Genomic DNA, 56,309 nt, shown 5'->3' with positions numbered 1-56,309 from the left:
GAGGGCACAGCCTGGCGCCGGGACGGGCTACGGGTCGGGTATGTGCCGCAAAAGCTCATGATCGACTGGACCTTGCCGCTGACCGTGGCCCGGTTCATGTCCCTCACGGATCGGGTGAGCGACGCGCAGATCGACGACGCGCTGACCCGGACGGGAGCGGGGCACCTTCAGGCGGCGGAGGTCCGCCACTTGTCCGGCGGACAGATGCAGCGCGTGATGCTTGCGAGGGCGATCGCCCGCAAGCCGGATGTCCTGGTGCTCGACGAACCGGTGCAGGGTGTCGACTATTCGGGCGAAATCGCGATCTACAATCTGATTTCCGATATCCGCGCAGCGCTCGGTTGCGGCGTCTTGATGATCTCGCATGACCTGCACGTCGTGATGGCGGCAACGGACGAAGTTGTCTGCCTCAACGGTCATGTCTGCTGCCGCGGCGCTCCGGGCGATGTTTCGCAAAGCCCGGCCTTTCACCGCTTGTTCGGACATCGGGCCGGCGAGGCTCTTGCCGTTTATCAGCATCAGCACGATCATGTTCATCTGCCCGATGGCCGGGTCCGTCATGCGGATGGGCAGATCACAACGGGCTGTTCCCATTCGGGTGCCGGCGCGCTCGCCCATGACCACCCTGACGAACCTGTAAAGACACATCATGCTGGATGACTTTTTCGTCCGCGCTCTTCTGGCCGGGATCGGTGTTGCGCTGGTCGCAGGCCCGCTTGGCTGCTTTATCGTTTGGCGGCGCATGGCCTATTTTGGCGATACGCTGGCCCATGCCGCCCTGCTCGGTGTGGCTTTGTCGCTTCTGCTGGAGGTAAATACCACGCTTTCGGTTTTCGCTGTCAGTGTCGCCATCGCGATGCTTCTACTCGGCTTGGGGCGCACGCAAACCCTGTCGTCGGATGCCCTTCTCGGGCTTTTGTCCCACTCCGCGCTGGCCGTCGGCCTGGTCTGTCTGGCGTTCATGACCTGGATCCGTGTTGATCTGACCGGATTGCTGTTTGGCGATATCCTGGCGGTTTCCAAACTCGATCTTTTGACCATCTATGTGGGGGGAGCGGCGGTGCTTCTGGGGCTTTCACTGATCTGGAGGGCGTTGTTCGCCGCAACGGTCAACCCGGATCTGGCCGCCGCCGAGGGAATGCGGCCGGAACGGGCGAATTTCCTTTTCACCTTGCTCATGGCTGGTGTCATCGCGATTGCGATGAAGGTTGTCGGGGTCTTGCTGATCACGGCCCTGTTGATAATTCCAGCTGCGGCCGCCCGCCGGTTTTCAGGCGGGCCGGAGCAAATGGCACTGATCGCGGCAGGCCTTGGGGTTCTGTCGGTCGTTGCCGGCCTCTATGGGTCCTTGAATTTTGATACACCGTCCGGGCCGAGTATCGTGGTGGCCGCGATGGTGTTTTTCGGGCTGTCGCTGATACCATTGCCCGGAAAGCGGAGGATCTGGAACCGGTGAATCAAGAGGAAACTCCCATGACCCTTCAGGCGCAACCGGAACTGACAAAGAACCAGTCGCTGGTGTTCAGCGCTCTGAACCGGGCAGACGGACCCCTGACCGCCTATGCCATTTTGGACGAATTGCGGGCGGAGGGCTTTCGGGCACCGTTGCAGGTTTACAGAGCCCTTGAGCGGCTGCAGGCCTATGGTCTGGTGCACCGGCTGGAAAGCCTGAATGCCTTTGTCGCCTGCTCACACCCGCAATGTGCTCACCAGGAAAGCGCGGCATTCGCGATCTGCGAAAAATGCGGCCAGGTCGCTGAGTTTTCCCCCGGCCGCGCGACGGACGCCCTGAAGGCGTGGGCCACTCAGACCGGCTTTGCTCTGACCAACACGACGATCGAATTACGCGGCATGTGCAGGCTTTGCTCTGGTGCGCCCGCCCCTTGCGCCTAACAGCCGCGCCCCGTTCACACCGCGTTCGGCAAGATGAGAGCGATCATGACAGCCAGGGTGACCGGGATCCGCAGTTTCGGATACCACTCCGGGGCATGGGCTTGGCGCACGGTATAAAGATCATAAAGAAGCATGGCGCCGAGACCGGCCGCCAGGCCGACCGAGCCGACGGCGAAGGGCATGGCCACGCACACCCAAGCGATCAGGCTTGGGACCACGCTGATGCTCAGCTTGCCGAGCGCTGGCGCCCCGGCGTCGATCCGTTGGCGTGCCATTTCCAGTCCCCATTGGACGCCGCCGAGAAAAGACAGGATCACAGCTCCGTAGACCATCAGTCCGACTTCCGCGCGGGGCTGGTCGAAAGGGGGCAGCAAAAAGGTCGCCAGGCTCAGCGCGCCGAACGGCAGGAAGCCTGCCGCGGTGAGCCAAACGGCAGGAGCCGGAACCTTGGAGCCAGCGGGTGAGGGCGGGGTGGGCGCGGCGGCGCCGGGACTTTGGGTGATCATCAGGATCCAGAAAACTTGAGAGCTCAATTCACGGCTGCTGGCGCCGCGACGCGGGCGAGCTGTGCCTCGATTTCACGCACGATTTGATCGGAAGTGGGGTTCACGGGCGTTGCGAACCAGGCGACGGGATCTCCGGCGGGGCCAATCAGATACTTATGAAAATTCCAGTATGGGCGCGCCTGCAGACCGAACTCCGAGGCCGCCCACTTGTAAAAGGGATGCGCTGCGGAGCCCGACACCGCGGTCTTTTCCGTCATCTGGAACTGCGCGCCATACTTGGCCTCGCAATAGCCTTCGATCTCGGAATTCGATTTGGGTTCCTGATTGCCGAAGTCGTTGGACGGGACACCGAGAACGACCAGGCCCCTGTCCGCAAACCGGGCGTGCAGCTCTTGCAGGTCGCCAATCTGTCCCCTGAAACCGCAAGCAGTTGCCGTGTTGACAACCAGGAGAACCTGTCCGGCATAGTCGGAAAGCGGCAACGGTGCCCCGCCCGGCGTGTTGAACGAGAAATCATGCGCCGATCCGCCTGCTCGCGCGGCCGAAGTTGGGAGACTGCCCGCAAGCAGGCCCGCCGCCATGGCGATTGCGCCGGTCATGGCAAAAACACGTTTCAACATGATTGGTGACCCTCCCGGTTGCCTTTTGATCCAACGCATCTACGTCTTTTGGTCTGGCGTGGTTCACTGATACCAGTCGCCGTCCCCCATACTCCGACCGCTTCAAGAATGACCCGCATGCCAACATCCGAAACCCTCCAAGATCCCGTTTCCAACCGCTTGTGTGTCATCGGCGCCGGACTTTGCGGTCTGACGGCGGCGGCCCGTGCAAAAACCGCCGGTTGGGCGGTCACGGTTCTGGACAAGGGGCGGGGCGTCGGCGGCCGGATGTCCAGGCGCAGAACTCACGAGGGGTTTGAGTTCGATCACGGTGCGCAGTATTTCACGGCCCGCACCGGGGCCTTTCAGACGCTCTTGGGCGAGGCGGAGCGGGCAGGCGCTGTCGCACTGTGGACCCGGGAAGCTGCTGACACTGGTGTGAACGCCCGCGAACCCTGGTGGGTGGGAACGCCTGGAATGACCGGTCTTGCCAGATGGCTGGAAAACCAGGTCAGGGCGGAAACCGGCCGGACGGCGGTCAAACTCAACCGGGTGGAAGGTCTTTGGCATGTCGGCACCCGGGAAGGGCAGGTCCACGGTCCCTTCGAGCGGATTGTGATCGCGGTCCCGCCCGCGCAGGCGCGATCGCTTCTTGCAACGTACCTGGTGACCGATCCGGCCATGGATCGGCTCGCCGGGGTGGAAATCGACCCGTGCTGGGCGGTGATGCTGGCATTCGACCGGAGGCAGAATTGCATGCCGGACATCATGCGCGACCCGAACAGCTCAATCGGCTGGGCCGCGCGCAACGCCAGCAAACCGTGGCGGCCAACCGAAATCGAGACGCTGGTCGTCCATATGAGCGGAGACTGGAGCAAGGCGCATCTGGAGGAGGCGCCGGACCAGGTCGCGGCGATGGCCTTGGGCGAGCTCCAGGCGGTGACGGACGGCGCAGTGTCGGCCCCGGTCTTCCTTTCGGCGCATCGCTGGCGCTACGCCAAGACAATTACACCCCTTGGCTCGCCGATGCTGGAGGCGTTCGGCGGAGAGGTGCTCGTCGGCGGCGACTGGTGCCTTGGGGCGCGCGTGGAGTGTGCCTTTCAAAGCGGGATGGCCATCGGTCAGGCGCTGCAAAATACCCTGGCCCGCGCCGGCAACTGAGCGGGAAATGATTGGCAGCGGACCCGCGCGCAGGACGGCCGACGGGCGCGCTCGCGCGTATGCGCGCGGTTTCGGCGGCCCTCCGCCGGTCGCTCAATCCGTCTGATCGGCCTCATTTTGCTCGAGTTGGCCGACGAAGCGCACGCCGACCTGGGATCCCTCCCGCCAGATAACCTTGGTTGGGATCAGCGCCTGGTCCTCCGGGATATCGAGGAGGAAACCCGTGGGGAGCACTGCGTCTTCTGGAACCACAAGCAGAGCTCCCACCGCGCTCGCATTGCGAACCAGACAGTCGGTGACACGGGAGGGGGCCGCGTGAATGATCCGGGCCTGCTTGCGGGTCTCGGCCCGATTTACTGTTCTGCGTTCCACATCCATGGCCGGAATCTACGATCGTTGACGCGGCCAGCCTAGTGGGCAGCGGTGAAAAAAGGCTTTTCCCGACCGTTAAAAACCACGCAAGGCGGACGCGCGGCCGTTTTCTCCAATCCTATCATAACAAGGCCTTGACCCGGCATGGCAAGTTGTCGAGGGTGACGTCGAGGAGAACGGGCGTGAGCCCGTAGGATTGTGAGGGATTTGATGCTTGCCTTTATCGCGGGTCTCGTCGTTTTTTTCGGGCTGCACACCTTGCCGATGGCCACCGGCCTGAAAGCAAGGGTCGTATCCGGCCTCGGGCAAATCCCCTACAGGATCTTGTACTCGGTTCTGTCCCTCGCTGGCCTGCTGCTGATCATCTACGGCTACCGGGATGCCCAGGCGGTCAGTCCTGTCTTGTACTCGCCGCCCTATTGGATGCGCCACGTGGTGATGCTTTTGATGATCCCGGCGTTCATCCTTTTGATCGCAGCTTATGTGCAGGGCCGGATCAAGCGGGCCTTCAAGCATCCAATGCTGGTCGCGGTGAAGCTTTGGGCCTTGTCGCACCTTCTCATCCGCGGTGACCTGGCTTCCGTGCTGTTGTTCGGGAGTTTCCTCGTGTGGGCGGTTGTCGACCGGATTTCCCTGAAGCGGCGGACGGATGGTGAGCCTTCCGTCGCCATTCATGTGGACGAGAGCCGGCCCTACATGGACGCGGTTATTATCGTTGCTGGCTTGGCTCTTTATCTCTGGTTCGTGTTCCAGGGGCACGCTTGGCTGATCGGTGTGCCGATCTCCTAACGGGTGGATCCCGGCGCCGGCGTGGTCCTTGGTTGATGGCAACGGCGAGCTGAAACTGATGCGCTTGCCTCACTTGTGCCATCATGACGAGGATTAAGAAGCCCATGCCATTTGCGCATGCGGCACGAACTGGTTAGGTTGCGCGCCGATTGCGATCTCAGCTCGATTCCGGGCGCTGCCAGCCCATTCAGCTAAATGCGGGAAAGACAACACGCATGTCGGACATTTTTCGTGAAGTCGATGAAGACATTCGCCGTGAAAAGTATCGTCGGCTTTGGGACCGGTTCGGCCCGATGGTCATCGCCGCCGCCGTCCTGATCGTTGCGGGTACCGGCGGGTATCGCGGCTGGCTCTACTGGCAGGAAACAAAAGCCCGGGAGGCCGGAGACCAGTTCCTGGAGGCGGTCAGCGTGGCGGACGCCGGCAATCCGGACCAGGCGTTGGCCATGTTGGAAAGCCTGAACGACGCGACCGGCGGGTATCCGGATCTGGCGCGGCTGCGCATGGCCGCCGAACTGGCACGGACGGACCGCCAAGCCGAGGCGCTCACGCAACTCGATGCGTTCGCGCGCGACACGTCTGTGCCGGAGCCGCTCAGGGCGGTTGCGGCCCTGCGAGCCGGCTTCATCGCGGTGGACACGGAAACATATCCGGCCGTCGCCGATCGGGTTGAACGATTGACCGCGGCCGATAATCCGTTCCGCTCCGCCGCGCGCGAAATCCTGGCGCTCAGCGCCTGGAAGGCGGACGATGTGGATACCGCGCGGCGCTGGATTTCCGCCATTGAAGACGATCCGGAAACCCCGGGCGACACGGCGAGCCGCGTGCGTCTGCTGGCGGGTCTGATCGACGCGCGTCATGGGCCGGACGAGCAAGCTGTGGAAAGCGCTGACGGGGTGAGCCAATGACCGCCCGCGTTCTGACGAAGCGGGTGCGCCCTCTGCTTGCCCTCACGCTTGGAGCGGCCATGCTGACGGGCTGTGGCAGCGTCTCGGAGTTCGCAGACAATGTGAACCCGTTTTCCCGCGAAGATATCCTTTCGGGCGAACGTCAGCCCGTGTTCGATATGGAAGATCCCGCGGCGGTTGCCCAGGCGCGGCCTGCCACGATTGGCGCGGCGAGCGGCGGGCAATCCTGGCCGACGGCCGGGGGCGGTCTTTCCAACGATCCGGGCAATGTCGCGGTTTCGGTGTCGGGGGCCCAGTCGTGGAAAGTGCGGATCGGTGCTTCAGGCGGCGGGATCCGCTCGTCCGCCCTGCGCACCGCCTCGCGGCCAGTGAGCGCGGACGGCCGGATTATCGTCCTGAAGCCGGACGGCGACGTCGTTGCCCTATCCACGGGCGGCAGTCGCTTGTGGAACCGGTCCTTGCGTCCGGAAGGGGAGAACGGTGTCGCGCCGGGTGGCGGTGTCGCCGTGTCCGGCAGCCGGGTTTACGCGGCGACCAGTTTTGGAGAAGTCGTGTCCATGGACGCCGGCTCAGGCCAGGTGGCCTGGCGCGCCGAGTTGTCGGGTCCCGCCCGGAGCGCGCCGGTTGCAGGCGCTGGCCATGTCTTCGTCGTGACCCAATCGAACGAAGTCTATGCCATCAAGGAAGAGGACGGGTCTGTCGCATGGTCCTATATCGGCATTGACGAACCGGCCGGTATCCTGTCGGCGGCGAGCCCTGCCATTTCCGGCGACCGGGTGATCGTCCCGTTCTCCTCCGGCGAAATCATGGCCTTGGGAATCAAGGACGGCGAGCCGATCTGGATTGACGGAGTGACGCGCGGGGTGCGCACACTGGCCCTGTCCGGACTTGCGGATGTCTCCGCAAGTCCCGTGGTGGCCGGCAATATGGTTTACGCGACGGGGGTTGCGGGACGTACGATCGCGGCCTCGCTGCGGAACGGCCAGCGGGAATGGAGCAAGGATATCGGGAGCGTCCATACGCCGGTCGTGTCCGGCAACGCGCTGTTCCTGATCGATCTGGACGACCGGTTGATCGCGCTTGAGCGCACCACCGGAGAAACCCTTTGGAGCACACGCTTGCCGCAACCGGAAAACCGCAAACGCAAGCGGAATTGGGCCGGACCGGTTCTGGCGAACGGGTCTTTGGTGGCGTTGTCCAGCGATGGCTACTTCGTCTCGGTTGACGCAAGGAGCGGAAACGTGAATACCACGTCGAGGGTCAACAGCAAGGTGTATGTGAGCCCGATCGTCGCCGGCGGGCGCCTGGTCGCCCTGGACGGGGACGACGGCGTCGCCGCATTCAACTGACCGGGCGCGAGCCGCCGGGATATCAGGAGTTTTCATTGTGGGCGCCACTGTCGCCATTATCGGACGGCCGAATGTCGGCAAGTCGACCCTGTTCAACCGTCTCGTTGGAAAGCGCCTTGCGCTTGTTGACGATACGCCTGGCGTGACCCGTGACCGGCGGCCCGGAGAGGCGCGGCTGGGGGATCTCAAGTTCACGATCATTGACACCGCGGGTCTCGAGGAGGCCGAGGCCGGTACGCTCGAAGGGCGCATGCGCCGGCAAACGGAAGAAGCGATCCGGGAAGCCGACGCGATCTTGTTTCTGATCGACGCCCGGGCCGGGGTGACCCCCCTGGATGCCCATTTCGCCGATGTGGCGCGGCGGACAACCACGCCCGTCATCCTGATCGCGAACAAGGCCGAAGGCCGCGCCGGGTCCGATGGCCTTTACGAGGCGTACAGCCTGGGGCTGGGCGAGCCGATTGCGGTGTCCGCCGAGCACGGTGAGGGTCTGGCGGATCTCTATGACGCGTTAAAGCCCTATGTGGACGCGATCACAGAAGCCGAGGACGCAAAGCGCGAGGAGGCCCGTACCGCTGTCGATGTGGACGAGGACGGCGAACTGGTCGATGAGGAGGTTCCGGTTGGCACACGGGAGCGTCCGTTGCGTGTGGCCATCGTCGGGCGGCCGAACGCGGGCAAATCCACCCTGATCAACCGGATGCTCGGGGAAGACCGCATGCTGACTGGCCCGGAGGCCGGGATCACGCGCGACTCCATTTCCGTCGACTGGCAATGGCAGGACCGCCATATCAAGTTGTTCGACACCGCCGGGATCCGGCGCAAGGCGCGGGTTCAGGAAAAGCTTGAAAAACTGTCCGTCGCCGATGCGCTCAGGGCGATCAAGTTTGCCGAGGTTGTCGTGGTCACGCTCGATGCGAGCAACGCCTTCGAGAAGCAGGACCTCCAGATCATCGACCTTGTTGCGCGCGAGGGCCGGGCGCTGGTGATTGCCGTGAACAAGTGGGACCTGGTGGAAGACCGTGAGGCTGCCTGGAAACAGATCCGGGATGCCAATGACCGTTATTTCAACCAGATCCGCGGCGTGCGGATCGTGACGCTCTCGGGACTTCAGGGCCAGGGCCTGGACCGGCTCATGGAAAATGTCTTCGAGGCCTATGAGGCCTGGAATGCAAGGGTCTCGACGGCACGGCTCAACCGGTGGCTGGAAAAGGTCACAGTCAATCATCCGCCGCCCGCCGTGGCGGGCCGCCGTATCCGGCTGCGGTATCTGACCCAGCCAAAAACACGCCCGCCTCATTTCGTCGCGTTCTGTTCCCGGCCGGAACAGTTGCCGGAAAGTTACACGCGGTACCTGGTCAACAGCTTGCGGGAAACGTTCGGTATTCCCGGAACCCCCATCCGTTTCAGCTACCGGAAGGGCGAAAACCCTTACGCCGCCAAAAAGAAACGATCGTGATCTTTTTTTGAAGGCCGGTGCCAACAGCGTGGCAGCTGGTCCGCGTGGCCGCAAAGGCGCGGCCATGCTGTTTTGAAGGAGACCTTTATGGCATCGGAGCGCTTGGACTTCGCCTGCGCGTTGGCGCACAAGGCCGGAAATCTGGCCATGGACTATTTCCGCCGCCTGGACACCCTCACCGTGACCGCAAAGGGCCATCAGGATCTGGTTTCGGAAGCCGACCGCGATGTGGAAACCCTGGTTCGCAACGAGATCGCGGCAGCGTTTCCCCACGATGGCATCATCGGCGAGGAACATGGAGTGGTTGCGGGCACCTCCGGCTATACTTGGGTGATCGACCCGATCGATGGAACGGCGAATTTCGTTTCAGGGATCCCGCAATGGTGCGTCATCCTCTCGTGTGTGTCCGAGGAGGATATCGTTCTCGGCGTGATCCGGGATCCTAATGCCGGGGAAACCTTCAAGGCCGGGCTCGGGCAGGGGGCCTATCTCAACGACCGGGCGATTTCGGCGTCCGCGACGCAGTCGCTGGCGCAGGGCTCGGTCGGTGTCGGCTTTAACGGCCGCACCGAAGCGACCGATGCGATCAACGCCATTGGCGCCCTCGTGTCCAAGGGCGGCGTGTTTTTCCGCAATGCGTCCGGCGGTTTGATGCTGGCCTATGCCGCCTCAGGCCGCTTGATCGGGTATGTCGAGGCGCATATGAACGCCTGGGACTGTCTGGCTGGCATGCTGATCGCCAGGGAAGCGGGCAATGGCGTTCTGCCGTTTGATCTGGCCCGAGCGCTCAAGACCGGAACGCGCGTCGTCGTCGGGGCGCCCGGCGTGTTTGAGGACCTCAAGATCATCGCGGAGGCGTCCTTCGCACCGCACGACAGCGATGAGATCGTCGCCTGATACAGAATGTTTGGTTCAGCGGGCGGGGCTCGGTTCAAGCGGGTGCCTCGCGCCGCATATCAGCGCGGGCTCGCCCAGCCACGCGCACACATCCGCCCGGGTAAGCAGCGCGCGAACGGAGCGGTGCCGGTGGTGCCAGGCGGCGTGAAAATCCGGATCAGACCGCTTTCCAGGCGCTGCTCGGACGATGAAAAAGGCTTCCGGTCTGCGTGGTTTCTTTGCCGAGCAGTGGAAGCAGGTCGATGGCTACCTCCGAAGGATGCGGAACGGCGTCCTTGTTTTCACCGGGCATGGCCTTGGCGCGCAGACCGGTCCGCATGGGGCCCGGATCGGCCAGATTGACCCGCACCGCCATCTTTGCGGTTTCAGCGGCATAGGTCCGGACCATGGCTTCCAGGGCGGCTTTGGTTGTTGCGTGAATCCCCCAAAACGGCGTTTGCCCATCGGCGTGGGCATCTGTCAGGAACAGAGCCCGTCCGGCGTCGGACTGGCGCAGAAGCGGATCGAGCGAGCGGATCAGACGCCAGTTGGCTGTGACATTCGTTGCAAGCGCTTCCTCGAACGTTTTCGGCTTGATGTGGCCGACCGGAGAAAGCGTGGCCGTGACAGCCGCATTGCCGATCAGGATATCGAGCTTTTTCCAGCGTTCGAAGATGGCCGCGCCCAGACGGTCAAGGGCGTCGAAATCCTTGAGATCGACGGGAACGAGCGTCGCATCTGGTCCGCCCGCGGCCTTGATCTCGTCATCGAGTTCCTCCAGGCCGCCAACGGTTCGCGCCAGGGCAATCACATGCGCCCCGCGCGCGCCAAGCTGTTTGGCCAGGTGATAGCCCAGCCCCCGCGACGCGCCCGTGACCACGGCGATGCGGCCTTCAAAGTCCTTGTGCATGGAACAGACCTGTTACTGTACTTCGACCAGACGCGGCGGCCGCGCCATGTCATGGTCCTCGGAAAGATCGGTCAACGGGGTGGGATAGTCCCCGGTGAAGCAATGGTCCGTGAACTGCGGAGCCGCATTGTTCCGGCCATCAAAACCCATTGCGCGATAGATCCCGTCGATCGACAGAAAGGCGAGGCTGTCCGCGCCGATGTAGCTTTTCATCTCGTCCAGATTGTATTTGGCAGCGAGAAGTTTTTCGCGCACCGGTGTGTCGATCCCGTAGTAGTCGGAATGCTTGATTGGCGGGCTGGACAGGCGGAAATGAACTTCGCGCGCGCCCGCCTCGCGGATCATCTGGACGATCTTGACCGATGTGGTGCCGCGCACAAGACTGTCATCGACCAGAACCACCCGCTTGCCCTCGATCTGGGAGCGATTGGCGGAATGCTTCAGCTTGACACCGAGGGTCCGGATCGCCTGGGTCGGCTCGATGAAGGTGCGCCCCACATAATGGTTGCGGATGATTCCGAGTTCGAACGGGATACCGCTTTCCTGGCTATAGCCGATGGCAGCCGGGACACCGCTGTCGGGAACCGGCACGACCACATCGGCGTCAACCGTGCTTTCGCGGGCCAGTTCACGGCCGAATTTCTTGCGCACGTCGTAGACGGAACGGCCGCCGAGCACGGAATCGGGCCGCGAGAAATAAACATACTCAAAGATGTCCGGGCGGGCCGGGCGTTTGCCGAAGGGGAAAAAGGATTCGATGCCGCCCGGCGTGCAGACGATCACTTCGCCGTTTTCCACTTCGCGGATGAATGTCGCGCCGATGATGTCGAGCGCGCAGGTTTCCGAGGCCAGGACGGGTGCGCCGTTCAGATCGCCAAGAACCAATGGCCGGATGCCCAGAGGATCCCGGGCCCCGATCAGCTTCTTCGCGGTCAATGCGACCAGGGCGTAGGCCCCCTCCATCTGCCGGATGGCATCGATGAACCGGTCGACGATTTTCTTCTCGCGCGAGCGCGCGAGAAGCTGAAGAACGACCTCTGAATCCGAAGTCGATTGGCAGATGGCACCGTCCATGATCAGCTGTTTGCGCAGGGTCATGGCATTGGTGAAGTGGCCATTGTGGCAGATCGCGATCCCGCCGCCTTCAAGCTCGGCGAATAGGGGCTGCACATTCCGCAGGACCGGTTCACCGCTCGTGGAGTAGCGGACATGGCCGATCGCCGCCCGGCCGCTCAAGCGGTTGATGGTGTCCGCATTGGAAAAATGGTCGCCAACGAGACCAAGATGCCGCTCCGCGCGAAACTGGTCCCGGTCGAAGGTCACGATCCCGGCGGCCTCCTGGCCCCGGTGCTGTAGCGCGTGAAGCCCGAGCGCCGTCAAGGCGCTGGCATCTTCGTGTCCCAATATACCGAAAACACCGCACTCTTCCTTGAGCCGGTCTGCATCCAGATCAAACGGCTCGTCCAATAGGGTCACGCCAGACATGGCGACCTCCTTGTCGGTTATGTCGGCCGGGTTTACCCGGCTCAGAAGCCGGCGTCCAGCTTATTGGTTGGTGCCGGACGTCAATTGATCCAGGGCTTGGCGCTCGGAATCGCTGTAGGCGGTTTCCTCGGGGATCGGGGCGGGGCCGGTGCTTCGCGCGCCCGTGGATTCGCCCTTAAGCCGGTCAAGGATATCCTGTTCCGGATCCTCCGGCAGGACCGAAACCAGCCGCTCGCCGATGGACAGCAGGATGGGCCGGGACTTCGCTTCCAGCACCCATCCAGGCTGTTGTTCCGGTTGGACGAACCAATTGAAGAACATCATCGCCACAACGACCAGAAGCATGCCGCGCACCGCGCCGAACACAAATCCCATCGTGCGGTCCAGCGCGCCGATGCGGCTATCAAGGACGAAATCCGAGATCCGCATGGTGATATAGGACACCACCAGCAGCGTGACCAGGAAGACGGCGGCGACGGACGCGCCGATCGCGACCATTTCGTTGGGGATGTATTGCTGGATGTAGGGCAGGACGCGATCATACAGAAAGAATGCCGCTGCCGCGGCTGCGACCCAGGAGGCGATGGACAGGACTTCGCGGACAAAGCCTCGGATCATGGCCAGAAAGGCCGAAACCAGCATGATGGCGAGAAGGATTCCGTCCAGCAGCGTGATCGGCATCGGTTTCCTTGTTCCTCTTTTTATATCCTGTCCGGACCGAGTGTGCGTCAATCGCTGGGCGATGCGCCAGCCCGGGCCGACAATTTGACGACAAGGTCCCCAAGTTCTGGAAGGCCCGTCACCGAAAAACCTTTGGCTGTCTTGTCCTTGAGGTTTCCATCCGGACAATAGGCCTGTTCGAAGCCCAGTTTCTGGGCCTCCTTCAACCGTGCCGGAGCTTGCGCCACGGGGCGGATCGCGCCCGACAGACTGACCTCGCCGAAATAGACGCAATTGGCGGGAAGGGCAAGTCCGCTCAGCGAGGACACGAGCGCCGCTGCAACCGCCAAATCCGCGCCCGGTTCGTTGATCTTCAGACCGCCGGCCACGTTGAGATAGACATCGTGCTGGGAGAAGCGGACGCCGCAGCGGGCCTCCAGAACAGCCAGGATCATGGACAGGCGCGCGGAATCCCAGCCGATCACGGCGCGCCGCGGAGTTCCCAGCGAAGAAGCGGCCACCAAGGCCTGGATTTCGATCAGCAGCGGCCGCGAGCCTTCCAATCCGGCAAAAACGGCGGCACCCGGCGCATTCGTGGTGCGGTCGCCCAGGAACAAGGCTGATGGATTTGCGACTTGCGCCAGACCCTTGCCGGTCATTTCGAAGACTCCGATCTCGTCGGTCGCGCCAAAGCGGTTCTTCACCGACCGGAGGATCCGGTATTGATGAGCCCCGTCGCCTTCGAAATAGAGGACCGCGTCCACCATATGTTCGACCACGCGTGGGCCCGCGATCTGCCCATCCTTCGTGACGTGTCCGACAAGCACAAGGGTCGTGCCGTTCTTCTTTGCGTATCGCACCATGGCCTGGGCAGACGCCCGTACCTGGGTGACGGTGCCAGGCGGGGAGTCGGCCGTGTCCGTCCAAAGCGTCTGGACCGAATCGAGAATGAGAAGCGCCGGCGCGGGGCCGGCTTCCAGCGTGGCCAGAATGTCCTCGACGCTGGTTTCGGCGGCTAACTGGACCGGAGCTTGGGCAAGGCCCAGACGCTCGGCCCGCAGGCGCACCTGCGCAATGGATTCCTCACCGGAAATGTAGACCGTGGCGTGACCGAGCTGGGCAAGGGCCGCCGCCGCCTGAATCAAGAGCGTGGACTTGCCGATGCCCGGATCGCCGCCGACAAGCAGCGCCGAGCCGCGGACAAATCCCCCTCCGGTCACCCGGTCCAGTTCCGCCACCTTGCTTTCGATGCGGGGAGCTTCCTTGGTCTCGCCGGACAGGCCGACCAGCGGAACGACGCGGCCCTTGGTGCGGGAGCCTCTGCCCGGACCGCCGCCGATCCCGCCCCCGGATTGCTCCTCGACAATGGTGTTCCATTCGCCGCAGGATTCGCAGCGGCCCTGCCACTTGGCGGTCACGGCGCCGCAGGACTGGCAGATGAATTGGGTGGACCGGCGGGCCATGGCGGATCTCAGCGGCTGTCGAGAGGGCCGTAGATCCGTTCGAAACGGCGGCCCAGGCTTGTGAGGTATTCGTAGTCAATGGTCTCGGCATACGCGGCGAGGTCCGAAGCCGCAACATCGGGTCCCAGCATTTCCACAAAGCCGCCGCGCTGAACGAGGGCTTCGGGGACATCCGTGACATCGAGCGTGATCATGTCCATGGATATCCGGCCGAGGATCGGCGCCCTGTATCCTCCGATCATGGCAAAACCGCCCGGACGATCATCGGTCGAGCCGGCCCGGCGCAGGAGGCCGTCGGCATAGCCCGCGGCGACCACGGCATTTCTCAAGGGCCGTTTCGCCGTCTGCTTGGCGCCATATCCGATCGTGTCGCCTTCCGGCACATGGCGCACCATCATGATGCGGGCCTCGACCCTGGCGACGGGGCGCATCGGGTTGGCTTCGGTATCGATGGCCTTGCCGCCGTAGAGCGCGATGCCGGGACGGGCAAGGTCGAAATGAAAGTCCGGCCCCATCAACACGCCGGCCGAATTGGCCAGAGATCGGGGAATGGACGCGTAGGGCGCCGTGAGCGCGGCAAACATGGCTTGCTGGTGCGCGTTCATCGGATGCGCCGGATCGGACCCGCAGGCGAGATGCGACATGATCAGGCTCGGCGCGAAGGCGCTGGTGATGCCGTCATCGCCCATCACTGCTTGGAACTCTTCGCGCGACAGGCCCAGCCTGTGGATACCCGTGTCCAGATGCACCGCTGCCTCGAACGCGCGGCCCTGCGCGTTGCAAAAGGCGGCCCATTCCATCACCTCGGCGTGGCAGCCGAGGACAGGCCGAAGGCGGTGCTGCGCAAAGATTTCCGCCGTGCCAGGAAAAAGACCGTCGAGAACGTAGATGACAGCATCCTGCGGCAAGGTGCGGCGCAGGGCGACCGCCTCGGTGGGCAGAGCGACGAAGAACGTGCGGCAACCTTCGTCATACAACCGTCGGCCGGTTGCATCCTGACCGGTCCCATACGCGTCGGCCTTGATCGTCGCGGCACATTCGCCCCCGGCAACGAGCCGGCTGGAAAGCATGCGCCAGTTCGCGGCGATCGCGTCGAGGTCGATCGTCAGCCGGCCTCCGTAAAGGTTCGTGGATAGGGAAGGAGAGAGGGGATCGGACAATATGCGGAGGCCATCCTGTGATAGGGCAGGGAATCGCCCGCCAGTCTAACGCATTGCCGGGCCGGCGCGCAGCGCCAAAAAACGCGGCCGGTCGGGGCCGTCATCAGTCCATGAACAGGAACTCTATTCCAGCCTCGCCCTCTCGGATCCAGCGGACTTCGCCGTGAAACCGCAGCATCTTGCTGGCAACCTCGATAATGACCCGGTCGTCGTAGGCGAGCCCCTTGGTCTTGGTGGCGACCCGGCAGCCGCCGGCGCTGATGTCTTCGACGATACAATGGCGATGCGTGCTGCCATGCTTCAGCAACGCGGCCCAACTGCACCTGCGGCGGGGAAACTTCCGGGCGTCTGTAAGAAGGGCGGCATCGACGGTCATGAAGCTTTTGGGCGGATCCGAATTCGCGATAAAAATCACCGCGTGAATTTTTATCCGGCAAGTCTTAAGTGCCCGTAAAGCTAAGTGTCATCGCACGCATAAACACTTATCGTGCGTCAAAAAGTCCGCAGCTTCTGGCGTCCGCCCAACCCTCCCAAGGAGACCAGCCAACTCCCGCCAGGCTCCGGACAGCACGGGCCGTTGATGGCCCGCTCACTCGTAGCGTTGGGGAAGATGGTCCTCTTCGGCCAGGTCGGAGAACCGGGTGAATTCACCCTGGAAGTGCAGGTTGGCGGTGCCGGTCGGACCGTGGCGCTGCTTGGCGATGATGACTTCCGCCTTGCCTTTCGCCGCGTTGTGCTTGGCTTCCCACGCCGCGTATTCCGGCGTGTCCGGATCCGGTTCGGTTTTGGAAAGGTAGTATTCCTCACGGTACACGAAGAGCACCACGTCCGCGTCCTGTTCGATCGATCCGGATTCGCGCAGGTCCGACATCTGCGGACGCTTGTCGTCACGGTTTTCCACCTGCCGGGAGAGCTGGGAGAGCGCGATGATCGGAACGTTCAGTTCTTTCGCAAGCGCCTTCAAGCCGGTCGTGATTTCGGTGATTTCTTGCACCCGGTTGCCCTGGTTTTTCGAAGAACCGCTCAGGAGCTGGATATAGTCGACGACCAGAAGGTCCAGGCCTTTTTGCCGTTTGAGACGGCGCGCCTTCGAAACAAGCGAGGCGATGGAGATCCCGCCGGTTTGATCGACATGAAGCGGGACCGTCTGCATGTGCTGGGTGGCGGCAACCAGTTGTTCGAACTCAGCCTCGGTGATGTCGCCGCGCCGGATCTTCGAAGAGGAGATTTCGGTCTGCTCGGAAATGATACGGGTGGCGAGCTGTTCGGCCGACATTTCCAGAGAGAAAAACCCGACAATGCCGCCATTGACCGTCTTGAGGGTTCCGTCGGGCTGCTCCTCGGCCCGGTATGCCTCTGCGACATTGTAGGCAATATTCGTGGCCAGCGATGTCTTTCCCATCGCCGGGCGCCCGGCCAGAACGATCAGATCGGAATGTTGCAGTCCGCCCAGCAGCCGGTCGAGGGCGGTCAGGCCGGTGGAAATGCCGGACAACGCCCCTTCGCGATTGTAGGCCGCGTGTGCCATCTCGATGGTTTGCGCAAGGGCATCGCCGAAACTCACGAAACCGCCGCCGCTGCGGCCGGTTTCCGCCAATTCGAACAGGCGGCGTTCGGCGTCGTCGATCTGCTGCGTCGGAGGCACGTCGATCGGCGCATCGAAAGCGATATTGACCATATCCTCGCCGATCCGGATCAGGTTCCGCCGCAAGGCCAGTTCATAGATGGTCTGGCCATAGTCTTCGGCGTTGATGACCGATGCGGCATCGGCTGCGAGGCGCAGGAGAAATTGGGTCGCCGACAGGTCCGCGATCTGGATATCGGCAGGGTAGAAGGTCTTGAGCGTGATCGGCGAGGCGGTCTTCCCCGCGCGGATCAGCTGGCTGATCTTTTCATAGATGTCCTGGTGCGGGGGGACGAAGAAATGATGCGGCTCGAGAAAATCCGAGACCCGGTAGAATGTCTCATTATTCACCAGGATTGCGCCCAGCAGCTGGCGTTCCGCTTCCGCGTTATGCGGTGCCACCCGTTCCTGAAGCGTTTCCGGTTTCACCGACTGCAAGCTGCCCTTCATTTTTGCCCCCAAAGACCCGATCAGTGATGAACTATCGCCATCTCGGCTCCGGCTTCAAGGTGAGAAACCGCCGAAACACGATTCCCACCGGGCAGTTAAAATCAGTGGGGAAATGATTCATTTTACCTTGACTGGAGAGGTAAATCAGGAATTGCCGTGATTTGTGAGTCTGTCGAAAATAATCAATTTTTTGAGGTGTTTACGAGAATGAAAAGACCGCATTTGACGAAAAGTCCTTGATACTATTGCCAAGTATCGAAAACCTTAGTCGCTTAATTGGTCCATGTCCGCAATTCGATAGCCGGAAAACAAAAAACCGGCGCCGCACCGGCGCCGGTTCCACAGCCGAAACAGGCTGTTCTGACTGGCTCAGACCCGGTCTTCGTCGACCGTGTTGTCGGTTGCCTCGGCCTCGCCTTCACCGTCCTCGAGTTCTTCGTCTTCCTCGAATTCGAAAATATCCTGCTCGGGTGCGCTGAGGTCCTCACCGGCGGCCTGACGGCCTGCCTCGTCTTCGGACCGGGCGACGTTCACGGTGATCTTGACTTCGACTTCCGGGTGCAGCCGGACATCGACGTCATGCAGGCCGATGGTCTTGATAGGCGAGGTCAGTTCGACCTGGTTGCGGGCGACCGTAAAGCCGGCGGCGTCCAGGCCATCGGCGATGTCCCGGGTAGAGACGGAGCCGTATAGCTGGCCGGTTTCGCCGGCGGACCGGATCATGATCAGGCTCTGGCCGTCCAGCTTGGCGGCGACGCCCTCGGCTTCGGTCTTGCGCTCCAGGTTGCGCGCTTCAAGCTGAGCCCGCTCCCGTTCGAAACGCTCCAGATTGGTTTTGTTGGCGCGCAGGGCCTTGCCTTGCGGCAGGAGGAAGTTGCGGGCATAGCCGTCGCGCACGCGCACGGTCTCGCCCATCTGGCCAAGGCGCGGGATGCGCTCCAGAAGAATAACGTCCATCAGAGTTCTCCATACTGTCCCGCCTTGCGGCGGTTAGAGACCGGTTGCGCCGGCCCCAGTGAAATCACCCTGTCCCGGGCAGCGCCCGGGCAGGGCGAAGGTGCATGTGCCTTAGCTGATCACGAAAGGCAGAAGGCCAAGCAGGCGGGCCCGCTTGATGGCGCGCGACAGTTCACGCTGCTTCTTGGCGGAAACGGCGGTGATGCGGCTCGGCACGATCTTGCCGCGCTCGGAAATATAGCGCTGCAGCAGGCGGATGTCCTTGTAGTCGATCTTCGGCGCGTTCGAGCCCGAGAACGGGCAGGTTTTCCGGCGGCGGAAGAAAGGACGGCGGCTCGGAATCTGTGCGATATCAACCATAGGTTCTTACTCCCCTTCTGCCCGGCGCGGTGCCCGGTCGCCACCACGGTCGCCACCACGTTCACCGCGCTCACCGCGCTCACCGCCACGGCCACCCGGCCGGTCGGGGCGGTCGGGGCGGTCGCCACGTTCACCACGGCCACCGCCACGGCGGTCGTCGCGGTCACGCTTCTGCATCATCGCGGACGGCTCGTTGTCATGTTCTTCGACCTTGAAGGTCATGAAACGCAGAATGTCTTCGTTCAGACCCATCTGCCGTTCCATTTCGGCGACAGCCGCGGAAGGCGCATCAATATTGATGAGCGTATAGTGCGCCTTGCGGTTCTTTTTGATCCGGTAGGCGAGGGTGCGAAGACCCCAGTTCTCGATCTTGCCGAAGGAGCCGCCACCGGTTTCGATGACACCCTTGTATTGTTCGACAAGCTGCTCGACCTGTTGGGCCGAGACGTCCTGGCGGGCCAGGAAAACGTGCTCATAAAGCGGCATGAAAGTCAGCCTTTCTTTCAGTTGACAACGCAGGGCCGGCGCAAAGCCTCCTCGCAAGCCCGGAAAGGCAGACGAGAAATCTTACGGGAGTGGGAACACGGGAAGTCGGATACACTCGATATCCTGGCTCACGCCCTTCCGTTCAGCCCCCGGCCAACCCTGGATGAGGCGCGGGTATACTCCGTTTCGGCGCAAATGCAAGGGGCAGTCCAGCTCCGGCGCGGATATTTCCCATCTCTCCCGCATCGGTGAGGGCGAGCTGGCATCTCGTCCAACGGATCACACTCCGGCAACTCCGGCAGGGATTCTGCTGGCGCCCGTTTGGCGGCCGGCCGCCAAACGGCAGATCTATTATGGAGCTATAATGTCGTCACATTTACAGGTCACGACTGGAGGGTGCGCATGGTCGGTGCCTCGAAAGAGCAGCACCTCGGCGCTGGGGCCGCCTTTTCAGGCCCCCTGGCGTCCAGCAGGCGATGCCATCCGAAACCAGTCAATCAAGGGAAAGGATGCCAGATGTTGGACAGAGACCAATATATCGAAAAGGCTAAGGCAAAACTCGATGAGTGGAATGCCGAGATTGCCCGTATGCAAGCCAAGGCCGACGCAGCCGAGGCCGACGCAAAAGCCGAATACCAGAAACAGCTCGATGAAATGCGGGAAAAACGCGATGAAGCCGAGGCGCGGCTGACCGAGCTGCGCAATGCCAGCGACAGCGCCTGGACCGACATGAAGGCCGGGTTCGATACCGCCTGGCAGAATGTGTCCAACGCCTTCGAGAACGCAATGTCCCGGTTCCGGTGAGGAGGCGCCCATGAAAAGTCCGAACCTTATCCGCGCGGCGGTGATATCGACCGCGATGGCCCTTTCGACCGGTTCCGTTCTCGCAGCGGGAGGCGACGAACCGAAGACGACCGGGGACGATGTCCGGGCCGAGGTCGCCGAGGCCATGGATGCCATTACTTCTTACACCGTGGATCAGCGGGATAAGGCGCTGGCGGAAGCGGAAAAGGCCTTGGCCCGCCTCGATGCGGAAATCGAGCGCCGGGAACAGGCGCTTCGGGAAAACTGGGCACAAATGTCCGATCAGGCCAGGCAAACCGCCGCAGAGCGTTTGGACGATCTGCGCGATGCCCGCAACCGGCTCGGAGAGCGTTACGGTGCCCTGGAAGCCGGTGCCAGCGAGGCTTGGGGTGAATTGAGAGCCGGATTCTCCAGCGCCTGGGACACCTTCTCGAAAGCCTGGTCGGCATCCGAGGAAGAGGCTCCGGAAGAGGGATCGGACATCTAGATCGGATCGATCGGCCGGCCATCTCCCGGCCACTCCCCGACACAGCCTTCGCTCGGAAATCGAGAAAAGGCTCCAGCGTTACAAGATGGCAGCGGGCGTGCCCCGCTGTACCGCCTTGGCCGGGCTGTTTTAGGCCGTATCAGTCAGGTTTCCATAGGTTTCCGCGCCCCAGTCCGGCATTTGGACAAGCGCGGGTCTTGACATCCCCGATCCATCCGTATCATAGCCTCGCGATCATTCAGCTGATGCCGTCCCGGTTGTAGCGGGCGCGGCGGTCTATCCAAGCTCCGAAGGCCGGTCCTGCGCGCATCGTCCGGTTTTCGAACTGAATTCTTGTAAAGGCGCTTCCCGATGAGTTTTGCATTCCTCTTCCCCGGACAGGGCAGTCAAGCCGTTGGCATGGGCAAGGAACTTGCCGAAACATTTCCCGAAGCGCGGGCAGTGTTCGAGGAAGTGGACGAGGCGCTCGGTCAGACCCTGTCGGCGCTGATGTGGGACGGGCCGGAAAGCGATCTGACCCTGACGGCCAATGCCCAGCCGGCATTGATGGCGGTGAGTATGGCCACGATGCGTGTCTTGGAGGCCCGGGGGCTGAAGCTGGCCGAGACCGTTTCCTACGTAGCCGGGCATTCGCTGGGCGAGTATTCGGCGCTCGCGGCGGCGGGCAGCCTTGATGTTGGAACAGCGGCCAGACTGCTGCGGATTCGCGGCGATGCGATGCAGAGCGCCGTACCGGTCGGCAAGGGCGCGATGGCGGCACTGCTCGGCCTTGAGTTCGATGAGGCAGTCAAGGTCGCCGAAGAAGCTGCCCAGGGTGAGGTCTGCCAAGCCGCGAATGACAATGCGCCAGGCCAGGTCGTTGTCTCCGGTCATGTGGCGGCGGTCGAACGGGCGGTCGAGATCGCAAAGGCGCGGGGGGCCAAGCGCGCGATGATGCTGGCCGTCAGCGCGCCGTTCCACTGCGCTTTGATGGCCTCGGCCGCCGACGCCATGGCCGATGCGCTGGCGAACGCCGATATTCGTCCGCCGGTCGTGCCGGTCGTCGTCAACGTACTGGCGGCGCCCGTCACCGACCCGTCCGAGCTTCGCAGCCGCCTTGTCGAACAGGTGACGGGCACAGTGCGCTGGCGCGAATCCATGCAATGGCTGACCAGCAACGGAGTGACGCAGTTTGCCGAGATCGGCGCCGGAAAGGTGCTGACAGGAATGATGAAGCGGATCGAGCGCAGTGCAACTGCGCAAGCGGTCAACAGTGCGGACGACATTGACACGCTGCTGCAGGGATTGTCCGCCTGATTTGATAGGCGAACCTTGCCCTGCCTGCGCCATTAAGTTCGGTCCGCCGATAAAACAGTGAGGAAGCCCAAAATGTTCAGTCTTGAGGGAAAAACAGCGCTCGTCACCGGCGCAACAGGTGGGATAGGCGCTGCGATCGCGAAAGCCCTGCATGCCCAGGGCGCGACGGTCGCCCTGTCTGGCACGCGGGCGGAAAAGCTGGAAGCGCTGGCCGGCGAGCTCGGCGAGCGGGTTCACGTGACACCGGCCAATCTGGCCGATCGCGAGGCGGTATCTGGTCTGGTTCCGGCAGCCGAAGCGGCGATGGGCTCGCTCGATATTCTGGTCAACAACGCCGGCATCACCCGCGACAACATCTTCATGCGCATGAAGGATGAGGAGTGGGACCAGGTTCTTGAAGTCAATCTTACGTCCGGATTCCATATCTGCCGGGCGGCGATCAAGGGCATGATGAAGCGCAGGAGTGGCCGGATCATCGGGATCACGTCGGTTGTGGGCGTGACCGGAAACCCGGGGCAGGTAAACTACGCGGCCGCGAAGGCGGGCATGATCGGCATGTACAAGTCGCTGGCGCGGGAAGTTGCCAGCCGCAACATCACGGTCAACACGATTGCCCCGGGCTTCATCGAAACGGCGATGACCGATGCATTGAATGACAAGCAGAAGGAATCGATCCTGACATCGGTTCCCGCCGGGCGTTTGGGGACCGCCAGCGAGATCGGAGCCGCCGCGCTCTACCTGGCCAGTGACGAAGCCGCCTACGTGACGGGCCAGACCCTGCACGTCAATGGCGGCATGGCAATGATTTAAAACGAAAATTTGCCGAGGAGGCAAACCGGATCCCGGCGGCTTTCCAGCCGCTTGGATTGGCTGGTCAAGGTGTCGAAAGTGTGATACCTAGCCGCCGATTGTTCCAATGGGTTGGGAAAGAGCCACACTCTTGTGCGCTCCAGCCAGTGAAAGTTCACGGCCGCGAGATCGCGTCGGCTCCGGGGTACCCGGCCCGCCGACCGTTTCACGTGGACGGCGAGTTGAAAAATCAAGGAAGTGAAAAATGAGCGATATCGCGGAACGGGTTAAGAAAATCGTTGTTGAGCACCTGGGTGTGGATGCCGAGAAGGTTGTCGAAGGCGCAAGCTTCATTGACGATCTGGGCGCAGACTCGCTGGACACGGTCGAGCTGGTGATGGCGTTTGAAGAAGAGTTCGGCGTGGAAATCCCCGACGATGCTGCAGAAACGATCCTGACCGTTGGCGACGCGGTCAATTTCCTGGAAAAGAACCCGGCCTAATTCGCCGGGCGAGTGATACTCTGGATGGGCGGGCCCGATCGGGCGCCGCCTGCCCGCAGACAAGTGCAGGTACATGAGGCGAGTCGTCGTAACCGGTTTGGGCATGGTTTCTCCGCTGGGCAGCAGCGTGGACGTGTCTTGGAAAAAAATTCTTGAAGGCAAAAGCGGCGCCGGCAAGGTCACCAATTTCAAGGTTGATGATCTCGCCTGCCGGATCGCTTGCCAGATCCCGCGCGATCCGTCCGTCGAAGGGGCGTTCAATCCGGACGACTGGATGGACGTCAAGGAACAGCGCAAGGTCGACGACTTCATCATTTATGCACTCGCGGCCGCCGATCAGGCGATCGCGGATTCCGGCTTCAAGGCCGAAACCTACGAACAGCAGATCCGTGCGGGCGTTCTGATCGGATCCGGAATCGGTGGCCTGCAAGGCATCGAAACCGCGGCTCACATTCTCGCCGAGAAGGGGCCGCGCCGGGTAAGCCCGTTCTTCATCCCGGGTCGTTTGATCAATCTGGCCGGCGGATATGTTTCGATCCGGCACGCCCTGAAGGGGCCGAACCACGCAGTCGTGACCGCCTGTTCGACAGGTGCGCACGCGATTGGCGATGCGTCGCGGCTAATCGCCTATGGCGACGCCGATGTCATGGTTGCCGGCGGGACCGAGAGCCCGATCGGCCGATTGGCCCTCGCCGGTTTCGCCGCCTGCCGCGCTCTGTCCACCGCTTATAATGACGATCCCGAACGCGCGTCGCGTCCGTATGATGAGGGCAGGGATGGCTTCGTCATGGGTGAGGGAGCCGGGGTGGTCGTGCTTGAGGAATACGAGCACGCAAAGGCCCGTGGAGCCACGATATACGCCGAGGTGATTGGGTACGGCTTGTCGGGCGATGCCTATCACATCACGGCCCCGTCCGCTGATGGGGACGGCGCCTACCGCTGCATGGACGCGGCGTTGAAGCGCGCCGGAATTGCGCCCTCGGATGTGGACTATGTGAACGCCCACGGGACGTCGACCCCGCTTGGCGACGAGATCGAGCTTGGCGCCGTGACCCGGTTGGCCGGCAATGCCGCAAACCGGCTCACCATGTCCTCGACGAAATCCTCCACGGGGCATCTGCTGGGGGCGGCTGGAGCCGTTGAAGCGATCTTCTCGGTGCTTGCCATTCGCGACGGTGTTGCGCCGCCGACGATCAATTTGGAGAACCCGTCGGTCGAGACGGAAATTGATCTCGTGCCGCTGTCGCCGAAGAAGATGAATATCGACGTTGCCCTGTCGAATTCCTTTGGTTTTGGCGGAACGAATGCGTCCCTCGTGTTCCGCAAAGTTGCCGCATAGGTGGGTAGAATGCTTGTCGCCGCGGATCGGCGCCGCAAAGGTGCCGTGACGCCTGATCCAGGTGCGGCATTGAAGCTGTGTGCCCGTTCGTATTTGCGGATCCTTGAGAGGTCTTGAAATCATGCGCATCAAGCCGAAAAGCCCGAGGGAGGCGTTGCAGCCAGACCCGGCCCCGGCGCCGCCGCCGCGTTCGCGGCACGTGCGCAATCCGATCGTCATCCTCGTCAATCTCCTGATTTCGCTGGCTGTATTTTCGCTTGCGGCTGTCGGCGGCGCGCTCTACTTCGGCAAGCAGACCTTTGAAAAGCCCGGCCCGTTGGACGGCGAAGCGACGGTGCTGATTTCGTCGGGCGCGGGCCTGTCCGGGATCACGGACAGGCTTGCCGCAAATGGCGTGATTGACGACACCTGGTTTGACGATCTGGTGTTCAATTTCGGTGTGCGGTTCTACAAGAACGAGACGAGGCTGCAGGCGGGTGAATACCTCTTCGAACCGGGCGTCTCGATGCAGCAGGTCATGAACGACCTGGTGGAAGGCAAGGCCGTGACGCATTCGGTCACGGTGCCGGAAGGATGGACCACGGCGCAAATTGTGGATCGTGTCCGTGCGCATCCGGTGCTTGTGGGTGAAATCACTTCCGTTCCGGCCGAGGGGGAATTGTTGCCCGAAACCTACACATTTACGCGCGGAGCGTCCCGCCAGGCGATCCTCGATCAGATGAAGGCTGCCCAGGCAAAGCTGCTTGCCGAGATCTGGGACCGGCGGGCCAGCAATCTGCCGATCGAAACGCCCGAGGATCTGGTGGTTCTGGCGTCGATCGTGGAAAAGGAAACAGCGAAGGCCGATGAGCGGCCGAGGGTGGCCGGTGTATTCATAAACCGGCTGAACCGCGGCATGCGCCTCCAGTCCGATCCCACCATCCTTTATGGTCTGTTCGGTGGCGAAGCCTGGTCGCAGGACCGGTCCGCGATCACGCGCTCTCAGCTTCAAGCCGAAAACGCCTACAACACCTATCAGATCGACGGGCTGCCCCCGGGGCCGATCGGCAATCCCGGCCGTGCGGCCATGGAAGCCGTGGCCAATCCTTCGCGGACCGATGATCTGTTCTTCGTCGCCGATGGCACCGGCGGTCACGCCTTTGCGGAGACATATGAGCAGCACCAGCGCAATGTGGCACGCTGGCGTGAGATCGAGCGGGACATGCGCGCCGCAGAACGTGCGGCCGCGCAGGAGCAGTCGGATACGCAGAACTGATCGCGGCCCGCATCGCGGGTCGTCTGGACTGCAGGAGGGGCATTGATGAGCTTGGCCAGCATGACCGGTTTCGCCCGTGTTCAATCCCAGGCGGAAAACGTCCGTTGGACATGGGAACTGCGGGCGGTCAACGGCAAGGGACTGGACATCCGGGTGCGTCTTCCCGGCGGTATCGAAGCGCTGGAGCCCTTGGTCCGGGACCGCTGCGCCAAGCTTTTGAAGCGCGGCAACGTCACCGCTGGGCTTTCCGTGCAGCGTGACAACGTCGATGTTCCCCTGACCATAAATGAAAAGGCGCTTGAAGCGGTTCTGTCGGCCGCCGCGCTCTTGCGCGAACGGATGCCGGACCTGCCGCCGCCCAGCATCGACGGGCTTCTTGCCCAGAAGGGCGTTTTCGAACTCAAGGAAACCGAGCCGGACGAGGCGGCGCAGAAGAACCTGCATCAGGCGATGTTGACGTCGCTGGATGGCGCATTGCTGGATCTGGTGGACATGCGCCATGCCGAAGGGGCCGCGCTTGGACGGGTTCTGCAGGGCCATATCGCGCGGATCGCGGAATTGACCCGATCCGCCGAGGATATGCCGGCGCGGCAACCGGAAGCCATTCGCGCGCGGCTGGCGGCGCAGGTGGAGGTTTTGCTGGAGGCTTCCAAGCACCAGCTGGATCCGCAGCGTCTCCATCAGGAGGCGGCAATCCTTGCCACCAAGGCCGATATTCGCGAAGAACTGGACCGGTTGGCAGCCCATGTCGATGCGGTGCGCGAACTGCTCGCCTCCGGCGGGGCCATCGGCCGGCGGCTCGACTTCCTCGCCCAGGAATTCAACCGGGAAGCAAACACCTTGTGTTCCAAGTCCAACGATGTGGAACTGACCGCGATTGGTCTGGAACTCAAGACCGTGATCGATCAGATGCGCGAGCAGATCCAGAATTTGGAGTAGCCCATGAGTGAGACGGCAACGGCACCCTCAGGCACAAGCGTGAGCGCCGAAGAGGCGGACAAACACCGCCGCGGCTTGATGCTCGTTCTTTCCTCGCCCTCGGGGGCGGGGAAGTCCACGATTGCACGTTTGCTTCTTGAGAAGGAAGACAACCTGTCGCTGTCGATCTCCGTGACGACCCGGCCGCGGCGGTCGAGCGAAGTGGACGGCGTGCACTACCACTTCATCGACAAAGCCCGTTTCGAGCAGATGAAGGCGCATGACGAACTGCTTGAATGGGCGGAGGTTCACGGCAACTACTATGCGACCCCGCGCGGCCCGGTCGAGACGTCCCTAGACAATGGCCAGGATGTGCTGTTCGACATAGACATTCAGGGCACGTTTCAGCTCTACGACAAGATGCGGGACGATGTGGTTTCGATCTTCATTCTTCCGCCGTCCATCGCCGAAATGAAATCCCGTCTGCGCCGCCGTGCCGAGGATACGGATGACGTCATTCTGCGCCGCCTGAAAACGGCGGTTGGCGAAATGCGCCATTGGTCGAAATATGACTATGTTGTTGTCAACGATGACCTTGAGCGCGCCTATGACAGCGTGCGCGCGATCCTGCGTGCCGAACGGCACAAGCAGCACCGCTCTCCGGCGATCGCACCGCTCATTGACGGCATGGTCAGGGACCTGCAATCCGAACTTGACGGGTCGGGCATCTGACATTCGTGAGGGGCAGCCCTGAGCGGTCCGAACGCAGGAGCCGCCTGAGCGCCTTGCGGTCCTGAAAGCTGCTTGAGGACGGCTTGAGGGACGGTTGGGGTCTTCTTCGCTCCGTCCGGGCCGTTATCGCGAAGCGAAGGCGTTGGCGAGCCGGACAAAACCGGCGATATCGATTTCTTCCGCACGCGCGGTCGGATCAAGGCCGGCGGCCTCGATCAACGGTTCACTGGACACGCCAAGCGTTTTCAGACTGGCGCGAAGCATTTTGCGCCGCTGGCCGAAGGCCGCGGCCGTGATCTTGGCGAGCGCGGACAGATCGCAGGGCAGGGGGGCGTCTCTGGGGGTGAGCTGCACAACCGTGGAGGTCACCTTTGGGGGAGGGATGAAAGCCTGCGGCCCGATATCGAACATCATTCCGCCGGTGCAGCGCCAACCCGCCAGAACGCCAAGCCGGCCATAGGCCTTCGATCCGGGCTGGGCGACGATGCGTTCGCCGACCTCTTTTTGGAACAAGAGCGTCACGGATGTCCAGAACGGCGGCCAGTCCGCCGGCGTCAGCCAATTCAGCAGAAGCTGGGTTCCCACATTGTAAGGCAGGTTCGCCACGATCTTGACGGGCGTTTTCCCGATCAGGGCAACCGGGTCCAGTTTGAGCGCATCGCCTTCAATCACGGTCAAACGGCCCGGATAGTGCGCTGCGATCTGCGCTAGCGCCGGCAGGCAGCGGCTGTCCTTTTCAATCGCGACCACATGTCCGGCTCCGGCCGCCAGAAGGGCGCGGGTCAGTCCTCCGGGACCGGGACCCACCTCCAGGATCGTATGGTCCTCCAAGGCTCCGGCGGTCCGGGCGATCCTTGAGGTCAGGTTGAGGTCGAGAAGGAAGTTTTGTCCAAGGGACTTGCGTGCGTCGAGGCCGTGCTGGGAGATCACCTCGCGCAAGGGCGGCAGACTGTCGATCTGAGGCATGATCCGGTCTCACACAGCCTTGGGATTGGCAAGCACGGCGGCAAGGCGCAAGGCGGCCGCGAAGCTGTCAACCCGGGCTTTGCCGGTTCCAGCGAGGGGATAGGCCGTTCCGTGATCGGGCGATGTCCGGATGAACGGAAGCCCGAGGGTCACATTCACCGCGTCATCGAAGCCGATGGTCTTGGCAGGCACCAGCACCTGGTCATGATACATTCCGAGCGCGCAATCATAGGCCTTTCGCGCCTCTGGATGAAACAGGGTGTCGGCCGGGAAGGGGCCGGATGCCTCGATCCCCTCGGCCAACAGCCTGTCGATGGCTGGGAGGATAATCTCCTCGTCTTCCCGTCCGAGCGCGCCGTTCTCACCTGCGTGCGGGTTCAGGCCGCACAGCGCAAGACGCGGGCGCGTGATCCCGAAACGGGTTTTCAGATCCCTGTCGGCGATGCGCGCGGTTTCGACGATCAAGTCCCCGGTGAGCGTGCCCGGCACATCCTTGAGCGGGATATGGATCGTGACCGGGATGACCATCAGTTCAGGGCCGGCGATCATCATGACCGGTCTGCAAGGAGTGCAGGCCCATAGTTCGCTCCCAAGCGCGCCGAGATACTCGGTATGGCCGGGATAAGTGAAGCCGGCCTTGTAAAGGGCTGCCTTGTTGATGGGGTTGGTGACCACCGCGGACGCGTGGCCTTCCTTCACGTCGATCACACATGCGCGAATGGAGCCGACAACGCTTGCGGCCGACATCGGGTCCTCGGTCCCCGGTGTATCGGCGATCGGATCGCCGGTGGGAACCACGGGAAGCGCTCGGGCAAAGGTGGCGCGGGCCTCTTCGGGTGTCACCGCCGCCACATCCTCCGAAATGCCCAGACGCTGCGCCCGGCTTTTCAGGAATGCGGGGTCCGTGCGGACGTAGAACGGCGGCAGGCCAAGTTCGGCCCGGTTCTGGAAGGCTGTCAGGATCAGGTCAGGACCGATCCCGGCAGGTTCGCCGCAGGTCACGGCAAGAGGAACAGGCAACTGCACCATGCGCGTGCGTCTACTTCTCAATGATCGTTGCCTTGCGGCGCAGTTCCATCAGATAACGGCGGGACATGCTTTCGCCTTCCTGCGCGCGCAACTCGTTTTCCATCGCCGTGCGGGCGGCAATGTCCGACTCGATCTCCCGTTTTCCGCACACGGCGATCATCTCGAACCCGACCTCGGACCGTTCCGGTTTGGTGAGCCCTCCGACCTTGGTTGCCTCGACGCCTTCTCTCAGGTTCGGCGGCAGTTCGGTTTCCAGCCGCCGGCCGACGGGTTTGACGACGACTTCGCTGTATTGCCCCAAAACCGCGCCCGGGTTCTCACAACTGTCGAAAGCGCTGCGGATCTGGTTGCTTTCCCGCAACCGCTTGTCGCGGAACCCGTTCGACGAATTGCGCGGAACGACAACGATGACACGCTGCAGATCGTATTCGATGCTGATGTTCTTGGTTTCTTCATTCGATGCGCGCAGGGCCGCGATCACTTCGGATTCCGTGATGGTGATCTGGCTGCGGAACCGCCTTTGCACGGCCTGCTGCCAGGCAAGCTGGGCCTTTAGGCGGTCTTTCAGGGTCTGCGGGTCAACCCCGTTCTGGCGCAGCGCCGCCGACAGTTGCGATGGCGAAAGCCGCGCACCGCGGGCGACGTTGGCATAGGCCTCATTCAACTGGGCATCGCTGATAGTGATGCCCAAACGGGTTGCCTCGCTCAGTTGCAATTGCTCGTCGATCAATTCTTGCCGGGCCTGCCGGCGGGCGACGGAATTGGAGCTGCGCTGTGTCAGGCGGATCAGTTTCGAGCGCTGGCTGATATCGTAGGAGGTGATCGGTGTTTCGTTGACGACGAGTTCGATGCTCGCCGACGCATTCCAAGGTATCATCGGCGCCAAAGCGGCCATCAGGACGATCAACAATAAGGCGGCGGGTCTGCGCATCGTAAGCCCATTCAAGTTATTTAGCCTGCGATCCGGCCGCAGCTACAATTAACGCCATTAGTCGCACAACATGGCATGAAGATCAAAGCCTGGCCCTCAGTCGCACGCCAGTGCGGCAGAACCGGGGCGGGACGGCGAAGCTGGGGCCGTGTCGTGCGCTTTTGCCTTGGCTTAGAGCCATTATCAGCGATTGACGTTGGTCGAGGCCTGCGTGTTTCCAAGGGTGCGCAGTCCAACCCGGAAGAAAATGGTCCGATCGACCTTGACGGAATCGTTTCGGCTTCGATCCTCGCCGTAAGACACAGAGATCGAGAACCCTTCATCGTCGTATCCCAACCCGACGCCATTTTGCACGACGCCAGAGTTTTCGAGGTCATAGCGGAGCGAGCCGAAGGCCCGCCAATTCTCTTCCAGCCGCAAGCTGGCCGCTCCCAGGACCTCCTCCCGGGGCTGTTCGATCCCCAGGCTCGGTTGCGCGTCCAAAAACGCATAGGCAATCGTCGACACCACGGGGCCATAGGCGCCCGACGCTTGGGCCTGAAGACGGTTGACCGAAAAGTCGTCGTCATCAAACCGCGCCTGAGCGCCGACCTTCACGCCGTATCGCGTGTCGAGATTGAGGCTTCCGACGTAATCGGATTCGCTTGACGCAAGACCGGAGTCCCGGGCAGCGCCGAGCAGATCCGGGGTCGCGAACGAGTTCGCGCCTGCCAGGTGGTAGGATCGGCCGAAAAGGGCGGTCAGGTAGTGTCCGTCGTTCAGTTGAAGACGATAGTTCATCCCAAGATTCATACGGGTGCCGCCCTCTGCGCGGTCGAACCCGGAAAACTTGTCGTAGTCGAACAGCGTCGTGGAATCGAACACGAGGCTTTGCGCATCGTCGTTGGGAAGCTGTCCGATTTTCTGTTCATCCGGACGAACCACGATCTGGGCAACGGGTTCGAAGACCTGGTTCCCGCCGGAGAAGGTGGCGATGAACGGATACCGGTACTCAAGACCAACGGCAGGCATGGCCCGGCCGGCGAAGGCGTCGCTCGTCAGTTCTGTGACGTCGTTGTCCGCCGATGCCTGCCAGAAAAGATCGCCGCGCATATAGGCAAAGGGTGTGAAGCTTTGCCCCAGGGGATCGATCAATGTCCGGCGCCAGTCAGCGCCCAGCGAAAGACGCGAAAACGTGCCATCAATGCCACGATACCGGCGGGTCGTTCCGCCATCGGGTGAAAAGGCGTCCGTTTCGGCCCGGGTAAGAGACGTGAAATTGGCTGTCAGAGCCAATTCGCCATCCGCGATCGGGTCCGCGAAGACGTAATCGTAGTCGATCAGGGGCGCGACCAGGGGCTGTTTGTCCTGAAGCGACGTGCCGACAGGAGAAAAGCCGGGGGCATTCAGGCCCGGATTGGACGGGGTATAGTCCTCCTGGGAAATGGAAAACGCATTGGCCCGAACCGTGAGACTGTTCCGGTCTGTATAGCCTTCGAGAAAGATATCGGATGTTTCGCCATTGTCGTCGAAACTGACGAAGGAGTAGTCCTTCAAGAAAACGCGGTCGCTTTTGTAGGTGGCGTCCCAGCCGAAGACCCAATGGTCGGTCAGGGCGAATTCGCCGGTCGTCTTGACGGCCCCGCGCCAGCGCTGATCGCCGCTGGTGCCGGCGAATTCATTTGGCCGGGACTGGAACAATCCAGCGGCGGACATCGTGTATTCGCCGCTCCCGATCCTTTGACGGAACGTGGCATCCCCCAGCACGCCCTGTTTCGTCATCGGGGTGAGCGCGGTTGTCAGATCGTAGTGCGGGCTGAGCGCCCAATAATAGGGAATGGTCACCCCGTATCCGAGTTTTTCGGAAATGACCGCACTGGGCATCAGAAAGCCGGACTTCCGCCTGACGGTCGGGTCCGGCATGGTCAGATACGGCAGATACGCGATCGGCTTGCCGAAGAACTCGAAGGCCGCATCTTCATAATAGATCGTGCGTTCTTGTTGATTGTGGACGATCGTCGCGGCCCGGATGCGCCACAGCGGCGGCTTGTCCGGCGGGTTTTTCGGGCTGGTGTAGACCGTGTAGATACCGTTCTCGAATGTCGTGACATTGCTGTCGGTCCGGGTGGCGCTGTCGGCAATGAAACGGGTCCGCTGAGGCGTGTCCAGCTGCAGCGCTCTGGCAAAGCCATTGGCAAGGTCGTCGGACAGCGTGATTTCCTCGGTCCGGACGATGTTGCCGTTCGGCTCGATCATGATCACGTTGCCGCGGGCGGTCAGCTGGCCTCGCCGGCGCTCGAAGACCATCTGGTGAGCTTCGACAGTGATGCCGTCATAATAAACCTGAACGCTGCCGGTCGCGACGATCAGGTCGCGGTCGAAGTCGTAGGTCAGGCGTTCCGATTCCAGCAGCAGATCGGCATTCGGGTCGACCTGACCGGCGACGAGGTCCTGCAGGCTGTCCTGTGCCAAAGCGCTCAGGTTCGCGCAGGCAAGCGGGACGACAATTGAAATGGCAAGCAGGCTCGCCCCGCGCATCAAGGCGCGGCTTGCACACACAAGCAATCCGGTCCGGCTCTCAGGAGGAAGGGGGAGAATACGCGTCACTGTTTCACCCGTCTTCCTGATGCAGCAGGATGGTCAAACCCATAAGTACTCCAAAAATACCAGGCGCCCACGCGGCGACCAGCGGAGGAACGATCCCCGCCCCTCCGAAGTCCTCGGCAAGCTCAGATAGAACGTAAAGCACGAAGCCGGCAAGGATTCCACCCAGAATCATCTTTCCCAATCCGCCAAAGCGGGAAACCTTCAGGGAAACCGCGGCCGCGATCAAAATCATGGCTGTCAGAAGCAGTGGACGGGCGAGAAGCGTCTGATATTGCAGCGTATATCGATAGGCGGGCAAGCCGGCGTTGCGGGCCAGTTCAATGAACTGGGGGAGATTCCAGAAAGAAATCGATTCGGGTGAGCCGACACTTTCCCGCACTTCGGTGGCCGTCAGGAACGTGCTGATCTCGTAGCGTCCATAGGTCTGCGGGTCGCGATCGGTGGTATAGACCGTCACGTCGTAAAGCTGCCAGATCTCGTGTCCCAACCGGGCTTCGCTGGCCTCGATCCGCTCCCGGAACGTTCCGTCCGGATCGAAGGCAAAAATCGTGACGCCGAGCAGATGGGCGCCATTGTCCAGAAGTTGCTGAGCCAGAAGAACCGATTCCCCGTCCAACCCGTCCTGCCGCACCCAGACATTGTTTGTGGTTTGAAGCAGGAAGGTTTGTTCGGAGCCGAACAGTCCGCTGGCCACCTCATCGGACTTCTTCTGCAGCCAAACGGCGGTGGGATTGTAGACCGTGACCGAGAAGATCCCCACCACGAGCCCAACCAGAATGGCGGGGAATGTGAACTGCCAAACCGAAACCCCGCTGGCCCGGGCGACGACAAGTTCCAAAGCGCGAGACAGGCTCACAAAGGCCGCGATCGAGCCGAACAGGACCGCGAAGGGAAGCACCTGCTCCAGCAGCAATGGCAGGCGCAGGGCTGAAATCAGGCTGACCCGCAAAACCGAGAAACCCTCACGGTCGCTGCCCCGACGCACCAGTTCCAGTACATCGAATAGGAAGATCAAGACGGCAGACAGCAGAAACAGACCGCAGATCGCCTTCAGAAAGCGTACGGAGAAGTAAAGGGCAAGGGTCCGGCCGAGGATCACGAGGCGCCCCCGGTCCGGCGGCTGTTGAACCGGGAAAGCAGGCGTTCATTGATCATGAACGCCCAGTGTTGAATGGACTCGACCCAGCGCGGCGTGGCGCCCCGGTGGTCACTCAGGATCGACCATATCGCGATGCCCATCCCGGCCAGAGGCACAATATAGAGGAACACAAGCCAGCCAAGGGTGCCGCCCGCGATTGCCGTGATGCCGAAACCTGCCGTGCGCAGGGCAATGCAGGCGATGATGGCGCCGAGCACGGCGAACCCGCGGCCTTGGCGGGTGGTTCTGGCCTTGCCAAGAAACGCAAAAACGATCAGCGCGAACGCCAGGCAGTAGAGTGGCTGGCTGAAACGCTGGTGCAGTTCGTCCCGCAAACGATCCGGATACCGCGCGGCGTATTCGTCGCCGGGCGCGGGATTGAGAAGCGCCAATGTTGACCGCTCGCTCGCCTTGTAGGTCGGCTCGGAGGCTTCGGGAATAAGGTTGGAAAGGTCGAACGCATAAGACTGAAAGCGGACGATGGAGATGTCGTTCCGCCCCTTCGGCTTCCGCTGGATCGTGCCGTTTTGCATCACCAGCAATGTCCGGTCGAAGGTCTCCACGATGTTTCCCTGGTCCGCCTGGTAGGTGAAGGCGGTTTCCGGATCGCGCGTGTCATGCAGCAACAAGCCATCCAGCGTCCCGTTGCCGGACCGGTTTCTGATATGGAATGTCAGTCCGTCCTCGACCGTGATGAAGCGTCCGGGCTGGACGATGTTGGCCACAAGATCTGCTCGAACCCGGGTGATTTCCTCGCGCAACTGGCCCAGCCCGAGCGGGGCGGCGTAGAGCGACATGGTCGCGCTGAACGCCAGGATGACGGTGGCGAACATCAGGATCGGTTTCAAAACCAGAAACCTTGATCCGCCTGTTGCGTCGATCACGATCAGTTCGCTGTCGCCGGACAAGGCGTTGAGGACAAGGATCAGGGCGATCATGAGCGCGAAGGGTGCAACGATCACCAATAGAAAAGGCAGGGCCAGCATGGTGATGCCGATGAACTGCACGATCGTCTGACCCTTGGAGGTGACGAGATCCAATTGCCGCAGCGCCTGGGTCGCCCAAACGACGCCGGTCATTGCGGCCAGGGTCATCAGGAACGCAACGGCGGAGCGCTTGAATATGTATCGTTCAAGGATGTTCATGCCGCCGAGCGCCGCCGTCTCCAAGCTCATTCACGTGGTCTTGGTTGCACATAGCACGGATTTTGGTGAATGGCTTCTGAACAGGATTGGTTAACTTGTGTTTATTTTTGCAGTCCTTGCCGACCTGCCACAGGCGGTCCATGTTGGGCGATGGGGTTACTGGCCTTGAACGGCGGTCATTATCTGCGGCCGGCCCGTGCAGACGCTTTGTTTTGAACAGGAAAGTAAAATGACAAAAATTGCGAAATTGACATTCGCCAAGCTGGCAGCGCCGAAGGCCGGCGTTGCCGTTGCCTTTGTCGATGAGGACCTGGCCGGCGGACCTGTGCTGAGCGCAATGCTGGAGGGCGCTGGGGACATTTTGGCGCGCGCGGCCGGTATCGCGGAGTTCAAGGGCGGAAAGGGAACGAGCCTCGATCTGATTGCTCCGGCCGGTCTGAGCATCGACCGGCTGATCGTTGTCGGTCTGGGAAAGACCGCGGACCTTGGCGAACAGGATTGGGTCAACCTCGGCGGCACGGTGTACGGTGCCTTGAAAGCCGCGGGCGGCAAGGATGTGTCGGTGATCCTGGAAATGCCCGACGGCCATGGGCCGGACGCTGAAACGGCCGCTCATTTCGCCATGGGCATGACGCTGCGAGGATACACATTCGACGCCTACAAATCCAAAAAAGACGACGACAAGACAGCCAAGGGGTTGAAAATCTCTGTGCTTACGGCGGAACCGAAAGCGGCCAAGTCGGCATGGGAGGCCGGCGCGGCGGTCGCCGACGGTGTTTTGCTGGCCCGCGATCTTGTCAATGAACCGTCAAATATTCTTGGACCTGTCGAATTCGCGGAAAAGGCAAGAGATCTCGAGGCGCTTGGCGTTGAAGTGGAAATCCTGGGCGAAAAAGAGCTCAAGAGGCTCAAGATGGATGCGCTCGTCGGGGTGGCCCAGGGTTCGGTGCGCCCGCCCAGGCTGGCGGTCATGCGGTGGAATGGCGGCAAGAAAAACGCCAAGCCGCTGGCCTTTGTGGGCAAGGGAGTGACCTTCGATACCGGGGGCATCTCCATTAAGCCGGCAGCAGGCATGGAAGAAATGAAGGGCGACATGGGCGGGGCCGCGACCGTCGTTGGCCTGATGAACGCGCTGGCGGGGCGCAGGGCGAAAATCAATGCGGTCGGCGTGATTGGCCTGGTCGAGAACATGCCGGACGGCAATGCGCAGCGTCCGGGCGACATCGTGACGGCCATGTCCGGGACGACGATTGAAATCCTGAATACCGACGCCGAGGGGCGGCTCGTTCTGGCCGATGCGCTTTGGTACACCCAAGAGACCTACAAGCCGTCGGTTGTCATTGATCTGGCGACGCTAACCGGCGCGGTCATCGTGGCGCTCGGCAATCACCATGCCGGCCTTTACGCCAACAACGATGATCTTGCCGCGCAGCTAACAGCGGCGGGTGCGGCCACCGGCGAAGCGGTCTGGCGCATGCCGCTGTCCAAGGACTATGACAAGCTGATCGATACGCCGAATGCCGACGTCAAGAACACCGGCGGCCGGTGGGCCGGCTCGATCACCGCTGCGCAATTCCTGCAGCGCTTCGTCAAGGAGGAAACCGTCTGGGCGCATCTCGACATTGCCGGGACCGCGTTTGGCGCACCGAAAACCGAAATCTGCCAAGGCTGGGCATCCGGCTATGGCGTGCGGTTGCTGGACCGCTACGTCAAGGACAACCATGAAGCTTGACGAAATCAAAAGGCCCGCTTCCCAAAAAGGGGCGGGCCGCACCGGTCGCCATGGCCGGGACCGGGTTTCTCAAGATCGAACGTCTCCAGACAACATTCGATCGCTTCGGTATCAAACTGACCGGGACTTGCCTTAGCAGGTCTTGTAGGTTTGCGTCTGGCACGCCGCGTCCGGTTCTGCGACGACGAGCCCCATGCCGGCCGTGGCGCCGGCCATCATGGTGACAAGGGCGAAAAACATAACCACACGCGCAAGCATACAATCCCCCAAATCGGCTTTCGTGCCCGCGCCGAGCGCGGCTTGCCACAACCCCGAGGCAGGATTACCCCGCCAATATTTGCGAAGGGTTAATGATACGACTCGACGTGCAAGTCCATCGCGGAGTAGGCAGGGCCGGAGCAATCTGCGACGGTGTTGCATCCCCGCACCACCTGTCTGAACGATGCAACGAACCGGAACACGAACGACATGCCGACCGAGGTCTTGTTCTATCATCTGACGCACAAACCGCTCGAAGAGGCCCTGCCGCAACTGCTGCTGAAGTGCCTCGCGCGGGATTGGCGCGTGGTGGTGCAGACCGGCAGCGCCGAACGATGTCAAGCGCTGGATGCCCATCTGTGGACGTTCGCGGATGACAGTTTTCTGCCGCATGGCACCAAGCAAGATGGCCTTGCAGAGCTTCAACCGGTCTATCTGACCGCGGAACAGGACAATCCGAACGCCGCGCATGTCCGCTTCCTTGTGGACGGGGCCGCGCCGCCGGCGCTGGCTTCCTACGAACGGGTGATTTTCATGTTCGATGGCCGGGACCAGGAGGCTGTGGCCGAGGCGCGGGGGCATTGGAAAGACGCCAAGGCGGGCGGGTTCGACCTGACCTACTGGCAGCAGACGCCAGCTGGCGGATGGGAGCGGAAGGCGTGAGTGATCAAAAGGTTCATGAGGATCCCGAATTCATGGCACGGCGTGACGAGGCCCGGCAGAGGATCGACGCGCTGACGGGAGCCGTCGGAGGGGCGGCGGAAGACCGGCTGGCCTGGTTCCATGCGGTTTACAGGGAGGCCGGGGGCGATCCCGCTGCCATCCCCTGGGCCGATCTTGCGCCCAAGGTTGCCCTGCTCGATTGGCTGGGCCAGAACCCCGGTAACGGGCGCCGGGCAATCGATATCGGCTGCGGGTTGGGCGACAACGCGCAGGCGCTGGCTCAGGCCGGCTACGAGACAACCGCTTTCGATCTTTCTCCCGATGCGATTGCCTGGGCGAAACGCCGCTTTCCGCAAAGCCCGGTTCACTACCGCGTCGCGGATCTCTTTGCGCCGCCGAGCGAATGGTCGGGCGCGTTCGATCTGGTGCATGAAAGTTACACGGTCCAGGCCCTTGATGGCGACCTGCGGCAGCGGTCCGTTCCCGCAATCGCGGCCCTTGTCGCCCCGGGAGGGCGTTTGATCTTCTTCAACCGGAGCCGGCCGGAAGGGGCCAGCGCCGAGGGGCCGCCCTGGCCGGTCATGCCCTCCGAATGGAGAATGTTTGAAGAGTTCGGGCTGGTTCTGACAAACGAAACAGAGATTGCGGTCGAGCGGCCGGGCCGCACGATCGCGCATGTTCTTGCCGTGTTCGAACGGCCGGCGTGACCCCTGGAGAAGTCTCATGGTCAAAAAACTTTAAGTCTCCGCAAGCGATCTGGTCGCCGCAGCCCGAGCGCGGATCAAGGAAGTGGAGACGGTGGACGCCATTGCGCTGGCAAACGATCCGGACGTTCTGTTCGTCGATTTGCGCGATGTGCGCGAACGCCAACGCTCCGGGTTCATCCCCGGCGGCTTCCATTGCCCGCGCGGAATGGCCGAATTCTGGATCGATCCGGAAAGCCCCTATTTCAAGGAGGTCTTTGGCGAGGACAGACGCTTCATCTTTCACTGCGCCTCCGGCTGGCGCTCAGCGCTGACCGTTGCGGCCCTGAACGACATGGGCTTCGAGGCGGCCCATCTGAAGGATGGGTTTGTCGATTGGGTCAAGCAGGGCGGTCCGATTGCCACCCCTGAGGACTGATGCGGTCATAGTCTGGTAGGTTGTTTGCGGTAGACCGGATCAGGACAACGGATTTTTCGGGAAAAGGGGCGGCCCCCATGGCGAATGATCAGGACAACTCCAGTGCGAGCGATCTCTACGACCGGCCGAATGTCCTGTTCTTCGTTCCCTATAATGTCGATGTCGACGCGGAGGTGGACGAGCTCGGCGCGATCTTGCGCTTGGGCGAGTACAGCGATGTGGAGGAAGTCGTCCGGCGCGATGGCTATGACGACGAATACTATCCGCAACAGCATATCGAGGACGCGGGGCAGGCGGGCAAGCGTTCCACCGAGCTGGCGTCCGGCGAGGACCGGTATCAGAAAGGCATATTGCTGGCCTGCGACGGCCGCTTCCTGATCAAGACCCGCGAAAAGATGTACACCGACACGGCCGACTATCACCGCCGCACACGGGGCACCTACAAGCTGGTGATTGACGACACCTACACAGTAACCGTTTCCGGGGACATCTCGATCACGTCCGGCACCGGGAACATCAATGTGAAGGCGTCCGCCGGCGACGTGGCGATTGAGAGCGGGACGAACAAGGACATCACCTTGCGCGCCGGCACGAGCACGAGCGGCGGCGCGACCGGGATGATCTACGAATACTCCAAAGGCCATTACAAGGAGATCGACGGCCACGAGTACAAGGTCAGCCAGACGGAGAACACCTTCACCACCGGGACCTCGAGCAACTTCTTCTTCGGCGCCAAAAGCACGGTCAACGGCGATGCTGACTTCACCTTGACGGTTGGCCCGTCCGCCACCGTGAAGCCGGTTCTCAACCTGTCGATCACCGGCGTCAGCGTGTCCTATACCGCAAGCAGCATCGACCTGAAAAACGTCTACTGCAATGTGCGCGGGATCCAGACCTCAAGCGAAGCCTTGAAATCCACAATCCGGAGCCTGAAGTCGGAGGTGAATGCGCTGAACACGCAAACCTCCGAACTTCGCAACGAGACGGCCGGGCTGACCATGTGCGCAGAGGGGATCGTGTCGAAAATGAACACCATGGACGCCGAGATCACGGAACTGAAGGCGGTTATATAACCGCCCGCCGCGCCAGGATCCCGCCATGGCGGCGGTCTTTCAACCGGCTCAACTCGCCTCTTCAAACTCCGCGGACAGTTCCAGCCACTCTTCTTCCGTCTTGATCAGCTTTTTCTCGCAATAGGCCCGTTCCTTGGCGAATTTCGCCGCGCGTTCGGGTTCATATTGAAAAAACGTTGGATCTGAGAGGGCTTCGTCCAGTTTTTGAATCTTCTCTTGAAGCCGGGCCATTTCTTTCTCCGCCGCATCAATACGGGAGCGCAAGGGCTTCAATTGACTCCGCTTTTGCGCCGCTTCACGCCGCTTGTCCTGGCCCTTGGCCTTCTCGGCCTGGTCCTCGATTTTCTGGCGCGCCTTTTCCGCCGCCTCCGGACCTTGCAGGATCAGGCGGCGGTAATCTTCCATATCGCCGTCGAAGGGTTTGACCCCGCCTTCCGCGACCAGCCACAACCGGTCGGCGCAGGCTTCGACCAGATGACGGTCGTGCGAGATCAGGATCACTGCGCCCTCGAACTCGTTGAGTGCCAGAACCAACGCTTCCCGGCTGTCGATGTCGAGGTGGTTGGTCGGCTCGTCGAGGATCAGCAGGTTTGGCCCTTCGAAGGTGGCGAGGCCGAGCAGCAGCCGGGCCTTCTCGCCCCCCGAAAGGTCCTTGGCGGGCGTGTCCATCCGGTTGGTGGGAAGGCCGAACCGCGCGACCCGCGCCCGCACCTTGGCCTCCGGCGCATCGGGCATCAAGCTGCGCACATGCTCCACCGCGTTTTCCGCCGGGCGCAGCTCGTCCAGCTGGTGCTGGGCGAAGAACGCGATCTTGAGTTTGGACGCCTTGACGATCTCACCATCCATTTTGGCCAGACGGTCCGAGATCAGTTTCGCGAAGGTCGACTTGCCGTTGCCGTTCGCGCCGAGCAGGGCGATGCGGTCGTCGTCATCGATGTTGAGCGTGATGTTTTTGAGAATGGGCTTGCCGTCATAACCGGTTGAGACCCGGTCCATCTTGATGATGGGGGGCGACAGCTTTCCGTCGGGATTGGGAAAATGGATCGGATAGCTGCTTTCGTCCGTCAGGGCGGCGATTGGCTGCATCTTCTCCAGCATCTTGATGCGGGCCTGGGCCTGGCGGGCCTTGGAGGCCTTGTAGCGGAACCGGTCAACGAACGCCTGCATGTGCTTGCGCTGCGCGTCCTGCTTCTCCTTCGCCTTGGCCTGCAAGAGCATCGTCTCGCGCCGCTGCCGGTCGAAGCTGTCATAGCCGCCGGTGTAGAAGGTCAGCTTGCCGTGCTCCAGATGGACGATGCTGTCGACCGCCTTGTTCAAAAGGTCCCGGTCGTGGGAGATCAGCAGCACCTGATGGGGATAGCGCGCGACGTAGTTTTCCAGCCAGAGCGTGCCTTCCAGGTCGAGATAGTTGGTCGGCTCGTCGAGCAGCAACAGATCCGGCTCGGAAAACAGCACCGCCGCGAGCGCGACCCGCATCCGCCAGCCGCCGGAAAAGGCGGAGCAGGGGCGCCGCTGCGCTTCCGGTGAAAACCCGAGGCCTGAGAGGATTGCGCCGGCCCGCGCTTCGGCCGAGTGGGCATCGATATCCACCAGCCTTGTGTGGATGTCCGCGATTCTTTCGGGATCGGTTTCCGTTTCCGCCGCCGCCAGCAGGCGCGCCCGTTCGGTGTCGGCGGCCAGAACCGTGTCGATCAGGCTGATCTCATTGCCCGGCGCTTCCTGGGCCACCTGGCCGATCCGCGCTTTTTTCGGGATCAGGATATGGCCGGTCTCGGACGAGGCGTCTCCCGTGATCAGCTTGAACAAGGTGGACTTGCCCGCGCCGTTCTTGCCGACAAGGCCGGTCTTCATGCGTGCGGGCAGCGTCACGCTCGCCTTGTCGATCAAAAGGCGGTCGCCGATGCGGTAGGTAAGGTCAGTGATCTGTAACATGGCCGGATCAATGGCCGAGGATCGGGTCAGATGCAAGGGGGAAGGGCGGGGATCGCCCGTTACTCCGCAGCCCTGATCCACACCGCCGTATCGTGGAACGCCGCGCCGCCATAGGGCGCGACCGGGTCCGCGCCGGTGAGTGTGTTGATCCCGCGCCCGTCTTCAAAGGCCGCGTTCGGCCAGATGCCTTCCGAGATGACCGTGCCGGGGGCGACCGTTTCCAGATGCCGGGCATGCAAGGTAACAATGCCGCGCCGGTTGCCCATCTTCACTTTTGAACCGTCTTGAATGCCGAACCGGGAGGCGTCTTCCGGCCGCAGCCAGACTTCCGGGCGGCCTTCCTTCTTGCGCGAGCTTTCCGTCTCGTTGAACGAGGAATTGAGGAAAGACCGGGCCGGGGCCGTCACCAGACGGAACGGATGCTGATCGTCCGCCTGCTCGATCACCTCCCAATGATCGGGCAGTTCAGGCATGGCGTTCCACGGTCCCATCGGCTCGCCCGCCGGCTTGTTCGGGGCGTTTGACCGGCCCCAGTCGGGCCGGAAGTGGAACTTTCCGTCGGAATGGCCGAAGCCTTTCAGATAATGCGCCGTTTCAAAATCCGGCTGCAGATCGATCCATTTGTTGGCTTCCAGTTCTTCAAGGGTCCCGTAGCCGGAGTTCTGAAGCATCCAGTCGATATGATCGCGCGCGCTCATCGAAAAGCCGGGATGATCCGCAGCGCCCACGCGCCTGGCAAGATCGTTGAGCAGATCAAGATTTTCGCGCGGGCCCTCCGGGGCCTGCGTCACCTTCGGACCCAACAGGAGATACTGGTGGCCGCCGCCCTTGTAGATGTCGTCATGCTCCAGAAACTGGGTTGCGGGCAGGACGATATCCGCCAGTTCCGCTGTTTCTGTCATGAACTGTTCGTGGACGACGGTGAACAGGTCCTCGCGGGCAAAGCCCTCTTTCACCAGTTCCTGCTCCGGCGCAACCGAGGCCGGATTGGTGTTTTGGATCAGCATGGCTTTCACCGGAGGACCGCCCAGAAGCGCCGTTTCATCGCCGGTCAGAATGCGGCCGATCAGGCTCTGGTCGAGCGCGCGGGTTTTCGGGTCTTTCAGCTCCGGCGCCTCGATCATCGACTTGTCGAGCGCGTAGATCGCGCCGTTGTTGTGAAACACGCCGCCGCCTTCCAGCGTCCAGCAGCCAAGCACCGCACCGATGGAGCTGGCCGCATGCATGGCGACCGCGCCATTGCGCGAGCGGGTGAAGCCATAGCCCAGCCGGAAGTAGGTTCGCTTGACCGCGCCGATCAGCTTAGCGGCTTCTTCGATGCGCGCGGCCTCCAGCCCGGTGATAGCGGCCGCCCAGTCTGGCGTTCTGGTTTGAAGATGCGCTTCGAGCTCGCGCGGGCAGTCCGTGAACGCCTCGAGATAGGTCCAATCGGCAAGACCGTCGCGGAACAGCACATGCATGATCGCGCAGGCAAGCGCTGCATCGGTGCCCGGCTTGATGATCAGGCCAAGATCGGCCTGTTTCATGGTCTCCGTCTCATAAACATCGATGACGATGATCCGCGCGCCGCGTTTCTTGCGGGCGGCAATCGCGTGGGTCATGACATTGACCTGCGTTGCCACCGGGTTGGTGCCCCAGATCACGATCTGGTCGGACACCGCCATTTCGCGCGGATCGGGTCCGGCAAGCTTGCCCGTTCCGGCCACATAGCCGGTCCAGGCCATGTTGGTGCAAAAGCTGTCGAATTGCAGCGAATAGCCCTTGGCGTGGCGGAAGCGGTGAATGCTGTCGCGCTGCACCAGGCCCATGGTGCCGGCATAGTGATAGGGCCAGACGCTCTCCGTGCCGAACTCCGCTTCCGCGGCCAGGAACCTTTCGGCAATCAGGTCCAGCGCGGCGTCCCAGGAGATTTCCTCAAACCGGCCCTCTCCCTTCTTGCCGGTCCGGCGCAGGGGCTTGAGCAGCCGGTCCGGATGGTAGAGCCGCTCGGCATAGCGGGCAACCTTGGCGCAGATCACACCGGCCGTATAGGCATTGCCGCGCGCCCCGCGCACCCGCCCGATCCGGCCATCCGCCAGCACCTCGACATCCAGCGCGCAGGTGGACGGGCAGTCATGCGGACAGGCGGAAAAGGCGGATTTGGGCGGATGCTGGGTCATGCCGGCGGGCGTCCATGCTGGGAACAAGGAGGCGCAGGGTCCCGGTGTGCTCGCGGCTTGTCAAGGGGAAAGCGAAGGCCAGCCCGGACGCGCCCGTGTTCCATTCCGGTCGGGGTACGGCCGGACCGGGCAAGCAAGTGAAACGGGTTACAACGCCCGAAAAGGGGCAGTCTCTTCAATGATGTCGATGGGGCCGCACTTGTTGTTGTGCATTGCGGCCAAAGTAAAAAGCGCCCGGCCAAATCTGAAGTACGGAAAAATACGTGTTTGGCGTGCCGTCTCCGCAGTTTTTGCGATCTGGAACCGTTGAAATTGTTCTGAAGTCGTTTCCCAGACGGGAAAACTTGCCACGGCCATCTTTTGTGACGCCCCGCCCGAGTGGGCGTTTCATGCGCAATCGGAAAATGGCGTGGTCATTCTTTCCACCCTTTCCCTGCTCCGCAACGGTCATCCCCGCCGCCGTGCGGGGATCCATTGGCTTTGAGAACGGGGGACGCGGTGTGCGGTTTCCGGCCCCCGTCACAGCCGAAATCGCCGCCTTGCGTTTGCCGCAAACCTGATTGGATCCCCGCACATTTCCGCTCCGCGGGGCGGGGATGACCACCCAAAGAGCGGCGGGGCGGCGGGTCAGGCACGAAATGGCGCAGAGGGCTTTGACTTGCAGGCTTGGCCGCGCTCAGCAAAAAGGGCCGGCCGCTGATGGCGGCCAGCCCTTTCAAATCCGATCAGCTTGGAAAATTAGCCGACCAGTTCGGTGCCGGAGAACCAGAAGGCGATTTCTTCGGCCGCGGTTTCCGGAGCATCGGAGCCGTGTACGGAGTTTTCGCCGATGGACAGCGCGAATTCCTTGCGGATGGTGCCTTCGGCAGCGTCCGCCGGGTTGGTGGCGCCCATGACTTCGCGGTTTTTGGCAATCGCGTTTTCGCCTTCCAGAACCTGAACGACGGTCGGGCCGGAAGACATGAACTCGGTCAGTTCGCCAAAGAACGGACGATCCTTGTGGACCGCGTAGAACGCTTCGGCTTCACGCAGGGACATCCAAACGCGCTTGGAGGCGACAACGCGCAGGCCTGCGTCTTCGAATTTCTTGGTGATGGCACCGGTCAGGTTGCGCTTGGTCGCGTCCGGCTTGATCATCGAAAAGGTGCGTTCAATCGCCATGGGTCTCGTCTTTCTGTTCCGTGTTCGTCATGCAAGGTGTCCATCAGCGGCAAGGCGTCCCGTGGAGCGCGACCGGCTGACGGGCGCTGCGGGGCAGCTTCACCGTCGGGGAAAATCGCGGCCTTAATAGCCGTGTGGCCCCCCGGCTGCAAGGGGCGTGATGCCGGTTTGCTCGCGATGATGGGGATCCCCCGCGCAAAGGTTGCCCCGCAGGACGGATTCGGGGCATCGCGCCTTTCTATCCGCAGGAGCTCGGGGGCATGTTGAAATCTTTGCCGGCTTGCCGAACATGCGGGACACGTGGTGAAAGGAACCGTAAAATCGGTCTTTGGTCTTTAGCTGCGCCGGAGCGCCGGGCATGCGCGCGTGGCTGCTTGGTGCCGCCGGGTGGCTGTTTGGAGTGTGCTTGGAGCGTGCTTGGAGCGTGTTTGGGTGGGGGGAAGAATGAACATGGTTTTGCGGCGACGGGCGCAGTCATGGATAGTCACGCTCGTTGCGGCCATCTGGCTCGGTGTCATGGCGGCGGCACCCTCCGGTCCGGCGCACGCAGCCGGAGGGTCCGCCGGGGGCGGCATATGGATGTCCACCGGGGTGTCCACCGGGGTGTCTGGGGACCTGGACGCTGCCCTTGCCGGGCTGTCCAGCGAGAAGCTGGAGGAGCTTTTCACGTTCGTCGCCGGCAACACGGTGTTCACGCTCTATCTTGAAGCCGGTCACATGCTGGTATCGGAGTTGCAGTTGCCGGTCTTGGGGCAGGAAGAGGATGCGGTCGACATGCTCGCCGCGCTCACCATGCTGGAACTGGACACCGAAGACATGGATATTCTGCTGATCAATGCCATGATCGGCTGGTTTCTGCTCGCGCCCGAAAACGGGGATCTGGACAGTTTCTTCGGGGCCCATGATCTGGACATCCAGCGGGGCTACCGCACCCTGTGTCTCATGGTCGGGGCGGATCCTGAAGTATTTGGCGAACTTGCCACCGAGCTCGGACTGCCGCTCGACCGGCAGGAGAGCTGTGCGTTCGACTACGAGCAGGCCGCCGACGCCTGGAGTGTGTTGACCGAGCCGTATGTCCGTCCGGAGGGGGAGCGGGGCGGCCGGATCAGCCTGTCCTATGAACCGGCGGAAACCGGTCAGGCGTCGGTGGCCCTGTTCCTGCGGGAAAGCGGCCTCATGGAAGAGGTCGCGGCCGATCTTGACGGATTTTACCGTCTGCCGGCGCCCGTTCGCTTCTCGGCCGCCGCGTGCGGAGAGGACAACGCGTTCTGGGATCCGGACCGCCGCGAGATGACCTTGTGCTACGAGCTGCTCCAGACGTTTGCCTGGGCATATCTGGACAACCTGGCGAACTGACCCGGGATCGGCCGGACGGGTGCGAGCGAACCGTGCCGCTCAGGCCGGCGGCCAGGTCAGGACGGGCGGTGCGCCCGCCTCGTCAAAGTCCGCGGTCCAGTTCACCGCGACGGACGATCCCTTGATCCGGGCTTGCCCGCCTGCCACCAGTTCGAGCGCCTTGGGATAGATCCGGTGCTCGACCTTCAGAACCCGGGCGCCAAGGGTTTCCGGGGTATCGCCGTCCAGCACCGGAACCGCGCCCTGGACGATGATTGGCCCGTCGTCCATTTCCGCCGACACGAAATGCACCGTCGCACCGTGCAATTTGACGCCCTCGGCCAGCGCCCGTTCATGGGTTCCAAGGCCCTTGAAGGCGGGAAGCAGGGCGGGATGGATGTTGAGCACGCGGTTTGCCCAGGCGTTGACGAAGAAGGGTGTCAGCAACCGCATGAAACCGGCGAGGGCGACGAGTTCGATCCCATGCGCCTTGAGCTGCCGGTCGAGCGCCTTCTCGAACGCTTCGCGGTCGGCGCCGAAGGGCTTGTGATCCACGACCGCCGTTGCGATGCCGAATTCGGAGGCCCGGGCAAGGCCCGCAGCGCCGGGAACGTTCGACACGACAAGAGCGATCTCCGCCGGATAGGCCGGATTGAGTGCCGCGGAAATGAGCGAGCCCATGTTCGAACCGCGGCCGGATATGAGGATCGCTGTCTTTGTCCGCTTTACCATGCTTACAGGTCCAACGTGCCGTCGAACACGACAGGGGCGTCGAGATCTTGCGCGATCTGTCCCAGCACCATCACGCTTTCACCGGCTTCCGTAAGGGCCGCGGCCACGGCATCTGCGCTGTCCGCCGCGACCACCACGGCCATGCCGATCCCGCAATTGAACGTCCGCAGCATCTCAAACGGTTCAACGCCGCCGGTTCGCGCCAGCCATTTGAAGACGTCCGGGACACGGATTGAACCGAGGTCGATCCGCGCGCCTTTGTCCTTCGGCAGAACCCGGGGCAGGTTTTCCGGCAGTCCGCCGCCGGTGATATGGGCGAGCGCCTTCAGCGCGCCGGTTTTCTTCTGCGCGGCAAGCAGCGGCTTCACGTAGATCCGGGTGGGCTCCAGAAGCGCTTCGGCCAGGCTGGCGCCGGCCGCGAAGGGGGCGGGCGCCGTCCAGTCCAGACCGGCCAGCGCCACGATCTTGCGCACCATCGAGTAGCCGTTGGAATGGACCCCGGACGAGGCGAGACCCAGGATCACATCGCCCGTCTGCACATCCGGGCGCGGCAGCAACGCGCCGCGTTCGGCGGCCCCAACGGCAAAGCCGGCAAGATCGTAGTCGCCCGCGGCATACATGCCCGGCATTTCCGCCGTCTCGCCGCCGATCAGGGCAGCCCCCGCCATCCGGCAGCCATCGGCGATGCCCGCCACAACATCCGTTGCCGTCGCCACATCCAGCGCCCCGGTGGCGAAATAGTCGAGGAAAAACAAGGGTTCCGCGCCCTGGACTACGAGATCGTTCACACACATCGCCACAAGATCGATGCCGACGGTCCGGTGCTGCCCGCTTTCGATGGCGATCTTGAGCTTCGTTCCTACCCCGTCATTGGCGGCGACCAGGACCGGATCGGTGAAACCGGCGGCCTTCAGATCGAACAAGCCCCCAAAACCGCCGATTTCGCTGTCGGCGCCCGGCCGGGCGGTGGCCTTGACCATCGGTGCGATCGCCTTCACCAGGGCGTTGCCGGCGTCGATGTCGACCCCGGCGGCGGCATAGGTCAATCCGTTGGCCTGTTGGCGCGTCTGGCCATCTGCTTGGTCCTGGCTCATGGGGGCTCCCGGCAATGTCGCTTGTTCACATCTGCGCCGCGCATACAGCCTGACGCGCGGCAAAACAAGGGTTACGGCAAGATGCCAGCGTGAAACCAGCGGGACGGCCGGGTCAAGTGGGTTGACCGGTACGCCTGAACAACCGTAACTGCCGGGGTCGTTGATGTGCAATGGCGCCGATGCGCGATCTTGTAAAGAGGAGTCCGGGCCCATGAGCCTGCGCCGTCAAATCCAATTCTGGCTGGTGTCTCTGGCGGCCTTTGTCTTCTTTCTTTGGGTTTTTTCGCCCGTTCTCCTGCCATTCGTCGCCGGGATGGCTGTCGCCTATCTGCTTGACCCGGTCTGCGACCGGCTCGAGAAAACGGGCATGAGCCGGATCTGGGCGACCGTCACGATCCTCGGGGGGTTCATTGTCGTCCTGATCTTCTTCTTCTTGCTGGTCCTGCCCATTGTCGGCAATCAGCTCACCGGCTTCCTGGACCGGTTTCCGGATCTTGTCCGCCAATTGCAGGGGCTTTTGAGCCGGGATCTGATCGAACGTGTTGCGCAGAGCGCGGGCATGACGGCCGAGGATTTGCAGTCGTCTCTGACCAATCTGATCGGGCAGGGCGCCAGCTGGATCGGCAAGCTCGCGCAGTCCGTTTGGAGCGGCGGACAGGCGCTACTGTCCATCCTCTCCCTGTTTGTCATTACACCGGTTGTCGCTTTCTATCTTCTTCTGGACTGGGACCGGATGGTCGAGCGCATCGACAGCTGGCTGCCGCGCGATCACCTTGACGAGTTGCGCCGGCTCGCCCGCGAAATGGACAGGGCCGTTGCCGGGTTCGTGCGCGGACAGCTGACGGTCTGCGTCATTCTGGGGACCTTCTACGCGGTCGGCCTCGGCTTGGTCGGACTGAATTTCGGTCTTCTGATCGGCATGGGGGCCGGGCTGATCAGCTTCATTCCGTTTGTCGGCGCCAGCCTTGGGTTTCTGGTGTCCCTTGGCGTGGCGCTGGTTCAGTTCTGGCCAGACTGGCCGTGGATCGTGGCGGTCGGTCTGATCTTTGCCACCGGCCAGTTTCTCGAAGGCAATATCCTTCAACCCAAACTGGTCGGCGACCGCACCGGCCTGCACCCTGTCACGCTGATGTTTGCCCTTTTTGCCTTTGGATATCTCTTTGGATTTGTGGGGATGTTGATTGCGGTGCCGGCTGCGGCCATGATCGGCGTGCTTGCGCGGTTCGGTCTGAGCCAGTACCTAGCGAGCCCGTTGTACACCGGGACCCGCCAAGCCAGGACGACCCGAGAAGAGTAGGCACGGCAGATCATGGCAGAACCCCCTCGCCAGTTGCCCTTGGTCCTGCCGCACGATGCGGCACTGGGGCGCGAGGATTTCCTTGTTGGCCAGTCGAACCAGGCGGCCTTTGAACTCCTGGAAAGCTGGCCGGACTGGCCGTCTTCGGTAGTGATTCTGGGTGGGCCGGTCGGATCGGGGAAAACGCATCTGGTAGAGGTTCTGCGCGCGGAAAGCGGAGCGGCGGTCCGGATCGCGCGCGATGTGACCCCGCAAGACGTGCCCGGGCTTGTGGCTTTTCCCGCGGTCATTCTCGAAGATGCCCACCGGGGGGTCAACGAGACTGGCCTTTTCCATCTGTTGAACGCGGCGCGGGAGGCAGGGATCAAGGTGCTGATCACCAGCCGAACCTGGCCGGCGGCCTGGCAGGTGACACTGCCCGACCTTCAGTCGCGTCTGCGGGCCGCGACTCCCGTCGAGATCCTAGAACCGGACGACAGTCTTTTGCGTCAGGTCTTGGTGAAACTGTTTGCCGACCGCCAGCTCGCGGTCGACCTGAGCGTTGTCGACTATCTGGTGGTGCGGATGGAACGCTCGCTGGAGGTGGCGCTGAGTGTCGTTGACGCCATTGACCGCGAGGCGCTGGCGGGCCGGGTGAAGATCACACGGCCGCTGGCCGGCCGCGTTCTTGAGCGTGTGCAGACAAGCGTATAGAGCATACCAGCGGGCCGGATCTTCTCCGGCCCGTTTGTGTTGAGACTGACCGGAAGCGAACGTGTGAGGAGAGGAGGCTGGATATGAACGAGAGAATCGATCTGACCGATGCGCTGGAGGCTGCCGCCCGCGCGCCGAAATCCGTCACGGCCCAGGAAGATGGCCAGGGCGTGGATCTCAAGGTATCGCCCCGGCGGTTCATGAACCGGGAACTGTCCTGGCTGCAGTTCAACCACCGGGTTCTCGAAGAGGCGATGAACCGGAATCATCCGCTTCTGGAGCGGCTGCGGTTCCTCTCGATCTCGGCGAACAACCTCGACGAATTCTTCATGGTGCGGGTCGCGGGGTTGCGCGGCCAGCAGCGCGAGAGCGTGATGACCCTGTCCGATGACGGACTGACGCCGAGTGAGCAACTCCAGGAAATCGGAGCCGCCGTTCGAAAACTGCAGGGGTCCCAGCAGCAGATCTGGAGCGGACTGCGGTCGGAGATCGCCGAGCATGGTATTGAAATCCTCCACGGCGAAACCCTGACACCGGACGAGCTGACGTGGCTGGAAGACCACTTCCTGTCCTACATCTTTCCCGTTCTGACACCGCTTGCCATCGACCCGGCCCATCCGTTCCCCTTTATTCCCAATCTCGGCTTTTCGATCGTGTTCGAGCTGGTGCCCAGTTCCGGAGGGCGCGGCATGATCGCGCTCCTGCGTATTCCTGCGCAGGTCGAGCGTTTCGTGCGCCTGCCCGACGGCAAAGAGGGAGCGGCCCGGTTCATTGCGATCGAGAAGGTTGTCGGCCTGTTCATCGCCCGGCTGTTTCCAGGTTATGAGATCCGGGGAAAGGGCGCCTTCCGGGTGATCCGGGACAGCGATATCGAGATCGAGGAAGAGGCCGAAGACCTGGTCCGCCTGTTTGAGAGCGCGCTCAAGCGCCGCCGCCGGGGATCGGTCATCCGGCTCGAGATCCAGGACACCACGCCGCCCGCGCTTCTGGAGTTTGTCGCGGAGGCGCTGAAGGTGGATGAGCAGGAGATTTTCCTCGCCGACGGACTTTTGGCCCTCAACAATCTGTCCCAGGTGGTGGATCTGGAACGCAGCGACCTGAAATTCCAGCCCTACACGGCCCGGTTCCCGGAGCGAATTCGCGAACATGGTGGCGATTGTTTCGCGGCGATCCACCAGAAGGACATCATCGTCCATCATCCATACGAGTCTTTCGATGTCGTTGTGCAGTATCTGAGGCAGGCCGCGCAGGACCCGGACGTGGTGGCGATCAAGCAAACGCTTTACCGCACCTCCAACAACTCGCCGATCGTCAAGGCGCTGGCGGAGGCCGCGGAGGCGGGCAAGTCGGTCACCGCGCTGGTAGAGCTCAAGGCCCGTTTCGACGAAGAGGCCAATATCAGATGGGCCCGCGATCTGGAGCGGGCCGGCGTTCAGGTGGTGTTCGGCTTCATCGAACTGAAGACCCACTCCAAACTGTCGATGGTCGTCAAACGCGAGAACGGCCAGCTCAAGACCTATTGTCACATCGGGACGGGCAACTACCACCCGATCACCGCGCGGATTTACGAGGACCTTTCCTTCTTCACCGATGATCCGCAGATTGCGACAGACGCGGCCCGGGTCTTCAATTTCATCACCGGCTACGCGCAACCGGCCGAACTCAATCATCTGATGGTCTCGCCGGTGAACCTGCGCTCGAAGATGCTGGAACTGACGCGGGCCGAGATCGAGCATGCCCGGGCGGGGCGGCCGGCGCAGATCTGGATGAAGATGAACTCCCTTGTCGATCCGAAGATCATCGACGCCCTGTACGAGGCGAGCGAGGCGGGCGTTCAGATCGACCTCGTGATCCGCGGGATTTGCTGTTTGCGGCCCGGAATTCCCGGCTTGTCCGAGAACATCCGCGTGAAGTCGATTGTCGGCCGCTTCCTCGAACACTCCCGCATCTTCTGTTTCGGCAATGGGCACGGGCTTCCCTCGCCGCAGGCCCATGTGTATATCGGCTCGGCCGATTTGATGCCGCGCAACATCGATCGGCGGGTCGAGGTGCTCTGCCCGATGCAGACACCCACTGTGCACGAACAGGTACTCGATCAGATCATGGTGGCGAATTTGAAGGACAATCAGCAAAGCTGGCGCATCCTGCCCGACGGCGGCCACGAGCGGATCGTACCAGAGGTCAACGAAGAGCCCTTCAACGCGCATCGCTATTTCATGACAAATCCGTCCTTGTCCGGCCGCGGGAAATCGCTCAAGGGCGATCGTCCGCGACCCTTCCTGGAACGACCGAAACGTGGTTGACATGACACGCCAATGCACGCCGGCACGAGGCCGGCTCAATGGATCAGGACCGGTCGCGGTCATCGATATCGGCTCGAACTCCGTTCGCCTTGTTGTTTACGAACGCAAGGCCCGCACGCCGACAATCCTCTTCAACGAGAAGGTGCTTGCCGGTTTGGGGCGCGGCGTTGCAGCGTCCGGACGCCTTGCCGACGAGCCGGTGGCCACAGCGCTTTCCGCGATCAACCGGTTCCGGGCCTTGTGCGGGCATATTGGGGTTCTGGAAACCCATGTCATCGCAACCGCGGCCGCCCGGGATGCCTCGAACGGTCCGGAGTTCGTGCGGGAGGTCGAGCGCCTGATCGGGGCTCCGGTGCGGATCCTGGACGGCAGCGAGGAGGCCTATTACTCGGCACTGGGTGTGGTGGCCGGCTTCTGGCAGCCGCGCGGGATCGTGGGCGATATGGGTGGGGGCAGCCTCGAACTGGTTGAGGTCAGAAGCACGGAACCTTTGCCTGGTGTCACCTTTCCGCTCGGCGGTCTGCGTTTGGCGGAAATGGCCGAGGGTCGGGTTTCAAAGGCCCAGAGGATTGCCGACGAGGCTTTGTCCGATTACGTATGGCCAGAGCTTGACCTTGGGGAACGCACGTTCTTTGCGGTGGGCGGAACATGGCGCTCGCTCGGCCGCCTGCATCTCGTTCAGAAGAATTACCCACTGCATGTGATGCACAACTACGAGATCCCGGCGGAGGAGGCGATCGAGTTCTGCAAGGCGATCTCGCGCAACGATCTGGAAGGGGTTGCATGTGCCGACGTTGTTTCCAAGCAACGCCGTCCGCTTGTGCCGTTCGGCGCCGTAGTCATGGAGCGCTTGCTCAGGGGAATGAATGCGGAGCGGGTTGTGTTTTCCGCGACCGGGGTTCGCGAGGGCTTGCTCCATGAAAACCTGACGGAGGAAGAAAAGGCCCTTGATCCTGTCATCGAGGCTGCCAGGGAACTCTGCCTCCTGCGCGCGCGCGCGCCAGATCATGGTCAGGAACTCATCGAATGGAGCGATGCGGTGTTCGATGTTCTGGATGTAGAAGAAACCGATCAGGAGAACCGGCTTCGCCATGCCGCGTGTCTTCTGGCTGATATTGGTTGGCGGGCCCACCCGGATTACCGGGGCGAGCAAAGCTTGAACATCATTTCGAATGCCGGCTTTGTGGGACTTGATCATGCCAGCCGGGCCTATCTGGCCGCCGCCGTCTTCTACCGCCATCAGGGTCTTGCAGAAGGGGCGTTATCGCCTGTTATCCGGCAGCTGTTCACGGACCGTCTGCGCTACCGGGCAAAAATCCTGGGTGCGATCTTGCGGGTTGCTTCCCTGTTCAGCGCGTCCATGCCGGGCATTTTGCCCAAGGTGAAGGTTCGCCGCTCGGTCGAGGGCATTGCCTTTGTCCTGCCGGCCGGCCTCAGTGCCTTCGATGGGGAACGGTTGCGCAAGAGGGCCGCCCAGTTCGGCCGCATCGTCGGGCTGGAGGGGACCGTCAAGGTCGCGGACTGACCGCTCCGGTTTGCGCCCGCCATGAAGAAAGCGGGCAGGGTGTTCGCGTTCTCGGCCGATATCCGCCCCGGCGCGATTGCCGGCAGCCTCGGCCTCAACACCGGTTCTGGTCGGTGAAGTGACAGCCGGCTGCCTTCCTGCTATCCGGCTCCGCTTGAGGCGTCCGGCCGCCCTTGATAATTGCGGACGCCCCTGCTCGGGCGGGAGCGAAAACTATTCCGCCGCCTGGGGCACAGACGGGCTTTTGCCCTCAGCCGGGACCTGATCCAGGGCGACAATCTGGCGTCCGCGGAAGGCCAGCGCCACATCGCCCCGTTTCAACTTGAGGGCCACCTCGCCGAAAAGCTCCCGCCGCCAGCCTTTGAGCGCGGCGACGTCGGCGGTGTCGTCGGCAGCGATCTTCTCAAGATCCTCGACGGTTGCGATCACCTTGGCCGCAACACCATGGGTTTCGCTCACCATCTTCAAAAGTACTTTCAAGAGATCGACGGCCGCAGCGGATCCATCCGGCGCGGCACGCCCCTTGGGCAGTTTCGGGAGAGCGTCCTTTGGCAGTGCAACGGCGCGGCGAACCGCCTTCAGGATTTCGTCGGCGTGTTTCGAGCGTTCAAATCCGCGTGGAATGGTGCGCAATTGTCCAAGCGCATCCGGCGACTGGGGTTGTTGCGCCGCAATCTCATATATCGCGTCATCCTTCAGAACACGGCTGCGCGGCACGTCCCGTGTCTGCGCCTCGCGTTCGCGCCAGGCCGCAACCTCGATCATCACGGCCAGTTCGACAGGTTTCCGAACCCGCATCTTTAGCCGCTGCCAGGCCTCGTCCGGTTCGGTCCGGTAGGTCTTTTCCGAGGTCAGAACGGTCATTTCGTCCTCGACCCAATGGCTGCGATTCTGCTCCGCCAGGTTCGCCTTCAGGAATTGATAGGCGTCGCGCAGATGGGTCACGTCGGCCATCGCATAGTCCAGCTGCTTTTTGGTCAGCGGACGGCGGGCCCAATCGGTAAACCGGGACGACTTGTCGATTCTCGCTCCGGTCACCTTGTAGACAAGCTGGTCGTAGGAAATGGAATCGCCGAACCCGCACACCATGGCCGCAACTTGCGTATCGAACAGGGGCGCGGGAATCAAACCGCCCATATGATGAATGATTTCAATGTCCTGCCGCGCCGCATGAAACACCTTCACCGTAGAGGTGTCGCGCATCAGTTCGAAGAACGGTTCGAGAGACAGCTCGTCCGCCAATGCGTCCACAATGAAGGCCGCATCCGGAGCTGCCATCTGAATGACGCAGAGTTTGGGCCAGAATGTCGACTCGCGAAGGAATTCGGTGTCGACAGTCACAAAGTCGTGGGAAGACAGATGCAGGCAGGCATCCGCAAGATCTTGGGTGGTTTTGATGACATTCATGGTAGCCGAAATCTATACCTCACTCTTGCCGCCTTGTCGCCACGAAATGGTACATTTTTGGAAGAATACGTCTTGATAAAGCGCAAACAGTGCGCCTAGTCTTCGGTCCTGAGAACCAGTGGGGCTGAAAAACATGTCCACAGTCGGGAGGCTCTCATGCGCAGAATACTGATCGTCAACTCCAAGGGCGGGTGTGGCAAGACCACAATCGCGACAAATTTGGCCGTCGCGCTCGCCGCGCGGGGGGATGATGTGGCGTTGGCCGATGCGGACAGACAGAAGTCGAGCCTTGGCTGGATGAAGCGGCGGCCGGCTCATCTGGCGAAGATCGAAAGCCTGGATTGGACCAAAGAAGGGGCAATTGGGGACAAGGACAAGAAATTGGACGCGATCGTGATCGATGGACCCGGTGGGCTGCGGTCGGAATTGGCGAAGAACC

Annotated in this window: 56 protein-coding genes (2 of these 56 running past the window's edge); 29 read left to right on the top strand and 27 right to left on the bottom strand. The window is 62.2% G+C overall.

Features of this window, described 5'->3' with window-relative positions:
* The 3 genes in view from F0184_RS06185 to F0184_RS06175 are tightly spaced (at most 17 nt apart) and all read left to right on the top strand, a layout consistent with a single transcriptional unit that may run on beyond the window.
* Positions 1-660, top strand: partial view of an ATP-binding cassette domain-containing protein gene (locus F0184_RS06185; RefSeq protein ID WP_150495296.1) — the 3' portion only. It extends 183 nt beyond the left edge of the window; 660 of the gene's 843 nt are visible here — the last part of the coding sequence; its start codon lies off the left edge, out of view; it ends in the stop codon at positions 658-660.
* On the top strand, positions 650-1,456 hold the full coding sequence (locus F0184_RS06180) for a metal ABC transporter permease (protein ID WP_150495295.1): 807 nt from the start codon (positions 650-652) through the stop codon (positions 1,454-1,456). Before F0184_RS06185 ends, F0184_RS06180 begins: the two co-directional genes overlap by 11 nt.
* Positions 1,457-1,473: 17 nt before the next feature.
* Complete coding sequence (locus F0184_RS06175) at positions 1,474-1,893, top strand: Fur family transcriptional regulator (RefSeq protein ID WP_150495294.1); 420 nt, start codon at positions 1,474-1,476, stop codon at positions 1,891-1,893.
* 14 nt (positions 1,894-1,907) lie between these two features.
* On the opposite strand, the gene F0184_RS06170 is transcribed toward F0184_RS06175, so the two are convergent.
* Together F0184_RS06170 and F0184_RS06165 are read right to left on the bottom strand one after the other, a co-directional pair.
* A complete protein-coding gene (locus tag F0184_RS06170; protein ID WP_188656267.1) occupies positions 1,908-2,426 on the bottom strand; it encodes a DUF3429 domain-containing protein in 519 nt (172 codons plus the stop codon).
* Positions 2,423-3,019, bottom strand: coding sequence for a glutathione peroxidase (locus F0184_RS06165; RefSeq protein ID WP_244299001.1), 597 nt, complete (start codon positions 3,017-3,019; stop codon positions 2,423-2,425). The genes F0184_RS06170 and F0184_RS06165 overlap by 4 nt, the downstream gene beginning before the upstream one ends.
* A 117-nt stretch (positions 3,020-3,136) precedes the next feature.
* Here F0184_RS06165 and F0184_RS06160 point away from each other — a divergent pair, with 117 nt between their 5' ends.
* Positions 3,137-4,159 (top strand): NAD(P)/FAD-dependent oxidoreductase, encoded by a 1,023-nt coding sequence (locus F0184_RS06160; RefSeq protein WP_172972004.1) that lies wholly within the window; start codon positions 3,137-3,139, stop codon positions 4,157-4,159.
* Positions 4,160-4,252: 93 nt separating this feature from the next.
* On the opposite strand, the gene F0184_RS06155 is transcribed toward F0184_RS06160, so the two are convergent.
* A complete protein-coding gene (locus F0184_RS06155; protein ID WP_150495291.1) occupies positions 4,253-4,537 on the bottom strand; it encodes a PilZ domain-containing protein in 285 nt (94 codons plus the stop codon).
* A 204-nt stretch (positions 4,538-4,741) separates the two neighbouring features.
* Between F0184_RS06155 and F0184_RS06150 the strand changes: the two genes are divergently transcribed.
* From F0184_RS06150 to F0184_RS06130, 5 genes are all read left to right on the top strand, one after another.
* Positions 4,742-5,320, top strand: coding sequence for an NnrU family protein (locus F0184_RS06150; protein ID WP_150495290.1), 579 nt, complete (start codon positions 4,742-4,744; stop codon positions 5,318-5,320).
* 215 nt (positions 5,321-5,535) lie between these two features.
* The gene (locus F0184_RS06145; RefSeq protein WP_150495289.1) at positions 5,536-6,228 is read left to right on the top strand and encodes a tetratricopeptide repeat protein; all 693 of its coding nucleotides are present in this window, start codon (positions 5,536-5,538) and stop codon (positions 6,226-6,228) included.
* Positions 6,225-7,577 carry an outer membrane protein assembly factor BamB family protein gene (locus tag F0184_RS06140; protein ID WP_150495288.1) on the top strand — a complete coding sequence of 451 codons (1,353 nt, stop codon included), beginning with the start codon at positions 6,225-6,227 and terminating at the stop codon, positions 7,575-7,577. The genes F0184_RS06145 and F0184_RS06140 overlap by 4 nt, the downstream gene beginning before the upstream one ends.
* Before the next feature lie 37 nt (positions 7,578-7,614).
* A complete protein-coding gene (gene der, locus F0184_RS06135; protein ID WP_150495287.1) occupies positions 7,615-9,036 on the top strand; it encodes a ribosome biogenesis GTPase Der in 1,422 nt (473 codons plus the stop codon).
* Positions 9,037-9,123: 87 nt separating this feature from the next.
* Complete coding sequence (locus tag F0184_RS06130) at positions 9,124-9,933, top strand: inositol monophosphatase family protein (RefSeq protein WP_150495286.1); 810 nt, start codon at positions 9,124-9,126, stop codon at positions 9,931-9,933.
* 157 nt (positions 9,934-10,090) lie between these two features.
* On the opposite strand, the gene F0184_RS06125 is transcribed toward F0184_RS06130, so the two are convergent.
* The 10 genes from F0184_RS06125 to rpsF form a co-directional block, all read right to left on the bottom strand.
* Positions 10,091-10,822, bottom strand: coding sequence for an SDR family NAD(P)-dependent oxidoreductase (locus F0184_RS06125; protein ID WP_150495285.1), 732 nt, complete (start codon positions 10,820-10,822; stop codon positions 10,091-10,093).
* 12 nt (positions 10,823-10,834) lie between these two features.
* Positions 10,835-12,307 (bottom strand): amidophosphoribosyltransferase, encoded by a 1,473-nt coding sequence (gene purF / locus F0184_RS06120; RefSeq protein ID WP_150495284.1) that lies wholly within the window; start codon positions 12,305-12,307, stop codon positions 10,835-10,837.
* Positions 12,308-12,367: 60 nt separating this feature from the next.
* Positions 12,368-12,988 (bottom strand): CvpA family protein, encoded by a 621-nt coding sequence (locus F0184_RS06115; protein ID WP_150495283.1) that lies wholly within the window; start codon positions 12,986-12,988, stop codon positions 12,368-12,370.
* A gap of 47 nt (positions 12,989-13,035) precedes the next feature.
* The gene (radA, locus tag F0184_RS06110) at positions 13,036-14,430 is read right to left on the bottom strand and encodes a DNA repair protein RadA (RefSeq protein WP_150495282.1); all 1,395 of its coding nucleotides are present in this window, start codon (positions 14,428-14,430) and stop codon (positions 13,036-13,038) included.
* A gap of 8 nt (positions 14,431-14,438) precedes the next feature.
* Positions 14,439-15,590, bottom strand: coding sequence for an alanine racemase (alr, locus tag F0184_RS06105; protein ID WP_244298991.1), 1,152 nt, complete (start codon positions 15,588-15,590; stop codon positions 14,439-14,441).
* Between the two features lie 103 nt (positions 15,591-15,693).
* Positions 15,694-15,966, bottom strand: coding sequence for a PilZ domain-containing protein (locus F0184_RS06100; RefSeq protein WP_150495281.1), 273 nt, complete (start codon positions 15,964-15,966; stop codon positions 15,694-15,696).
* 213 nt (positions 15,967-16,179) lie between these two features.
* The gene (locus tag F0184_RS06095) at positions 16,180-17,664 is read right to left on the bottom strand and encodes a replicative DNA helicase (RefSeq protein ID WP_150495280.1); all 1,485 of its coding nucleotides are present in this window, start codon (positions 17,662-17,664) and stop codon (positions 16,180-16,182) included.
* Between the two features lie 369 nt (positions 17,665-18,033).
* Positions 18,034-18,621 (bottom strand): 50S ribosomal protein L9, encoded by a 588-nt coding sequence (gene rplI, locus F0184_RS06090; protein ID WP_150495279.1) that lies wholly within the window; start codon positions 18,619-18,621, stop codon positions 18,034-18,036.
* A gap of 111 nt (positions 18,622-18,732) precedes the next feature.
* A complete protein-coding gene (gene rpsR / locus F0184_RS06085) occupies positions 18,733-18,981 on the bottom strand; it encodes a 30S ribosomal protein S18 (protein WP_150495278.1) in 249 nt (82 codons plus the stop codon).
* A gap of 6 nt (positions 18,982-18,987) precedes the next feature.
* Positions 18,988-19,467: a 30S ribosomal protein S6 gene (gene rpsF / locus F0184_RS06080; protein ID WP_150495277.1), complete on the bottom strand. Its 480-nt coding sequence runs from the start codon at positions 19,465-19,467 to the stop codon at positions 18,988-18,990.
* A 516-nt stretch (positions 19,468-19,983) separates the two neighbouring features.
* On the opposite strand from rpsF, the gene F0184_RS06075 reads away from it, so the two are divergent.
* From F0184_RS06075 to gmk, 9 genes are all read left to right on the top strand, one after another.
* The gene (locus F0184_RS06075; RefSeq protein ID WP_150495276.1) at positions 19,984-20,271 is read left to right on the top strand and encodes a sll1863 family stress response protein; all 288 of its coding nucleotides are present in this window, start codon (positions 19,984-19,986) and stop codon (positions 20,269-20,271) included.
* A 10-nt stretch (positions 20,272-20,281) separates the two neighbouring features.
* The gene (locus tag F0184_RS06070; protein ID WP_150495275.1) at positions 20,282-20,758 is read left to right on the top strand and encodes a sll1863 family stress response protein; all 477 of its coding nucleotides are present in this window, start codon (positions 20,282-20,284) and stop codon (positions 20,756-20,758) included.
* Positions 20,759-21,109: 351 nt separating this feature from the next.
* Positions 21,110-22,054 carry an ACP S-malonyltransferase gene (fabD, locus tag F0184_RS06065; RefSeq protein WP_150495274.1) on the top strand — a complete coding sequence of 315 codons (945 nt, stop codon included), beginning with the start codon at positions 21,110-21,112 and terminating at the stop codon, positions 22,052-22,054.
* Between the two features lie 72 nt (positions 22,055-22,126).
* Positions 22,127-22,864 (top strand): 3-oxoacyl-[acyl-carrier-protein] reductase, encoded by a 738-nt coding sequence (gene fabG / locus F0184_RS06060; protein WP_150495273.1) that lies wholly within the window; start codon positions 22,127-22,129, stop codon positions 22,862-22,864.
* Positions 22,865-23,108: 244 nt separating this feature from the next.
* Positions 23,109-23,345: an acyl carrier protein gene (locus F0184_RS06055; protein ID WP_150495272.1), complete on the top strand. Its 237-nt coding sequence runs from the start codon at positions 23,109-23,111 to the stop codon at positions 23,343-23,345.
* Between the two features lie 73 nt (positions 23,346-23,418).
* The gene (gene fabF / locus F0184_RS06050; protein WP_150495271.1) at positions 23,419-24,684 is read left to right on the top strand and encodes a beta-ketoacyl-ACP synthase II; all 1,266 of its coding nucleotides are present in this window, start codon (positions 23,419-23,421) and stop codon (positions 24,682-24,684) included.
* A gap of 121 nt (positions 24,685-24,805) precedes the next feature.
* Positions 24,806-25,939: an endolytic transglycosylase MltG gene (mltG, locus tag F0184_RS06045; protein ID WP_150495270.1), complete on the top strand. Its 1,134-nt coding sequence runs from the start codon at positions 24,806-24,808 to the stop codon at positions 25,937-25,939.
* Between the two features lie 45 nt (positions 25,940-25,984).
* Positions 25,985-26,878, top strand: coding sequence for a YicC/YloC family endoribonuclease (locus tag F0184_RS06040; RefSeq protein WP_150495269.1), 894 nt, complete (start codon positions 25,985-25,987; stop codon positions 26,876-26,878).
* Between the two features lie 78 nt (positions 26,879-26,956).
* Positions 26,957-27,589 (top strand): guanylate kinase, encoded by a 633-nt coding sequence (gmk, locus tag F0184_RS06035; protein ID WP_208998363.1) that lies wholly within the window; start codon positions 26,957-26,959, stop codon positions 27,587-27,589.
* 123 nt (positions 27,590-27,712) lie between these two features.
* On the opposite strand, the gene rsmA is transcribed toward gmk, so the two are convergent.
* From rsmA to lptF, 6 genes are all read right to left on the bottom strand, one after another.
* Positions 27,713-28,555: a 16S rRNA (adenine(1518)-N(6)/adenine(1519)-N(6))-dimethyltransferase RsmA gene (gene rsmA, locus F0184_RS06030; RefSeq protein WP_150495267.1), complete on the bottom strand. Its 843-nt coding sequence runs from the start codon at positions 28,553-28,555 to the stop codon at positions 27,713-27,715.
* Between the two features lie 9 nt (positions 28,556-28,564).
* On the bottom strand, positions 28,565-29,584 hold the full coding sequence (gene pdxA, locus F0184_RS06025) for a 4-hydroxythreonine-4-phosphate dehydrogenase PdxA (protein ID WP_150495266.1): 1,020 nt from the start codon (positions 29,582-29,584) through the stop codon (positions 28,565-28,567).
* Positions 29,585-29,594: 10 nt separating this feature from the next.
* Complete coding sequence (locus tag F0184_RS06020) at positions 29,595-30,515, bottom strand: peptidylprolyl isomerase (protein ID WP_150495265.1); 921 nt, start codon at positions 30,513-30,515, stop codon at positions 29,595-29,597.
* A 183-nt stretch (positions 30,516-30,698) separates the two neighbouring features.
* Positions 30,699-33,101: an LPS-assembly protein LptD gene (locus F0184_RS06015; RefSeq protein ID WP_208998350.1), complete on the bottom strand. Its 2,403-nt coding sequence runs from the start codon at positions 33,099-33,101 to the stop codon at positions 30,699-30,701.
* A gap of 4 nt (positions 33,102-33,105) precedes the next feature.
* Positions 33,106-34,200 (bottom strand): LPS export ABC transporter permease LptG, encoded by a 1,095-nt coding sequence (lptG, locus tag F0184_RS06010; protein ID WP_150495264.1) that lies wholly within the window; start codon positions 34,198-34,200, stop codon positions 33,106-33,108.
* Positions 34,197-35,414 (bottom strand): LPS export ABC transporter permease LptF, encoded by a 1,218-nt coding sequence (gene lptF, locus F0184_RS06005; protein ID WP_208998349.1) that lies wholly within the window; start codon positions 35,412-35,414, stop codon positions 34,197-34,199. The genes lptG and lptF overlap by 4 nt, the downstream gene beginning before the upstream one ends.
* 199 nt (positions 35,415-35,613) lie before the next feature.
* Here lptF and F0184_RS06000 point away from each other — a divergent pair, with 199 nt between their 5' ends.
* Positions 35,614-37,116 (top strand): leucyl aminopeptidase, encoded by a 1,503-nt coding sequence (locus F0184_RS06000; RefSeq protein ID WP_150495263.1) that lies wholly within the window; start codon positions 35,614-35,616, stop codon positions 37,114-37,116.
* Between the two features lie 132 nt (positions 37,117-37,248).
* Here F0184_RS06000 and F0184_RS21010 read toward each other — a convergent pair whose 3' ends face one another.
* Positions 37,249-37,374, bottom strand: a complete 126-nt coding sequence (locus F0184_RS21010; protein WP_280176931.1) for a hypothetical protein — start codon at positions 37,372-37,374, stop codon at positions 37,249-37,251.
* Positions 37,375-37,584: 210 nt separating this feature from the next.
* Here F0184_RS21010 and F0184_RS05995 point away from each other — a divergent pair, with 210 nt between their 5' ends.
* The 4 genes from F0184_RS05995 (at position 37,585) to F0184_RS05980 (ending at position 40,232) form a co-directional block, all read left to right on the top strand.
* Positions 37,585-38,037 carry a DNA polymerase III subunit chi gene (locus tag F0184_RS05995; protein ID WP_150495495.1) on the top strand — a complete coding sequence of 151 codons (453 nt, stop codon included), beginning with the start codon at positions 37,585-37,587 and terminating at the stop codon, positions 38,035-38,037.
* On the top strand, positions 38,034-38,744 hold the full coding sequence (locus tag F0184_RS05990) for a class I SAM-dependent methyltransferase (RefSeq protein WP_208998348.1): 711 nt from the start codon (positions 38,034-38,036) through the stop codon (positions 38,742-38,744). The genes F0184_RS05995 and F0184_RS05990 overlap by 4 nt, the downstream gene beginning before the upstream one ends.
* Positions 38,745-38,835: 91 nt before the next feature.
* A complete protein-coding gene (locus tag F0184_RS05985) occupies positions 38,836-39,159 on the top strand; it encodes a rhodanese-like domain-containing protein (RefSeq protein WP_371871061.1) in 324 nt (107 codons plus the stop codon).
* Between the two features lie 77 nt (positions 39,160-39,236).
* A complete protein-coding gene (locus F0184_RS05980) occupies positions 39,237-40,232 on the top strand; it encodes a hypothetical protein (RefSeq protein WP_150495260.1) in 996 nt (331 codons plus the stop codon).
* A 48-nt stretch (positions 40,233-40,280) separates the two neighbouring features.
* On the opposite strand, the gene F0184_RS05975 is transcribed toward F0184_RS05980, so the two are convergent.
* From F0184_RS05975 to ndk, 4 genes are all read right to left on the bottom strand, one after another.
* Positions 40,281-42,164 (bottom strand): ABC-F family ATP-binding cassette domain-containing protein, encoded by a 1,884-nt coding sequence (locus F0184_RS05975; RefSeq protein ID WP_150495259.1) that lies wholly within the window; start codon positions 42,162-42,164, stop codon positions 40,281-40,283.
* A 59-nt stretch (positions 42,165-42,223) separates the two neighbouring features.
* On the bottom strand, positions 42,224-44,323 hold the full coding sequence (locus F0184_RS05970; protein ID WP_150495258.1) for a molybdopterin-containing oxidoreductase family protein: 2,100 nt from the start codon (positions 44,321-44,323) through the stop codon (positions 42,224-42,226).
* A 175-nt stretch (positions 44,324-44,498) separates the two neighbouring features.
* Positions 44,499-44,774 carry a hypothetical protein gene (locus F0184_RS20490; protein ID WP_172972003.1) on the bottom strand — a complete coding sequence of 92 codons (276 nt, stop codon included), beginning with the start codon at positions 44,772-44,774 and terminating at the stop codon, positions 44,499-44,501.
* 287 nt (positions 44,775-45,061) lie between these two features.
* Positions 45,062-45,484 carry a nucleoside-diphosphate kinase gene (gene ndk / locus F0184_RS05965; protein ID WP_150495257.1) on the bottom strand — a complete coding sequence of 141 codons (423 nt, stop codon included), beginning with the start codon at positions 45,482-45,484 and terminating at the stop codon, positions 45,062-45,064.
* Positions 45,485-45,934: 450 nt separating this feature from the next.
* Between ndk and F0184_RS05960 the strand changes: the two genes are divergently transcribed.
* Positions 45,935-46,840: a DUF4344 domain-containing metallopeptidase gene (locus F0184_RS05960; RefSeq protein WP_208998347.1), complete on the top strand. Its 906-nt coding sequence runs from the start codon at positions 45,935-45,937 to the stop codon at positions 46,838-46,840.
* A 39-nt stretch (positions 46,841-46,879) separates the two neighbouring features.
* Here the strand turns inward: F0184_RS05960 and purN are convergent, their stop codons facing one another.
* Both purN and purM read right to left on the bottom strand, forming a co-directional pair.
* Positions 46,880-47,551 carry a phosphoribosylglycinamide formyltransferase gene (purN, locus tag F0184_RS05955; protein WP_150495256.1) on the bottom strand — a complete coding sequence of 224 codons (672 nt, stop codon included), beginning with the start codon at positions 47,549-47,551 and terminating at the stop codon, positions 46,880-46,882.
* A gap of 2 nt (positions 47,552-47,553) precedes the next feature.
* Positions 47,554-48,645, bottom strand: coding sequence for a phosphoribosylformylglycinamidine cyclo-ligase (gene purM, locus F0184_RS05950; RefSeq protein WP_150495255.1), 1,092 nt, complete (start codon positions 48,643-48,645; stop codon positions 47,554-47,556).
* Between the two features lie 211 nt (positions 48,646-48,856).
* Here purM and F0184_RS05945 point away from each other — a divergent pair, with 211 nt between their 5' ends.
* From F0184_RS05945 to F0184_RS05930, 4 genes are all read left to right on the top strand, one after another.
* A complete protein-coding gene (locus F0184_RS05945; RefSeq protein WP_150495254.1) occupies positions 48,857-49,942 on the top strand; it encodes an AI-2E family transporter in 1,086 nt (361 codons plus the stop codon).
* Between the two features lie 12 nt (positions 49,943-49,954).
* The gene (locus F0184_RS05940) at positions 49,955-50,635 is read left to right on the top strand and encodes a P-loop NTPase family protein (protein WP_150495253.1); all 681 of its coding nucleotides are present in this window, start codon (positions 49,955-49,957) and stop codon (positions 50,633-50,635) included.
* Positions 50,636-50,718: 83 nt separating this feature from the next.
* Positions 50,719-52,938, top strand: coding sequence for an RNA degradosome polyphosphate kinase (locus tag F0184_RS05935; RefSeq protein WP_150495252.1), 2,220 nt, complete (start codon positions 50,719-50,721; stop codon positions 52,936-52,938).
* A gap of 1 nt (position 52,939) precedes the next feature.
* Positions 52,940-54,463: a Ppx/GppA phosphatase family protein gene (locus F0184_RS05930; protein ID WP_150495251.1), complete on the top strand. Its 1,524-nt coding sequence runs from the start codon at positions 52,940-52,942 to the stop codon at positions 54,461-54,463.
* Between the two features lie 213 nt (positions 54,464-54,676).
* On the opposite strand, the gene rnd is transcribed toward F0184_RS05930, so the two are convergent.
* Positions 54,677-55,870 carry a ribonuclease D gene (gene rnd / locus F0184_RS05925; RefSeq protein ID WP_150495250.1) on the bottom strand — a complete coding sequence of 398 codons (1,194 nt, stop codon included), beginning with the start codon at positions 55,868-55,870 and terminating at the stop codon, positions 54,677-54,679.
* 156 nt (positions 55,871-56,026) lie between these two features.
* Here rnd and F0184_RS05920 point away from each other — a divergent pair, with 156 nt between their 5' ends.
* Positions 56,027-56,309: the 5' end (the start) of a ParA family protein gene (locus F0184_RS05920; protein ID WP_150495249.1), read on the top strand. 341 nt of this gene lie beyond the right edge of the window; the window shows 283 of its 624 coding nt (coding positions 1-283); it begins with the start codon at positions 56,027-56,029; its stop codon lies off the right edge, out of view.

Source organism: Roseibium aquae, from assembly GCF_008711285.1.
Lineage (GTDB): Bacteria > Pseudomonadota > Alphaproteobacteria > Rhizobiales > Stappiaceae > Roseibium > Roseibium aquae.
The sequence above is the reverse complement of the archived record's forward strand: the minus strand, read 5'-3'. Positions and strand labels throughout refer to the sequence as shown.

Bases quoted from the DNA above. Each gene is read 5' to 3' on its own strand.
- rplI (WP_150495279.1), bottom strand. From the start codon at position 18,621: ATGGACGTTATTCTTCTGGAGCGCATCCCGCGCCTTGGCCAGATGGGC.
- F0184_RS06040 (WP_150495269.1), top strand. From the start codon at position 25,985: ATGAGCTTGGCCAGCATGACCGGTTTCGCCCGTGTTCAATCCCAGGCG.
- fabG (WP_150495273.1), top strand. From the start codon at position 22,127: ATGTTCAGTCTTGAGGGAAAAACAGCGCTCGTCACCGGCGCAACAGGT.
- F0184_RS06055 (WP_150495272.1), top strand. From the start codon at position 23,109: ATGAGCGATATCGCGGAACGGGTTAAGAAAATCGTTGTTGAGCACCTG.
- rpsR (WP_150495278.1), bottom strand. From the start codon at position 18,981: ATGGTTGATATCGCACAGATTCCGAGCCGCCGTCCTTTCTTCCGCCGC.
- F0184_RS05940 (WP_150495253.1), top strand. From the start codon at position 49,955: ATGGCAGAACCCCCTCGCCAGTTGCCCTTGGTCCTGCCGCACGATGCG.
- fabF (WP_150495271.1), top strand. From the start codon at position 23,419: ATGAGGCGAGTCGTCGTAACCGGTTTGGGCATGGTTTCTCCGCTGGGC.
- rpsF (WP_150495277.1), bottom strand. From the start codon at position 19,467: ATGCCGCTTTATGAGCACGTTTTCCTGGCCCGCCAGGACGTCTCGGCC.
- F0184_RS06095 (WP_150495280.1), bottom strand. From the start codon at position 17,664: ATGAAGGGCAGCTTGCAGTCGGTGAAACCGGAAACGCTTCAGGAACGG.
- pdxA (WP_150495266.1), bottom strand. From the start codon at position 29,584: ATGGTGCAGTTGCCTGTTCCTCTTGCCGTGACCTGCGGCGAACCTGCC.
- F0184_RS05975 (WP_150495259.1), bottom strand. From the start codon at position 42,164: ATGTTACAGATCACTGACCTTACCTACCGCATCGGCGACCGCCTTTTG.
- F0184_RS20490 (WP_172972003.1), bottom strand. From the start codon at position 44,774: ATGACCGTTGCGGAGCAGGGAAAGGGTGGAAAGAATGACCACGCCATT.
- F0184_RS06180 (WP_150495295.1), top strand. From the start codon at position 650: ATGCTGGATGACTTTTTCGTCCGCGCTCTTCTGGCCGGGATCGGTGTT.
- F0184_RS06020 (WP_150495265.1), bottom strand. From the start codon at position 30,515: ATGCGCAGACCCGCCGCCTTATTGTTGATCGTCCTGATGGCCGCTTTG.
- fabD (WP_150495274.1), top strand. From the start codon at position 21,110: ATGAGTTTTGCATTCCTCTTCCCCGGACAGGGCAGTCAAGCCGTTGGC.
- mltG (WP_150495270.1), top strand. From the start codon at position 24,806: ATGCGCATCAAGCCGAAAAGCCCGAGGGAGGCGTTGCAGCCAGACCCG.
- F0184_RS05935 (WP_150495252.1), top strand. From the start codon at position 50,719: ATGAACGAGAGAATCGATCTGACCGATGCGCTGGAGGCTGCCGCCCGC.
- F0184_RS05980 (WP_150495260.1), top strand. From the start codon at position 39,237: ATGGCGAATGATCAGGACAACTCCAGTGCGAGCGATCTCTACGACCGG.
- radA (WP_150495282.1), bottom strand. From the start codon at position 14,430: ATGGCCCGCCGGTCCACCCAATTCATCTGCCAGTCCTGCGGCGCCGTG.
- F0184_RS06140 (WP_150495288.1), top strand. From the start codon at position 6,225: ATGACCGCCCGCGTTCTGACGAAGCGGGTGCGCCCTCTGCTTGCCCTC.
- purN (WP_150495256.1), bottom strand. From the start codon at position 47,551: ATGGTAAAGCGGACAAAGACAGCGATCCTCATATCCGGCCGCGGTTCG.
- F0184_RS06115 (WP_150495283.1), bottom strand. From the start codon at position 12,988: ATGCCGATCACGCTGCTGGACGGAATCCTTCTCGCCATCATGCTGGTT.
- F0184_RS06175 (WP_150495294.1), top strand. From the start codon at position 1,474: ATGACCCTTCAGGCGCAACCGGAACTGACAAAGAACCAGTCGCTGGTG.
- purF (WP_150495284.1), bottom strand. From the start codon at position 12,307: ATGTCTGGCGTGACCCTATTGGACGAGCCGTTTGATCTGGATGCAGAC.
- F0184_RS05970 (WP_150495258.1), bottom strand. From the start codon at position 44,323: ATGACCCAGCATCCGCCCAAATCCGCCTTTTCCGCCTGTCCGCATGAC.
- lptF (WP_208998349.1), bottom strand. From the start codon at position 35,414: ATGAGCTTGGAGACGGCGGCGCTCGGCGGCATGAACATCCTTGAACGA.
- F0184_RS06070 (WP_150495275.1), top strand. From the start codon at position 20,282: ATGAAAAGTCCGAACCTTATCCGCGCGGCGGTGATATCGACCGCGATG.
- F0184_RS05995 (WP_150495495.1), top strand. From the start codon at position 37,585: ATGCCGACCGAGGTCTTGTTCTATCATCTGACGCACAAACCGCTCGAA.
- F0184_RS05945 (WP_150495254.1), top strand. From the start codon at position 48,857: ATGAGCCTGCGCCGTCAAATCCAATTCTGGCTGGTGTCTCTGGCGGCC.
- purM (WP_150495255.1), bottom strand. From the start codon at position 48,645: ATGAGCCAGGACCAAGCAGATGGCCAGACGCGCCAACAGGCCAACGGA.
- F0184_RS06000 (WP_150495263.1), top strand. From the start codon at position 35,614: ATGACAAAAATTGCGAAATTGACATTCGCCAAGCTGGCAGCGCCGAAG.
- F0184_RS06145 (WP_150495289.1), top strand. From the start codon at position 5,536: ATGTCGGACATTTTTCGTGAAGTCGATGAAGACATTCGCCGTGAAAAG.
- F0184_RS05960 (WP_208998347.1), top strand. From the start codon at position 45,935: ATGGTTTTGCGGCGACGGGCGCAGTCATGGATAGTCACGCTCGTTGCG.
- F0184_RS06100 (WP_150495281.1), bottom strand. From the start codon at position 15,966: ATGACCGTCGATGCCGCCCTTCTTACAGACGCCCGGAAGTTTCCCCGC.
- rsmA (WP_150495267.1), bottom strand. From the start codon at position 28,555: ATGCCTCAGATCGACAGTCTGCCGCCCTTGCGCGAGGTGATCTCCCAG.
- ndk (WP_150495257.1), bottom strand. From the start codon at position 45,484: ATGGCGATTGAACGCACCTTTTCGATGATCAAGCCGGACGCGACCAAG.
- F0184_RS06130 (WP_150495286.1), top strand. From the start codon at position 9,124: ATGGCATCGGAGCGCTTGGACTTCGCCTGCGCGTTGGCGCACAAGGCC.
- F0184_RS06160 (WP_172972004.1), top strand. From the start codon at position 3,137: ATGCCAACATCCGAAACCCTCCAAGATCCCGTTTCCAACCGCTTGTGT.
- F0184_RS06125 (WP_150495285.1), bottom strand. From the start codon at position 10,822: ATGCACAAGGACTTTGAAGGCCGCATCGCCGTGGTCACGGGCGCGTCG.
- F0184_RS06075 (WP_150495276.1), top strand. From the start codon at position 19,984: ATGTTGGACAGAGACCAATATATCGAAAAGGCTAAGGCAAAACTCGAT.
- gmk (WP_208998363.1), top strand. From the start codon at position 26,957: ATGCTCGTTCTTTCCTCGCCCTCGGGGGCGGGGAAGTCCACGATTGCA.
- F0184_RS05930 (WP_150495251.1), top strand. From the start codon at position 52,940: ATGACACGCCAATGCACGCCGGCACGAGGCCGGCTCAATGGATCAGGA.
- F0184_RS06155 (WP_150495291.1), bottom strand. From the start codon at position 4,537: ATGGATGTGGAACGCAGAACAGTAAATCGGGCCGAGACCCGCAAGCAG.
- F0184_RS21010 (WP_280176931.1), bottom strand. From the start codon at position 37,374: ATGCTTGCGCGTGTGGTTATGTTTTTCGCCCTTGTCACCATGATGGCC.
- F0184_RS06150 (WP_150495290.1), top strand. From the start codon at position 4,742: ATGCTTGCCTTTATCGCGGGTCTCGTCGTTTTTTTCGGGCTGCACACC.
- F0184_RS06165 (WP_244299001.1), bottom strand. From the start codon at position 3,019: ATGTTGAAACGTGTTTTTGCCATGACCGGCGCAATCGCCATGGCGGCG.
- rnd (WP_150495250.1), bottom strand. From the start codon at position 55,870: ATGAATGTCATCAAAACCACCCAAGATCTTGCGGATGCCTGCCTGCAT.